We start from the raw sequence: 57,671 nt of genomic DNA, 5'->3' as shown, positions 1-57,671 counted from the left end.
TCGGTATACGTTGGGACCGGCATAGAGGGTGTACCCAAGGAAAAAACCGAGCAAGAAAAAGGCCGCCACGGCAACACGGATCAGGGTTTGGCTAAATTGGTAGCCCAATTCAAAACGGACTAGGTCGCGGAACATACGGCCACCTCCCCTTCGTGCGCGGCCAACGCGGCGAAGTACGCGTCCTCCAAATGGGCCGGGCAAGGCTCGAAGCCGGCCTCGGGTTGGTGGTCGGCCAACACGCGGATAAAACACCGCCCAGCTTCCAAGCGGTCACTAAGCACCCGATGGCGTTGGCGCCATTGGGGCAGGTCGGCGCGGGCGGCGGAACGGCGCCAGACCCGCCCTTGAAGTTGTTCCACGAGGTGATCGGGACGCCCTTCCAACAGCACTTTGCCGCCGGCCATGACCGCGGCTTTGCCACACAAACGCCGCACATCCTCGACAATATGGGTCGACAGCACAATGGTAATGTTCTCACCGATTTCACCCAACAGATTGTGGAAACGGTTGCGTTCTTCCGGGTCCAAGCCGGCGGTGGGTTCGTCGACAATGATCAGTCGCGGGTCACCCAACAGGGCCTGGGCGATGCCGAACCGCTGGCGCATGCCGCCCGAAAACTGGGCCACGGCCTGGCGACGGCACCAGGCAAGGTTGGTGCGTTCGAGCAGTTCATCGACCTGACGACGGCGTTCTTTTTTGTCGCGCAACCCTTTGAGCACGGCCATGTGATCCAGCAAGCGCTCGGCCGAGATTTTGGGATAAACCCCAAAATCCTGGGGCAGGTAACCGAGAACCTGGCGAACCAGGTGCGGGTAACGCACGATGTCGGTTCCATCCCAAAGAATGGAGCCTTGATCGGGTTCCTGTAAGGCGGCGATGGTGCGCATTAGGGTCGACTTGCCCGCGCCGTTGGGGCCGAGCAAACCGAAAATACCGGTGCCGATGTCGAGGGTAACGCCGTCCAGGGCGCGCACCCCGCCGGGATAGGTTTTGGACAGATGGGTAATCGATAACATGCGGTCTCCTTGCCGGCCGACTTACCTATAATCGCGGCCTGTCATGCCCTAACCTACGCGGTCCAAACTGGAACCGCCGGCGGATTTGGACGAACGACCGGGGAAAGATGACCAACGACCCCAACCGTCAAAAAAGCGGACCAACCACCGTTTTCAAGCGCACCCCAGACGACTTCACCGGTGTTCCACGGGGTTTGGCTGGATTGCGACGGTCGTTCGTCCTAAATAATCGGTCGTTGGTCCGCGCGCTCTTGAGACGAACAACCCCTCCATGGCAGACTGGGAACCAATTCAAAAACATCGTCAAAAACATCGGGGGTTGTGTTTGGAAGCCTGGAAAGCGTCATTGGGGTTTGTCGGATACCTGCTGGGCGCGTTGACCCTGCAACACGTGGGCGCCCGTGATCTCCTGCTGGTTTACCTCACGCTGGCATTACTGATCCCCATCAGCTACTTGATCAGCAAACGCGCGAGCCAACGGGACAAATTACAAAGCCTGCGCGAAGAATCGTTGCGGGCGGAGGTGTTGATGCTCAAAAACCAAATCAACCCTCATTTCTTCTTCAACACCCTGAACAATCTTTACGGCTTAACCCTGGCCCAATCGCCGCAAGCACCTGAGATGATTCTGAAACTCTCCGACATGATGCGCTTCACGATTTACGAGGGTCGCAAGGATCAAGTCGCGCTGTGCGATGAATTGGCGTACCTACACCACTACATTGAATTGAACCAAATGCGGTTTGGCGATCAAATCGATATTCAGGTGACCGAATCGGTCGCGGACGACCAGGTACGCCTGCCGCCCCTCATGGCGGTCGTCCTGCTGGAAAATGCATTTAAACACGGCGTGGCAAAATTGGGCGAGGCGGCCTGGATTACCCTGGATGTGCAGGCCGATTCCCGCGAGGTTCGCTTCGAGATTCGCAACAATGTGGCGACGGACAGCGCGCCGGGCAAGCCTGGCATCGGTTTGGCCAATTTGCGTCGTCGCCTGGAACTCTTGTACGGACCACGCCCCGATGCATGTGTACTGCGCCGCGAGGGCGACGTCTTCCACGCCGCCTTGAGACTGGGGGCGCTATGAGGTATTTGGTCATTGACGATGAACCGATTACCCACCAAATTATCGCCGGCTACTGCCGCGAATTGGATTTCATGGAATCGGTGGGCAATTGTTATGACGGCGTGCAAGCCCTGAATCTGCTGGCCAAAGAACCCGTCGATGTGCTTTTTCTGGACGTGCAAATGCCCAAGCTGGGCGGGTTTGATTTGCTGCGTACCCTGCAACAGCGCCCCTTGGTGGTGATTATTTCGGCACACCGTGAATACGCGCTGGAAAGTTACGATTTCGATGTCTGCGATTACCTGCTGAAACCCTTCGGCATGGCGCGTTTTCTAAAAGCGGTGGAAAAGGTCCGCGCCCGCCTTGCGCCGGAGCCGGAGGCAGGCGCGCCGGAAGTACCGCAAACGCTGGTGGTCAAAGACGACAAAACCCACCATCAAGTGCCGCTCCACGAGATCCACTACATCGAAGCCTGCCGCAATTACTGCATCGTTCATTTGGCCGACCGGCGGTTGATGACCCTGGAAAAAATATCGGCGATGGCGGAACAACTGCCGGATGACGCCTTCGTACGTATCCATCGCTCTTATATTGTGGCGGTTGCGGCAATTAGCGCGGTGCGCGCCGGCGCCTTGCAACTGGGTGAACGGGAATTACCGGTCGGGCGAACCTATAAGGCTAATTTGATCCCCTTCCTTAAAAAATAAAAAAGTCCGAAGGATTTTCATCGCGCCCGGCCACTTATACCTAAGAGGCGCGATAAGAGCGAGGGGGTTTGGCTAAAGATCTGGAGCGAAATGGCTTGGGAAAAGCGGAAGCGCACCCGCTGGGTGCGGTGAGCATTTTCACAGGCCGTTGTAGCCCAGAGGTTTAGTCAAAACCACCGCGAGTTATCGCGCTTCTTAGGTTATAGGCATGCCCTTTTTCCGTTCGGCACCGGTTCCCCAAGGCAAACCGTTTTTCTCAGCGCGCTTTCGCAACGCCGTAGACAAGAAAAGCGGGCCGCTTCGCCGGACCGTTTTTGTGATCTCCCGCCGTGATCGGCCGGATGAGGTCCCGCTCACCTTCCTGCTGCAACCGAAGGTCCCGTCATGCGCTTTGATCGTGGTCACCGCGAAAAACGTGCTGAGGACACATGTGCATGTGAAGCAAATACCATTAGCCGGGCTTTTGACCCGTGCCCAATTTGGAGCGATTCGATGAGATGTTCTTGGTTCTTGGTTTTTATGACGGGGCTGTGCTGGGCGGCTGAGCCCTGGATTCCCCATTACACGGCCGAAACCGGCGGTTTTGCCACCACCCTCCACCTAATCAACGGCGACTATGAAAACGACTTCGTCGCCAAAATTACCGCGTATGATGCGGGCGGCCTGCTCTTGGCGGATGCCGCCCGCGAGGTCACGGTACCCGCCGGGCAACGGCTTGATCTAACCCGCGACGCCCTCCAATGGAATGGCGTCGCCGTTTCCCACCTGCGCATTTCGGCCGGCGACAACGTCAAGGTCTCCGCCTCCTACCAAACCACCGGCGGCAGTGTCTTGCCGGCAACGGTTTCGGCCCAGGAAAGTTTAACCGCTAGCGTGCGTTTCCTGCCGGTCAACCAAAGCGGCGCCTTTGACGGCTTGGTCTTGGTTAATCCCGGCGAAGAACCCCTCACCTTTCAACTATCCGCCCACGACCCGAGCGGCAACACGGGCGAAACGCTGCGTTTCACACTTGCGCCTAAGGCCAAGTGGGTTGCGGTTCCCGCCAATTTGTTCAGCGAAAACGTGGCCGGCGACGGCTTCATCGCGGCGCGCGCCCCGGCAGGTTTGGTGGCGATGGGCTTGCGCGGGACCTTACCCGGCAGCGGCGTTTCGGTCCTCACGGAACTGGCCCTGGACCGCAATCTGCCCGCGGCGGCCAAGCTCACCTACAGCAACCAAATCAGCCGCATTATCAATCGCAAATGCGCAACTTGCCACCAAAATGGCGGCATCGGCCCCTTCCCCCTAACCAACTACAGCGAGACGGTGACCTATCCCGACCTCATGCAATTGGAGGTGAGCGAGGGAAGAATGCCACCCTGGAAGGCTTCGACGGAATGTTCTGAATTTAAAGGGGTACAGGCCTTAGACCCGGCCGAAAAAGACATGCTCCTGGCCTGGCTGGCGGCGGATCTGGATCAGGGTCCTCCCCAACGTGCGCCCATCTTCGAACCCGCGGGCGACATTGCCTGGCGCGGCGGCACCCCCACGCAAACCTTTACCTATAACGAGGCCTACGAATTCAAACCCGGCCCTGACGACTACCGCTGTTTCCCGATCCCCCTCAACAACCGTGAAACCCTGTATTTAGAAGGACTTGAAATCCTGCCAGGCAGCCTTGAGTTTGTGCATCACGTGATCTTGTACGCCGTCACCACCAACGAGGGCGAAGCCCTGGATTTAAGCGAAAGCGGTCCGGGTTACACCTGCTTCGGCGGCCCCGAAACCGAGGAAGTCCGCATGCTCGGCGGTTGGGCGCCAGGCTCGGATCCACAGTTTTTCGGTGACAACATCGGCATGAGGATCGAACCCAACACCACCATTGTGATGCAGGTTCACTACCACTACAGCGGCACCGCGGGATTTGATCAAACCCAATTCGGTCTGTACCTGTCCGAAACGCCCCACGAAAAAGAGCTCTTTTTGTTGCCCTTGCTCAACGAGGATTTTGTCATCCCCGCCGGCGCAAGTGATTATGTGGTTTCCGAATCGCTGACCTTGCCCAACTTTGTGTGGCTGGACTTGTTTGTGGTCATGCCGCACATGCACTTGCTGGGTAAATCAGTGACGGTTTCAACCACCGACAACGCCGGCGGCGAACAATGTTTGATCGACATCCCCAAGTGGGATTTCAATTGGCAAAAGTTCTATTCCTATCAAGATGCGGTGCGCATTGAGCCGGGTTCCACGATCACGCTGAACTGCGTGTTCGACAATTCGGCGCAAAACCCCTATAACCCCAACAACCCACCGTTGCCGGTTCGCTGGGGTGACGCGACCACGGATGAAATGGCACTGGCCTTTATCGGCGTGGTGGCGCCCTTCGACATCACCGACGAGAAAAGCCGTTGGGAATGGCCGATGAAGGTCAACGCGGCCGGGGTCAACTTGGAGAAACGGCGCACCAACCCGCTGAACAAACTGCCGTCTTGTTGTCGCAAAGGCGACGCGGTGAAACCCTGGAAGAAATGTGACGCGGGAACCACCCCCTTGGAACCCAAACCCCGATAAAAACGTGGGCCGCCCCGATGGGCGGCCTTTTTGTAAGTCTTTGTAAGGAGCCTGTCCCGAGAGAATGACCCGATTTAAGTTGTTAATGAGGTCGCGGATGTCACGCCGGACCCAAAAGTGCCCGATAGGTAAATAACAGGGCGCGACAACTTTTCGAATCGGAGGAATACGTCATGGGACGATGGATTTGGGTATTTTTGTTGATGCAATCGGTTTGGGCCGCCACGGATTTGGTGATTCCCTGGGCAACCAACAACGCCGAGTTCCGCTCAACCATTGTGGTCAACAACCTCAACACCCAAACGGTGACGGTTTCGCTTCAGTCGACGCGACCCGACGGCGAAAGTCATCAGGTCACCCTTTCCCTGGAACCTTTGTCCCAGGCGGTATTGGACCCGCGTGACGCCTTTCCAACGCTCGGCGACGGCCCGGGTCAAGCGGTACGCATTCAAAGCGAGCAAGACGGAATTCGCGCCGGTTTTGTGGTGCGCGGTACCGCGAGCGGCTCGGGCGATTCACCGGGGCAAACCAACGCAATCGCGGCCTCGGTCGCTTCACGCATCCTATTGTTCGCTTACACACCGAGCACGGCGGATCAGTTTTCGGCACCCGTGGTGGTTAACGGCAACAGCGAAACGGCGACGGTCACCTTTTACGCCTACCAAAACGGTTCCCGCTTCCAAGCCGACCCGGTAACGGTCGCACCCGGCTTCACGCCCTACACCACCTTGGTACGGGGGCTTTTCCCCAACCTGCAGGGGGACTTGTTCCTGGTAGCCGAAAGTGATTTACCCCTGATCGGCTCGGTTTTTATTTTTAACAGTCAACGCGAACCCGCCATGGCCGCGGCCGAACCGCTGAGCACGGTCCCCAATCCACAAGCCAAAGCCGATTTGGTATTTCGCAACGGTTTGGTGTACGCGGCAACCAACCACCAGGCCGTCGCGGTCTTGGACGGGAAGATCGCCTTTCTCGGAAGCGACGCGGATGTGGCAGGTTGGATCGGCCCCAATACGCGGGTCATCGACCTGGCGGGAAAAATGCTGTTGCCGGGATTTATCGACAACCACAACCACGTGGGTGAAGGCGGCGAGGTGGGTTGTTTTCCCGAACGTGGCATGACCCTCGCGGCACAAGCTCGGGTATTGACCGATTGCGCGGGCACCTTGAACGACGGGCAGTGGGTCATCGGTTACGGCGGCGACTTTTTGCTGGAAGCCGAAGCCATGGAAACCGACCGCTTCCCGCTGGAAGTACTCGACGCCATTTTTCCCAACAACCCCGCCATCATCATGGATTACACCTCCCACGCGATGTTCGTGAACAGCCGCGCGCTTGCCGCGGTTGGTTTTGACGCCAATACGCCCCACCCCGCGGGCGGCATTATCATGAAGGACGAAGAAGGTAACCCCACCGGGATCCTGATGGACAACGCGGGTGATGTGGTCATGGAAGCAGCCGTTAACAGTCTGGCGGGCCGATTCGATCTTTTCTATCAAGGCATTTTGAACGGGCTCGCCATCGCCTCGGAAAACGGCATCACCACCATCGGCGACGGTCGCACCTACTGGCGACGCGGTATGTTCGAGGCCTGGCAATCGGTAGAAAAAAACGGCGATCTTTCCGCGCGGGTCTCGCTGCGACCCTGGATTTATCCCGAACTCAATCGCGACGAACAACGCCCTTTTCTCAGAACGGCTTTCCAAAACGACATCAACCAACTGCTGATTGTGAACCAGGTCAAAATGTACATCGACGGCATCGCCGAGTACGGAACCTGTCGGGTGATCCAACCCTTTGTCAGCACCTATTTTCCGGGATTCCCCAATGGCCTCAATTACATCAACGATGCCGCCATGGTCACCTGGTTGCGTGAATTACAGTCGCTGGGCTACGGCGCCCACATTCATGCCATCGGTGATTTGGGGATCCGCGAGGCGATGAATGCGATAGAAGTCGTGCGCGGTGAAGGGTCGGCGCTGAAATACAACCTAACCCACCTCACCATTATGGACCCGGCCGAGGTGCCCCGATTCGCGGCCTTGAATGTTGATGCCGATATCCAAGTGGCCCACGCCTCCTTCAGCCACCAGGAACGGGCCTCGGGTTTGGATGAGATCCTAGGGGCGCAACGCACGGCGGAAGTCCTGTTTCACCCGGTAAAGGAGCTGTCGGCAGCGGGCGCCAACGTGGTGCTCAGCAGCGATTGGACGGTTAATCCCGTTTCGCCAATGATTGCCATCTCCTACACCGTGGAAGAAGGTTCATTGACCCTGCGCCAAGCAATAAACGCCTACACGATCAACGCCGCCAAGGCACTGGGTTTAGATGGAATCACCGGTTCACTGGAAGTGGGTAAGTCGGCGGACTTCGCCATTATGGGCGCGGATTTAACCCAACTGAGTCCGGCCCAAATTCGCGAAGCCAAGGTTGCGATGACGGTGCTTCAAGGCCGCATTGTTCATCAATAGCTTCAAAAAACCAGACACCACGAAAAGAAGACAACAGATCCAAACCATGTCAAAGAAGTAACTTCACTTTTGATGTTTCAGTTGCTTTGAATGGGTTTAGGGTGGGGCCAACCAACCGCAAATTGCACGGGTATCGGCTTCAGAGCATCGGGCGGGGCTTGCCAAAACGGCATGCCCCGCTCGGCTTTCTCCTCTGCCGGAAGGTGCAGCCCGCGGTTTCCACTGGAGGACCCATGCCCGATTTCGACAGTCCTTGGAAACACCTGAGCGAATCTTTTTTTCCTGAGTTGATCCAGTTCTACCTACCGCCCGCCTTCGACGACATTAACTGGGAGCATAAAATAACATCACTGGACAAAGAGCTCCCGAAACTCGATCCGATGAGCCAAACCGGCGGCCGATATGCCGACAAATTGTTTTCCGTTCAAAGGAAGGACGGAAAAGATAGCTTGGTTTTTATTCACATGGAGTTTCAAAACCAAAAAGACGACGAACTGCCGCTGCGCATGTTCATTTACAACTACCGCATCTTTGATCGTTACCGACGCCCAGTGGTCAGCTTGGCGATTTTGGGTGATCCAAACCATCAGTGGCGCCCCAACCAATTCCACTTCGCGTTGTGGCAATTCTCCTTGTCGATGGCCTTCCCGGTCGTTAAATTAATGGATTACGAGGAGGATTTGCCGGGGCTGCTCGCCCACAAAAATCCCTTTGCGTTGGTCACCGCCGCCCATATCCTCGCCTTGCGAACCAAGGGAAAACCAAAATTGCGCATGCGGCAAAAGCTCGACCTAATCAAACGCCTGTACCTCAACGGCTATAGCCCGCAAAAGGTGGTAGCGTTTTTTCGCTTCATTGATTGGGTCCTGCAACTTCCACCCAATCTCGAACAACAACTCCAACACGATCTTGCTGTTTTTGAAGGAGAGCAAAACATGCCGTACATGATGCGATTCGAACGCTTGGCCCAAGAACGCGGAGAAAAAATCGGAGAAGCGCGTGGTGAAACGCGTGGTGAAGCCCGTGGTGAAGCCCGTGGAAAACGGGAATCGATTGTCGATACCTTGGCTTTGCGCTTTGGTCCGCTACCACCCAACATTGCTCCGGCGCTGGAAAAGGTGCCACCAGAACGGCTGATTGAACTTCTCCGCCTCGCCGTCACGACAACATCCATCGAAACCTTCTCGCGGCACCTAAACGAATGACAGGGTGAAAACAGGCCGGCGGAACAAAGCCGCGGCCGTAAAAAGAAAAAACCCCGTGATCTTTAGATCACGGGGTTAAAAGAAGATATGTTCTGTATAAACTTAGAATGTACTTTCACAATGGGGGGAGATTTTTGCATCTCGATAAGCCATATTTAGCTGATAGGATATGGATTGAAACGGGTGGAACCGGAATCAGCGAAGCCAATCCTCGGGGATTTTAAACTCGCGGAGATCCTGATCTAATAAGTTGATCAGGTAGTTAGACATGGTGGTGTCTTCCAGCGCGCTCTTAATGCGCAATTTAAGGTGTAAATCGTTGGGGATATCGACGTGGATTTTGTGGGCTTTTTTTGAGTTGTGTTTGTATTTCATGGGTTCCGAAAAACTCCCTCGAGGTGGGCCCATTATGCGCAATGGGGCAGAAAGCTGTCAACAGAAAAATACCCCTAAGACGTTTTTAAGTTAACCATAAAAGTATTTTTGTACTTTTGTACATAATTCGCCTCCGCCTCAAGAGGTTCTTTTTATAACACTTACTCCGCTTCCAACCCGAGTGGCTCCTCGATTTTCCCAATGATGAGAAAATGATGAGAAAGTCTAATTGCGGCATTTTCCCCGGAAAAACAAAATTCCCCGCCGGCGATTTCGCATCGTTGGCGGGGAATCCCTGCGTTTTGAGGTCTGAACCGGCGGGTTAACCCCTTCTCAGGCCGGGTTACACCGAGAACTAACTCACGGCGGCCTTAAACGCGAACATGGTTTTGAAATGCTTGCGGTACATCACCGACACAAAAACCAACGCCGCCATCATCGCGCCGGACATGGGCAACTGCGCCGGCTGCAGGAACAGGTGAAGGGCAAAAATGTTGACGATGATCGGCGCCAACATGACCAACGCCAAGGGTACGAACCGGTTCGTCAGCAGCATCAGCCCACCGACGATTTCGACCACCTTCACAAAAGGAAAAAAGTAGCCGGCCGCCGCCATCGCCCCCAAAAAGGCGCCGGCCTCCGGGGTCGGTTTCGGGGTTTCCATAAAACCCAAGAAGTAGTTCAAGCCGCCCATGACGCCCAAGATCAATCCCAAGAAAGCCTGTGCCGCCAAGGTGATATAGGTTTTGGTTTTGTCGTTCATGTGATACCTCCTGCCGCCTTTTCCGGGTCGGTGCGTGTCTCGCCCGCCGCACGGCTGTTTTGTTCTGACAAGACCAAAGATACAGCCGCACCAACTTATAAAAAAGTATTCATTTTTCATCATTATGATAAATTTTGTTTATTATCGGGAGGTCGCATCATGACCCTGGATCAGCTCCTCGTGCTCGACACCATTCTCACCCACGGCAGTTTCCGTGCCGCGGCCGAGGTGCTCAACCGCAGCCAGCCCGCCCTCAGCGTCGCCATTCGCAAGCTCGAAGAAACCTTGGGTTTCTCCTTGTTTGACCGCACGGGTTACCGACCCGTCATCACCCCGGCCGGGCAGGTGTTCCACCAAAAAGCGCAAATGCTGCTCCGCCAAGCGGAGGGTTTAAATGAGCTGGGTCGCCAGTTGGCAGCGGGAAAAGAAAGCGAATTAACCATCACCATCACCGCCATCGCCCCCATGCCGTTAATTCTCTCCATCTTAAAGCGGTTTGAAGACCGCCATCCCGACACCCGTCTCCATATTAACTTCGAGGTGATGAGTGGCAATTACGAACGTTTGATCCAACGTGAAACCGATTTCTCGCTCACGATGTTGGACGGCGCCATGCCCGAGGTATCATTTCTCCCACTCGCCGAGGTCACCATGATTCCGGTTGCGGCACCCGCCCTAGCCCGAGCTGTCACCGACATCGACACCTTGCGTGATTACGTACAGGTCGTGGTGCGAGACTCCGCCTCGGTCAAACCCCGCATTGAGCGCGGCGGCCTCCTGGAAGGGGGACGCCGCTGGTTGGTGGGGAACGTATTCATCAAAAAAGAGATCATCCTTGCCGGTTTGGGATGGGGCAGCTTGCCCGACCACCTGATCCGCGCGGAACTGGCCGCGGGGAAACTACAGCCGCTTCGCCTAACCAACATCCGCCGCGTATCGATTCAGTTGGGTTTGGCACGTCTGGCCGAGCGACCGATGGGGCCGGTGGCCCGTGAGTTATGGGCGCTGTTTCAGGGCGAGTTCTCCAACGCGACCCACATTCACCGGGACCGTTTCGAATAGCCCGAATTAAGCCAACATCCATTGTAGGGCCCGCGCAAAGTGGGCTTTTCCATCGCGTTCGATCACATCGCCGTGGGCCATAACCACGCGCTCAAACGGCCGTGCAAGAACAGGCTGAAGCGAAGCCTTGGCGGCGCCTCGGTCGTTGGTCAGAATACGCCACACACGACTTTGCGCGGGTTTGCGCCAAGCACCCGCGGCACGCAACAGCCAGGGCGTCATCGGGCCGCGTACCTTCGACATGTTAAACATCAGGTCGGTGACAATCAGCGTTTTGGTTGCACGATGCAACAGGATGATTTCATTCATCTTCGCGGCACCGCCCAACGGAAACCATTCAATTTCGTCCGCCCACGGAAGGTTTTTTCCTGGTCGAATTTCGGCCGTCACATCCAGATCCGGCCGTTTTTGTGCCAAACCCGGTGCCGTATACAGTTTGGCCTCTGGATAACGCGCCATCACATCCTTCAGGTACAAATGATGAAAACAATTGGGCGCGATGAGGGTACGAACCGGGCCCAAGGTGTCAATCTCAGCGGCAAGCGCGTCATCAATCCGCACGGGCGAATGCAACAACAGCGCACCGTTTTTGAGACGAATCACGGTCATCCGGCAGGGAAAAATCACCAAACGACCGATTAAGTTTAGGTCAACCTGGGCTTCCCACATGTGTTCGGTAATCTGAACCAACATCTCCAACCTCACTTCGGGGGTCTTTGGTACCCCGTATCATTTCGTCCACCCGGGCCCGGGGCGGCTCGTTTTTCAAGATAGGTTGCTTGTGAAATTTAGTCAAGCATGCTTTACTATTTTTTCAAGGAGGCGGTTTTGACGGAAAAGAGCGGTGAATTCTTAAACGATCTCAACGCGGCCAAGCAGGCCAATGTATTGGAACGTCTGTTCCGCTGTGCCCGCTTGCTCAACGACGAGGGAACCCGCCGTGTCGCGGACTTGGCGGAAACGCCGATCCTACGCGCCGCGCACATGAACCTCATGCCCCACATCGATCTCGCGGGCACAAGATTGACGGTGCTGGCACAACGTCTGGGTGTCACCAAACAAGCGGCGAGCCAGCTGGTGGCCGATTTGGAAAAAATGGGTGTCCTCAAACGGGAGCCCGACCCGGACGACGGCCGCGCCAAACGGGTGGTTTTCACGGAACAGGGCCGCCAAGGGTTGCTCGAAGGTTTGGCGGTCCTTCGGCAGATGGAGGAAGAACTCAGAATGGATATTGGGGATAAGGAAATAGACCGGTTCAACCGAACACTGGGGACCATCCTGGGTTGGATCCAAACCAACTCGGCCAAAAAGGATACCTAAGACGAATCGTGGCCGGGTACCCTCTGGTCGATTTGGCTGGGTTTCCCTCTTTTACATGGACCCACGGTGGTCATGCCGTTGCTTCGACCTTTTTTATCAGGATATCTGGAGAAAATGAGGATGGGCGATGTTGCTTCCCACCCCTTTATAGCTGGGTTACGCCGCGGATGACGGCGTCGCTTCGTTGGTCTTTCTCGATTTGGTGTGTAACACCTTTTCCTTGGCGGATTCGGTGCGTCCAGCCGGCCCCTGAATGGGTGGCGACGGGGCTGAAATCCAAACGTTGGTCGCGGGAATTTGGCGCACCGCGGTGCGCGAACAGACCCGACTCAGGCGAACCCTAAAACGCCCGTTCTTCATCAAAGGCGGTACCCGACCCGCCAAGCAGGTAACCCGCCATCGCCCATCCTCATACCATCCTTTTATCCTGAGAAAAAAAGAATACCAAGCCCTGCATGACCGGGACCCAAAAACACCAAGCACCGCCAATCCGCCCACAAGACGGGTACTCCACCCATCCTAAACAAAAAAACCGGGGCCACACGTCACACGCGGCCCCGGCTCCCAATGAGGGAAAACGAAGGGTTAATCGACGGCTTTAATGTTGACATTGCCGTTGTTGGTTTCAATTTTGATGGTGTGTTCGCCACCGTTGACGCTGCCGGTTCCGCGAATCGTGCGCAACTTTTTACCGCCAAACCACTGCCATTCTTCGCTTTCTTCCTGGTCCATGGCGAAATCGCTGTTGATTTTGTAATCACGCTTGCTGTTTTTGCTGTATTTGAGCGTGATGTCGAAGTTCATGGACAAAGCGCGAGGCACGTAAAGGGTGATTTCGCCACCCATGGAGCTAATGGTGACATCGCGACGACCCACCGAGGGATCACCAACCATTTTGACACCCACGTTGCCACCCATGGTGGTGGCCTTTACCCAACCGTCAATCTCTTGGATGTCGATGTCGCCGCCCATGGTTTTGGCGCTTACGAACTTGCCGGCTTTAACCACTTCAATCTCGCCACCCATGGTGCTCAGTTTGGCACCCAAGGGCGCGTCTTCGACACGAATCTCACCACCCATGGTGGATACCTTCACGACATCTTCAGGGGTACCCACGCTGTTGGCATTCAGGCCGGTACGCACATTGTCGTAAACCACGTTACCACCCATGGTGGAACCGTCAACTTTACCCAATACATCTTTAAAGCGAATATCGCCGCCCATGGTTTTCACTTTGCCGTCAAGCTCGGAGGCTTCAACGCGAATGTCGCCACCCATGGTGGAAATCTGGGTGTGGCCGGTCAACTTTTTGAGGGTGATGTCGCCGCCCATGGTTTTGCCTTTGAATTGCCCCTCGAGGCCGGTCAAATCGATGTCGCCGCCGGAAGTGTAAAATTTAACGTCTTGGAGGGTGGGCACCTTCAGGTGAACTTTGGCTGAACCGTCGCTGTTACCTCGGCAGCGCATCACAATTTTGAGGCCGTCGTTGTCCAAAGCGGTTTCCGTGTCCCAATCCGAGGCATCGCCTCGGTAATTGATGGTCAGCTCGGCACCGTTTTGTTCCCACCCTTCGATGGTGATGCTGCCACCACATTTGTTGTGAATATCCACCTTGAGGCCGGGCGCCAAATCAAAGGTTTCTACTTTGGTTTCTTGCGCAAAGAGCAGGCCCAAGGACAAGCAGCAAATTAGCAGTACATGTTTCATCAATCACTTCCTCACAATCGATTTTATTTTTTAAAGGGTTTCGGCGGGCTAGCCCGCCTACGCGGTTAACCCGGAACAGGCCGCGTCCTGTTCCGGTGGGGCTGGGTGGGTCGGCATTAATGCCGTTCCCAACGGTTGACCCGCATGAGAAGCGGCGTGTCACCCCGTTCGCGCAGGGTTCGTTCAAGGGCCTCGATATCGCCTTTTGCGGGATTGCTACCCATCAGGTAATCGAGCGCGTTCAGACGCATTTGCACGGATTCGTCGTTTTTAAGTACTTCCATCAAAGCTTGACTGACCAGTGGCTCCTCACCAAAAGGCGCCAGTTTGGCCATCGCCTTCAGCCGAACCGACAGTTCACCGTCTTGGCGCATGGCAATCACCAAGGCCTGCTTCACCTCGGGACTCATGGTCGGATCGCTCAGTTGCACGGCGTGCAATCGGTTATTCAGGGATTCTCGATCCATCAGGGCGTTCACCAACATTTCGCGCACCAAGGGATCGTCGGCGGGACGCACCAAAGAAACGTGGGTCGCCATATCAAAAGAGAGGTGAACTTGGTTCCCCGGGGTCGGGGTGATGGCGATGTTGTCATAGACATAAGGTAGGTTTCGTAAATCGGGTTGGGGTTGGGCGAGCGAGGAAACCATCTGACGGGCCGCCCCTTGGCGAAAATCGGTTCCATGCTGGGCGGCATCGCCAACGGGGTTGTACCAAATTGGCGCGGGGCTGTTTTGCCAAAAACGCGAACCAATTAACACACCCAGCAGCATCGCCGCCGCGGCACCCAGCAAAAACACCGGTTGCCGCCAGTGCGCGATCTTGGGTTGAATCACCTTGTCCGGGGAAGAAGCGACCTTGGGCGCTTTGCGAATTTCAGCCAAGACCCCGGCACGCATCCGCGCGAATGCGGCATCGTCCACCTCGTGGGGCGCCTCGGCGTCGATGAGACGCTGATGAACGGCCAAAACATCTTCCGGCCGTTCATCCTCGCGCCACAATTCACGTTCGTCATCAAGGGGTTCGAACAAGGCGTCGAGCGGGCTTTGGTTGGGTTCTTTGTCCATGGATTCCTCCTAGCGCCGGTTAGCCGGCATGCGTCGCCATGCGTTTCAGGCTGCGGTACAACATATTTTTGACAACCGGTTCCGAACATTCGAGCGTGCCCGCGATATCGCGGATCGAACAACCCTCGAAGTATTTGAGCACCACCGCCAAACGGTGTTTGGGGTGGAGCCGCCCAAGAAGCTGACTGATCTGTTCCTGCCGAAGCTGTTGTTCCAGGGCCGATTCACCGTCGGATGCGCCGTGATCAACATGCTGTGATTCATCAAAAAACTCGCCTTCCCGCTTGCGCCGCAACCAATCAATCGATTCGTGGTAGGTCATGCGAATGAGCCACGTCTTAAAGCGGGCCGGGTCGGCGAGCGTATCGAGCTTTTGGTAGGCTTTGAGAAAGACCGATTGGCTAATGTCGAGCCCGTGTTCGTAATCGCCGCTAACGCTGCAGGCGATTTGGTGAACGGTGCGTTGATAGCGGCGCATCAGTTGATCGAATGCATCCAGGGAACCCGAGCGAACCAATTGAACCAACTGTTCGTCCTGAATCTCCAAGTTCGCCTCCTCACTCTCCCTAGACGCGCGGCATCGAAAAAGGAAAGCATTGTGCATCATTTTTTTTAAAAAAAGGGTGATTTTCTTTTTAGCACGTTCCAACCCAGGTGGATACGCCGATACGCTCCGACGGCGAAAAACCATCGCCCCGCAAAACACGCCCGCGCCGTCCACGGGATGCGAAACCATCACAGAATCATCGGGAAAACGCGAAAACAGAGCCGACGGAAAGGGATCAACGAGCGCGGACTCGTTCAACAAATTCATTTTTTTCAATGACTTGTGCAAAGCTTTTCAGTATATTAGAGGATATTCTCGATTAACACATTTCCTACGAAACAGGCTTGATTCCCCATACTCTGCCAAGCCATTGCTATGGGCATCATATGAAGCCGGGATGAACACACCTTTACCCGAAAATTCAAACCCTGCTCCAGCGAAAGAACTCGGCTGAAACAAGGGTTTCCAATCCTTTTCCTTACAGCTTAGGCTCCCCCTCCATTCCAACTCTAGCTTTTACGCCGCGGTCCAACGCGCACCACGCTTGGTTCCCTCGCGAGCCCGAATTTGTGGTGGGTTGGCGTATTGGCCCACGGCGCCGGCTTGCTTCAAAGACGAGGTCGAAATGAAAATTGGTTTCGCATCGGTTTTAATTGGATGCATGTTGGCCCTGGCGGTTCTTCCGCTTGCGGCCCAATCACAAGCAACAACCGGGATTATCGAAGGTCGCGTGGTCGACAAAGACGGTCAGCCCATTCCCAGGGTCGCCGTCGACATGGTGAACAAAGCAACCAACTACACCAAAACGGTAAAAACCGACAAGCAGGGCCGCTTTCGCGGGCTGTTGCTGCCGCTTGGACCTTACCGGATCTTGGCCAACAAAGAAGGGTTCTTCTTTGCGCAACAAGACGGTTTGCAGGTGACCGTTGGTAAAACGGTGTCGGTTGAACTGGTCCTCAAGGAAATTACCGATCAGAAGCTGGTCGATTTGCAAAAGAACTTAGAAAACGCCGGCGAGGAGCAACGGGCCGAAATCATGGAATCCATCACCGTTTCAGTGGAAAATTTCGACCAAGTCGTGGAAACCGCCCGCGTGGAAAGCTCCGTTTCCCTGGGTGAGGAAGAAGTCCAAGGTTTGCCCAACAACGGTCGCAACTTCCTCGATTTCACCTTACTAACCCCGGGCGCAACCATCGCCCAAGGCCCGGACGGCGACGTCATTTCCATCAACGGCCAAAAAGGGATTAACAACAACATCTCGGTAGACGGCGCCGATTTCAACAACCCCTTCTTCGGCGAACAACGCGGCGGCCAGCGCGCGGCCTTCACCTTTAACCTGGACGCGGTTCAAGAAGTGGTGGTCGTCGGCGACGGCGCGCCGGCCGAGTTCGGTCGTTCTTCGGCCGGCTTTGTCAACGTCATCACCAAAAGCGGTACCAACAAAATCAGCGGTTCAACCCACACCTATTACCGCGAGGACAGCTTAAACGCGCGCGCCGAAAACCCCGACGGCACCCGCGCGGACAAATTCCCCTTCGACCAATCCCAGATTGGTTTCACCTTGGGCGGTCCGTTCATCAAAGACAAATTGTTTTATTTTGTCTCCTTTGATTTACAGTCATCCGAATCCACCAAACAAACGGACCCCAACCGCATCGAAGAACGCCTTGTCAATTTCTTCCGTGACCTCGGCTATCCCGACGAAAACGGTTCGATTGATCGCTCCAACGACGCCCACGCCTTCCTGTTTAAGCTCGATTGGAACATCGACTTCAACAACTTGCTGACCCTGCGTTTCACGGATACCTCCTCCGAACAGGTCAACGGTACTTTTGACGTGGATTCCTGGGGTCGCAGCGCCAATGCCATTGAAACAGCCGACAGTTGGTCGATCAGCGGCCAGCTCAACACGGCCATCAGCGACAACATGATCAACGAACTGCGTTTTCAATACGCCCGCGAGGACCGCCCACGGGCGTACAACGGGCCCAACATTGCCGGATCCGACCGCCCCTTACCCGACACCGCCTTTGATTTCGGCCGCAGCTACCGCTTCGGCATGCCGTTTTTCATCCCGGTCGATTATTACGACACGCGCGTGCAAATGAACAACAACCTGTCAATCATCAGCGGCAACCACCTGATCAAAATCGGGGCCGAACTCAACGTAACCGAGGCTTTCCAAACCTTCGTCGGTTTTGCCAACGGCCGCTGGATCTTTAACTCCACCGACGGCTTCCTCAACTATGCGCAAAACCCGAATTACGTGGAATGTTCCGACGGCTCGACTTCCTTCAGCGGCGGCTGCCCGGAAGGCACCTCGATCACCGGGCCGGTTCTGTTTTACCTCCAACAAGCCGGTGTCGGCGGTCTTTCGGTTGAAGAAGCGGGCACCCAAACCATCGATACCACCGAACTGGCCTTTTTCATTCAGGACAAATGGGACATCACCCCAACCCTGAGCGTCAACCTGGGCCTGCGGTGGGAAGCCCAAATGCAACCCGACCCCATCACGCCGACGGATGAGGTGTTTTACCGCGATTTCATCGGCACGACCCGCAACGGCATGGAATTCCCCTCCGACGGCACGATTCCCTCTGATGAATCGATGTGGCAACCCCGCTTCGGTTTAACCTGGGACCCCGGCGGCTTGGGCGAATCGGTGGTGCGCCTTAGCGCGGGCGTCTACTACGCCCGTATTCCGGGCCTGGCCCTGGCCGGCACCCGCTCCACCAACGGCAGCCGCGGTCAATCCATTTTCCGCAGTTCGGAACTGACCCCCATTTTGGGGCCACCACCCGCCTACCCCGACTTGATCCCTACCGACACGCTCGGCGATCCCTTTCGACCCGACGTGACGGTTTACGACAAAAACTTCCGCAACCCGCGTTCGTTCCAGGTAAGCGCCACCTACGAACGGCAAATCCTGCCCAAAACCTCGGTGTACGTTAAAGCCACCACCATTAAAGGCAAAAACCAAACGCGATTCCTGAACCTCAACGATGCCGCCTTGGGCTCTCCATGGTCGACCGGCCTGGGCGCGGACGGCAGCAACGGCATCGGCAACCTCACCGTGGTCGAATCCGGCGGCGAGTCCTATTACGAAAGCTACACGCTTGGGTTTAATCGGCTGTTTAGCGACAAGTTACTGGTGCAAGGTCACTACACCTACGCCAAGGACAAGTCCCACGACGACAACGAACGCGATCCCTTCACCTTCCGCTATGCCACCATTACGGACCTTGAAGCGGAGTGGGGTTACTCGGACCGCGACCAACGTCACCGCGCCTCAACCTGGGCCCTGTGGCAGGCACCCTACGGTTTTAACCTCAACGTTCGTTTTAACTACCGCTCGGCGCAACCCAAGTCGATTACAGCGAACGGTGAAGACATCAACACGCCCCAAGATCGCATCAACCCCGACGGCAGCATCACCCCGCGAAACCTGGGCCGCAAAGACAACCAGTTCCGCACCATCGATGTACGCCTGTCGCGTAACTTTGTGTTCAGTGGTTTCACCTTGGAAGGGGTGGTGGAGATCTTTAACCTGACCAACGCAAAGAACCTGTTGGCACCCCAGGTGACCAACCTGATCTTTAACTTCGACGGCACGGTCCAATCCGGTACCGGCACCCCGCGCCAAGTTCAGCTTGGCATTAAATCGCGCTGGTAAACCCAACCCATGCCCCACCAGAAACGCCGGTGTTTTCCCGAGAAGCGGGGGAACACCGGCGTTTTTCGTGAAGGGAAAACCAAAGGAACCTGTTCGTCCCCCGCCACCTTTTGGTAAAACTGTGTCAGGCCGGCGTGGCAATTGCTCGTAATAGGTTTTGGTACGGTTTGAAACCGACCATTTAACTGAAGCAGAAAGGGGACTTTTGATGAAACGATGGATACTTTTTTTGAGCGCAACCATTCTCGCCGTGAGCTTGCAGGCGGCAACCCCTTGGCGCTACGCCGTTTTCCCAATCGACGCCGTGGGTCCGGCCCAACTCGAGCAGTTAAAACACAACTTGGGCACCGCGCTTTGGGTTGAAGCCGACGACCAACTGTTCGCGGTGCTTCCCGCCGACCACGCCATGACCCGCGCCGAAGGCGTGCGGATCCTCGACCTTCAACCGGAGGATCCCCATCATTTATATATGGTTCAACTCAACCATACCCGCCACTTACCCGCCTTTTCAGGACGTGAACTGCTGCGCGCGGGCCGGATTGCGGTCGTCCATGCCGAGGGCGGCAAACCCAACTTCGATCACAAACACGGCGATCACGACCATCGCCTCGAAGTGCTCCCGCTCCGAAAGAATACCGTGATTGCCTTCCAGGCCGAAAACCGACCCCGTGTTCGCGCCAAAACAGCCAACAAAGATGTGCGTGATTTGGTCGCGCGGATCAACCCGGAACGCTGGCTCGGTGACATACAAACCTTGGCGGCCTGGAGTCGCGGTTCCTTCGACAGCGACATCATCCCCGCCCGCGACTGGCTGATCAGCCAATTCGAAGCACTGAACAATGTGAGCGTCTCCACCCAGCAGTTCACCCTCAACGGCGCCCAACTCGACAATGTGATCGCCACCATCACGGGCAGCGAGCGGCCCGACGAATGGTACATCATCGGCGCCCACTACGACAGCACCAACGGCTTCAGCGGCGGCGACCGTTCGCCAGGCGCCGAGGACAACGCCTCCGGCACCGCCGGCTTGTTGGAACTGGCGCGGATTTTCTCGGAAGCCGACCCCAAAACCAGCCTGGTGTTCATCGCCTATTCCGGCGAAGAACAAGGTCTGCACGGCAGCCGTGCCCATGTGAACCAGTTAATTGCAGACGGCAACCAAACCAAAGTGCGCGGCATGCTGAACATGGACATGATCGGTTACACCGGCGACGAGGATCTCGACGTCTTGCTGGAAACCGCTTCCTTCTCAGCCGACCTGATCGATACCTTCACCACTGCCGCCGAAACGTACACCGACATGCGGGTGGTTTCCACCTTAAATCCCTTCGGCTCCGACCATGTCCCTTACCTGAACGCGGGCCTGCGCGCCCTGCTGGTCATTGAAAACGACTGGAACGAATATCCCCACTACCACCGGCAAACCGATGAGGCGACCCATATCAGCATGGATATGGGCGGCAACATCCTGCGCATGAACACCGCTGTTTTGGCGGAGTGGGCCGGCCTGTCTACCACGGACAACGGTGAATTCTCAGTCGCAAAAACCATGTTGCTCCCTTGGCTTTCGAAAAGCGATCGTTTCGAAAGCACCTTGGTTGTCAACAATACCGCCGACAAAAGCACCCGCGTTCGCTTGACCGCGCGCCGCGCCGACGGCAGCTCGGCCGTGGCCGAACGGGACCTCGGCGCCTCGGGTTTTATCGCTGAAACCACAACCAGCCTGTTCCCCGACTTTCCAAGCGGCGGCGGTTTCACCGTCACCGTGGAGGCCGGTTCCACCGCGGTCGAAAGCCGCTGGGTCACCAACAACATTGCCGATACCGCTTCGGGCGCCTCGCCCTCCCAGGGTGTCGCGGTCACCTTGCCTCAAAACGGCCTTACCGCGGGCCAAGAGATTGGTGATCGTTTGTTGTTCGGCTACCTACCGGTAGCCGGTGGTTCGATTTCAGCACCGGTTATCGTCAACGTGGGTGATCGTCCCATCGACGTCACCCTCACCGTCTACAACGCCGCGGGCACGCTGCTGGCGACGGACATCCAAACCGGTGCCAACCTCAGCCCCCTGCAACCCTTGGCGGTGCTGACGAGTGACCTCGTCTCAGGCCTGGCGGAAGATGTTCAGGTCATCGCGCATTCGCCGGGAAACAGTTTGTGCGGCGTCGTGTTCGTGTTTAACAGCCTGGGCGAACCCGCCATCGGCACGGCCACGGTCCCTGCCGCGGCGGAAACACCCTAAGCCCGATTCAGCCTTTTTGTCTATGACACCGCATGGGAAATTCGCTTTTGGCCCAATCCCCAAAAGCGCCTTCCCCCACCCGGATCGCGCCGCGCCGCCCCTGTTTGGCAAACTATCCATTGCCCCGCCGCGTGCTTCCGATTAGGTTGAGAGAGCCGACAAACACCCAGAGATCACAACCGCTTCAAACCAAGCGGTGCGCGGGCCGACCGGGTCTCATACGGGTGCATGGGTACCACGGGTCGGTCAAACGTCCATCCAGGTAAAACCAGGCCGGTTTTTTTGAAAAAAGTCGGACCGTCTGAATAAAACCACCCGTGGACCTGTTTGTTTCAAGGGATGTTGCGACACACGGCATTCCCTATCCGCATCCCGACAACGTCACAATCCTTTGATGCGGGTACATCATCTGCCCATCACAATTTTTTGGATGAACCGAAAAGGGAGAAACCATGATTCGTTTGATTTGCTTAACCACCCTGCTTTTGGGAAGCTTCGTCGCGGTGATCGCCGACGACCACGACCACAGCGCCGCGCTGAAAAAAGCGGCCGAGGGCGACCACCGCTCCGACGCCCACAAAGCGCGTAACCAACACCGTCATCCCGTGGAAACCCTCAGTTTCTTCGGCATCAAACCCAACATGACGGTGGTTGAAGTGTCCCCCGGCGGCAGCGCCTGGTACTCCGAGATCCTGGCCCCTTTCCTGCGCGAAGAAGGCAAGCTTTACCTGGCCGGTTACGATGTCAACGACAAACGCGAATACGTGGTCAAAAACCGCGAAAAACTGGCCCAGAAATTAGCCGATAACCCCGATGTTTACGACAAAGTCCAAGTCACCGAGTTCAATCCCCCCAAAAAGAAGGGCATCGCACCCGAGGGTAGCGTCGACATGGTTCTGACCTTCCGCAACACCCATGGCTGGATGCGCGGCGGCATCGCCCCCAACGCCTTCGAAATCTTTTACAAAGTACTTAAGCCGGGCGGCGTGCTCGGCGTGGTTCAGCACCGTGCCGACCCCAACATCGAAGCCGAGGCGCGTCCCAGCGGCGGTTATGTCAACCAAGACTACCTGATCAAAATGGCCGAACACGCGGGTTTCATCCTCGTTGCCTCCTCCGAGATCAACGCCAATCCCAAGGACACCAAAGATCACCCCAAGGGTGTTTGGTCACTGCCGCCCACCTATGCCGACGGTGACGAGCACAAAGCTAAATTCGAAAAAATCGGCGAAAGCGACCGCATGACGCTCAAGTTCGTCAAACCCTAAGACATCGCTCTTGCAAAGCACAAAACCCGCGGGCCGCGGCTCGCGGGTTTTTTGTTTCCTACATATTCCTCGCGGTTCCCGCAAGAAAAGAGCGAAACGCGGGCCACGCTAGGGGCTGATGATACCCCTCGAGGCGGGGTCATAGAATTTCACCATCCGCTTAATCCCGATGAGCAAAACCTCACGCCACGCTGCCAAAAGAGCCGCGTCAGCCTCGGCGTCCAAGGAACGAACCGTTTCTAAAAAAGCACTTAACCAAAGTTCGTACAGTTCTTCCTGCACGTCGTGTTCACCGGCGCTGTGAATCTCAGCATTCTGCTGGAAACCCACCGGCTCATGACCACCCAAACCAACTGCCAACATTGCTTGAAGTGAAACTTGCAGCATGCGAACCTGGCGGCTCATGTCGGTATTTTTAAATTTCTCGGCGACCCTGGGATCGCTGTCGATAAACCGTTGGTAAAAATCCACCAAGAATTTCCGCCAACCTTCGCTGGAGTCCCCCGTCAAACGCGACAGACACTCATGTAAATTCTCAGAACCCTTCAAGAGCGACCTCAACCACCTTCATTTCTTCAGAAGACCACCTTATCATCAAACGATGGTTTTTCTGACTCAATTTTAACCATCGAGGATCCGCCTGCTTTTACGTATATTAAATGGAATTTTGTTATCTTTCGAATTTTCAAAACCAGAGAATGTTTCACTGAATCAAGTGCGTTTCCCAATCTTCGTCCCCAAAGAATCTAAAGCACCGCCGCTCCGAGTTGGGAAGGGCCGGCAACTTCATCGGTATCCAGCACCAAGGCCAAGGTGAAGATCGCACCGCGGCCCTCCCCTTCGCTGTCAACCAACACGCGCCCACCCATTTCACGCATGGCGTTGGCGCAACTGTGCAACCCAAAACCGTTGCCGTCAGGTTTGGTTGTGAACCCGTATTGAAATATGGAATTCAAACGGTCATGGGGGATGCCGATCCCGTTGTCCCGGACAGAAACATGGATTTCATGATCGCGGATGAGGGTTTTGATGGTCAGGCGACGGTCGTCAGGCGGCAAATGGGTCATGGCCTCACAGGCGTTTTCCACCAAACACAAAAAGGCGTAGGACAGTTTGGACCGAATCCCCTGCACCGGGGGCAAATCAACAAATTCGCGATGGATATGAACGCGGAACTGTTCTTCCAATCGGGTATCGGCCAGCAAAATATCGTTGATGACCTCGTTGAGATCAAGGGTTTCGCTGTAGGAAACCTCACGGGCATAATCCGATTGCGCCACCAGAGATTTGTGAATGAGGCGCGCCTGTTCGTGGATTTGCCCCAACTCCTCGGCCAAACTGTTTTGTTCTTTTTCCAGCAAACGAACCAAGCGCTGCAAATATTGTTGAAACTTGGGCCAATCTTCTTGTTGCGCCATGATTTTTTCCGGGGTCATCTCCTCGAGATGGGTCAACAAGTGACGGAGTTTTTTAAGGCCGCCGCCCTCGAAATGTTGCATCAGATCGCGACAGGTTTCCACCGAGACATTGAGACTGTTGAGAATATTGCCGATGTTGTGCAACACCCCGGTGGCAATTTCGGCCATCCCGGAGGAATGGGCACCGTCAATCAAACCGCGCTGGGTGCGGCGCAGCCGCGCGGTTCGTTCGCGGACTTTGTCCTCCAAGGTACGGTTGTTTTCCTGAAGGGATTCAATAACCGAACGCAACTGGGCGGTCATGCTGTTAAAGGCCTCGGCAAGGGTGGCCATTTCTTCGCTGCCAACCGGATCGGCACGCCGGTTTAAATCGCCGGCGACCATGGCGGTCGCGGTCTGCTTGAGTTTCCCAATCGGGCGAACCATGACGTTGGCGGCCACGGAGGCCAAGCCCACGCTGGCGGCCAAAATCACCATCGCCACCAACAGCGAGGTTTTGGTGGTTCTGGTCACGACGATAAACGCCGAGTTTTCCGGCGCGGCCACGACCACGCGCCAGCCCAAACGCCGGATCGCATCCAAGTTCACCCGGCTCGTGGTGCTCAAAGGCGCATGGCCGATCACGTAACGCTGACCTTCCTCGTTGCGACCCTGTAACCAACCCGCCGCCAGGTCGGCAACCCTGACCGAAGCATCCTTGTTTAATTTCGGCAACATCCAGGCCCAACCGCCCTCGGCATCCATCACGGCGTCTGCTTGGGATGTGTGGCGCGCAATTTCACGCCCCTGGGCGTCAATCACCGCGGTCAAAAGGGGGCGATCCTGTTGGATCAGCAGAATGGCATCCAACATCGGGCGAAAATAGTATTCGGTCACAATCACGCCCAGTGCCTCATTGGTATTTTGATCCCAAATCGCCATGCCCATGGTCACGGTTTCCTTGGTTTCGGCGGTGTCCCATTCAAAATAGCTGGAGCCGATGCCGCGGTTCCAGGAGCGCCGCCACAAGGGAAGTGACCGGAAGGAATAGCGGTCAGGCCGTCGTCCCTGGGCCGCGACCAAGCTGCCGAAACGATCCGTAACCAGCATATTGTTGTGGGAGTGTTCCATGCGGCGAAAACGGGCCAGCGCCATCATCGCATCGTTGCTGCGAATCTCCATCACCACCGGGTCGGCGGCGGCGGCCTGACGCCAATGCTGGTCCCGCGCGTCAATCAAGGCGGTTACGGCCTGGGGATCCTCGGGGTAACCCGCCACCTTGGCTTTAAGCGCGGAAAGGATGGCCGGATCTTGCGACAAAGTTTGCAGTTGGTTGAGTTGTTCCTCCAAATCATCGGCGATCCGTTCCGCCAAGATGGTGGCCCAGTTGCGGTTGTGCTCCCCTGCCAGATGGCCGTGCGCCTCGCGAATACGCGAGGCAAGCACCGCCGTGGTCAGCAGAATCGCCAGTGCGGCAACCCCGGTGGTGATCAAAGCCTGTTGGGATGCGATATTAATGCGGGTAAAAAAAGGTGAAGCAACACGAACTCGGAAAAACCAGGCGGCCCAGCCCAAAACTAAAATTTGCCCGCAAAAGACACCCACCACCATCCAGATCGGCACGGCGAGCACGTCAAACACGGCGGGCCGCGCCATCGGCGCGTACAGGTCGAAACCCAAGGCCCCCGCCATGGATAACAGCGAGACCACCAGGGCTATGGGAATGTATCGCAAGCGCCCGGAAATGCACACACTGAGCGGCACCATCAGCAGAACCAAAGGCGCTAAGCTGACAAAGTCGGCGAGGAGCAACGGCAAACCCATCGCCATGGTCATCATGCCCCCAACCAGAATCCAGGTCGCGGTGCGGGTTGATTGGCGGCGCGCGGCCACCACCTGAGCGATCACCAAGGTGGCCGTGGGTACCAAAAGCAACGCGGTCGCCCAAGCAAATAAGGGATCTTTTTGTTTGAGAAACGCCGGGATCAGCAAGGCAAAGAGGGCAACCAGCGTCAGCGCGGCCGAGGCGGTCACCAGCGAGAAGGGCGATTGACGTTTCACGATAAAACCCCCCGGGCGAAGCATACATCGCCGCCCCCCGGATATGCACCGCCGGCGAACCCATCGCGCGGGGGGCTCGGAAGCAGGGAAAGGGGAGAAAAGGACGGAAACATCAAGGCGACCTCACGGGGTATTTGCTTGAGTGGGTGAGCAGAACCTAGAGGCAACAAGACAGAAAAACGATAAAACAAGGATAAACAAACGAGATTATTCATTAATTTACCGCATATTCAAAAAACAAGCACGCGGCTAAATAAAAACCGTTGCACGTTTTTTCGAACGGTTCGTGCTCCTCGCCGGTTGGATTCAGTAACTCGGGGATTCGGTGAGGGCGGGGTTTTTGATGACCGCCTCCCGTGCCATGGCCAACTTGGTGCGACACGCGCTGCTGATTCGGCTTTCCCATTCGTGAAAAGGCGCCAAATCGACACCGCCGGATTGGAGGTCGGCGGTCCGAATCCCGCTTTCCAATTTGCCGTTGATGAGGTCTAAAATCAAACGCCGCACGGCGGTATCGATGCCCTTGGATGCGCTCGTCAAAAGGATGGCGCGCGCCTCGGGAAGGGTGTAGTACTGATCCCCGTCCACGCCGATCCCCTTAACCCCTTGTTCCGCAGCCACCAATAAGGCCCCGTTCCCGGAATTTCCGCCGACCCCAAACACGACATCGGCGCCCATGGACAAAAATTCCTGGGTTTTGACTTTTCCCAAGTCGGGATCGTTAAAACTGGGCAAATAGACGTTGAGAAACTGGATCTCGGGGTTGGCCCAACGGGCCCCGGCTTGGTAACCACTGACAAACCGCACCACGGGCAAGATTTCGGGCCCCGCCACGGAAGCAATCATCCCGGACTCCGACATACAGGCAGCCAGCACCCCGGCCAGGTAACCCACCTGATCCTCGGCGAACTGGAGACTGGTCACGTTGGCCAAACCGCCCTCGCGGGTGTAACAATCTTCCACTTCTTCCGGGCAACCAAATCCTGGACGGAAAGCCGCATCAATGATGGCGAAACGTTGGTCGGGATGACGGCGCGCGGCGCGCGCGGTGGCAAATCCCATGCGGAAACCGACGGTCACCACCAGGTCGGGATTGCGCGCCACCAAACTCTCGATTTGTTGTTCGTAATCCTGTTCACCGGCGGAACTGGTGTAATCCAATTTAATGCGACCGTCCTTGGCGATGGCGGAAGCACCTTTAAGCACATGGGAATTAAAGGTTTTGTCATCTTCCAAACCCGTATCCATCAAAATGAGGACGAAAGGCACCTGGGCTGGTTCCGGGGTGGCGGTGGGCGGTGTCTGACACTGCCAAAGCGGCCAAAGCATCAGAGCAATCAGCAACCGGCGACCGTTTGTGATCATGGAAACCTCAACCACCTAACAGGACATGATATTTGGACAAGCATAACGAACTGATCGGCATCAGGCCTGCAAAACCTAAGGTTTCGAGCAGGGTTTCACAAAAAGCCGACAAAGCCCGAAAACACACAAAAACCAAGCGATCACAAACAAAACAATCGACCACAAAAAAAGCCCTCCCAAACTCTAACGCAAAAGTGATCGCTCCCGAACCAGCACAAACAACTAACCTTTTATTACCAGCAAATTAACTAAAAAGACCCCCCGCAACACCATGCAATTCCCATGGAGCCTAAAAATTTAATTAGCCGAAAAGAACAATCCCGGCGTAAACGGTATGAAAAATCCTCACAAAGCGTAACAATTATTAAGTTACACCCACCCGAAATCTGTTATCTTGCCCGCGTAGTGACGGTCGTGGTCTAAACCGTGCCGGACGCCGAAAACCATCGGCAACAAAGGGATGATTTCCCATTTGCATGAACCTTAGCCCGCGAGTCGTTTTCTAGACGCTGTTCGTGCGTCAAATTAACATTTCGAAACGCGGGGTCCTCCGTTAGAATTAGGGCCTCGTTCCCAACGGGAACGGCCACGGGTCGTCGGCAACGGCGGCACATCTAACGGGAACAGCCATGTCGGCACAACGGACGGCGGGTCGTGGGTTCGGTGAAGAACGAGGACCGCTCAACTTTGTTCACACCTTCCCATCGAAAAACGGCCTGATTCCATCCATGCGCCCAACACGGCCCAGGTTCCTCAGCAATGTTCTGAAAGGCATGGGATGGATACGACTTACGCCAACCGCTTTAACTTAAAGTACATGGAAACCATGTACGCTTCATATCTCGAAAACCCCGACGCTGTAGACCCTAGCTGGCGCTACTTTTTCGACGGCGTCGCTTTTGCTTCGCAACACCCATTGAACCCCGCCGGCGAGGGCGGCGAATCGTCAACCGGTTACAAAATGCAGCGCTTGCTGCGTGCCTACCGCAAATGGGGCCACTTGTACGCCAAGCTGGATCCGCTCGACTTGGATCAGGAAGCACCGACCCTGAAACCCACGGATTACGTGGCCTTCACGGATGCCGAAAAAAGCAACCCGGTCCCCACCTTGGGGTTTTTGCCCGAGCCGCACACGGCCTTTGAAACCATGATCGCCGCGCTGGAACGCACCTATTGCGGCACCATCGGCATTGAGTACACCCACGGCAGCGATCCCGAGCGGGAACAGTGGTTCCAGGAACGCATCGAACCCAACCAAAACCAACCCCAACTGGATCTGGCCACCAAACGCGGGATTCTGCAGCGCCTCAACGCGGCGGAATTGTTCGAGCGTTTTCTCCACACCAAGTACGTGGGCCAAAAGCGTTTTTCTTTGGAAGGCGCGGAAAGCCTGATCCCCTGTCTGGCCGAATTGCTGGAATCGCTCGGCGGTTTGGGCGCGGAAGAAGTGGTGATCGGCATGCCGCACCGCGGTCGCCTGAACGTGTTGGCCAACATCATGGGCAAAACCTATGCGGAGATTTTTACCGAATTTGAGGACGATCCAGCCCATACCATCCAGGGCGCGGGCGACGTCAAGTACCACAAGGGTTTTGTCAGCGACTTTGAAACGCGCGCGGGTGCAAAGATCCACATCAACCTCGCCGACAACCCCAGCCACCTCGAAGCGGTGACCCCGGTCGTCCAGGGCCAGGTTCGCGCCCACCAATCGCTGCGCAACGACGAAAACCGCGGCAAGGTGGTCCCAGTCCTCATTCACGGCGATGCCAGCTTCGCGGGCCAAGGTATTGTGAGTGAAACCCTCAACATGTTTAAGCTGGAAGGATTTAGCACCGGCGGCACCATCCACATCATCGTGAACAACCAAATCGGTTTCACGACCGAGCCGCGCGACTCGCGCTCCACCAAATACAGCAGCGATGTGGCCCGCCAAATCTTGGCGCCGGTTTTTCACGTCAACGGCGACGATCCCGAGGCATTGGTCCACGCCATCCGCATTGCCGCGGAATTCCGCCAAACCTTTCACCACGACGTGGTGATTGATTTGGTGTGTTACCGCCGCCACGGCCACAACGAGGGCGACGAACCCTCCTTCACCCAGCCGGTGATGTACGGCGCCATCAAACCCCATCCTTCCGCCCGAAAAATTTACACGGAAGCACTGCTTCAGCGCGGTGATGTGGAAGAAAAGGTTGCGCGCGAGCTGGAAGCCGAATTTACCGCCACGCTGCAAGACCATCTCGAATCAGCGCGCGGCGGTAATGTCACCAAACAGGCGCCACCCGTGGGCGACCACTACCACGCCCACCGCGGCACCGAATACGCCGACATGTTCGCACCGGTCGCAACCCAGGTAGCGGAGAAAACCTTGCGCGATCTTGGCGAACGCCTGGCCGCGCTGCCGGATGGGTTTAACATCAACCGCAAAGTGAAGCGGGTGTTGGACGAACGGCTGCGTCAGCTCCAAGCCGGTGAGGGCATCGACTGGGGCAACGCCGAACATCTGGCCTTTGCTTCCCTCGTCAACGAGGGCATCCCCTGCCGATTGACCGGCCAGGACGTCAAACGCGGCACCTTCTCCCACCGTCACGCGGGTTTGTTTGACAGCAAAACCGGCGCGGAACACGTACCGCTCAAACAGCTGCACCCGCAACAAGCCGGCTTCAAAATTTACAACAGCCATCTCAGTGAACTGGCGGTGGTGGGTTTTGAGTTTGGTTACTCGCTGGCCCCACCCAAGTGTTTGGTGATTTGGGAGGCGCAGTTCGGTGACTTTGTGAACGGCGCCCAAATCATCATCGACCAGTTCATCGCGGCCAGTGAAACCAAATGGCAGCGGGTCAGCGATCTGGTGATGTTCCTGCCGCACGGCTACGAGGGTCAAGGTCCCGAACATTCCAGCGCGCGCATGGAACGTTTTCTACAAATGTGCGCGCAGAACAACATGCAGGTCGCCAACCTGACCGAACCCGCCCAGTTGTTCCACATCTTGCGCCGCCAGGTGAAACGGGAATTCCAAAAACCGCTGGTGATCATGACGCCGAAAAGCTTGCTGCGCCACAAAGCCTGCGTATCGAAATTGGCGGACTTCAGCGAAAACGGCTTCCGCGAAATCATTGTGGACAACAAAAAGGTCCCGGGAGCAAGACGTTTGGTGCTATGTAGTGGTAAAGTCTACTACGATCTCCAGGAAGAACGCGAACGCCGCAACAGTGACGATGTCGCCATTGCGCGGATTGAACAACTTTACCCGCTCAAAGAAGCCGATCTGCTTGCGCTTGCCGAACAGTATGCCGATTTGGAAGACATTGTTTGGTTGCAGGAAGAACCGCAAAACATGGGGGCATGGTCGTTCATCGAACCGCGCTTGCGAGGTTTGTTTGCCGAATTGCCGATCCGCTACGTGGGTCGCGAGGCGGCGGCCAGCCCGGCGGTCGGCTCCAGCCGTGTCCATCGTCAACAACAAGAGGCGATCATTAACCGAGCACTGGTCATCGAACATCCGGTGGCCGCGGTTTAACCGAAGAGGCGCGATAAGCGTGAGGGATTTTGGCTAATGATCTGAAGCGAAATGGTTTGGAAAAAGCGGGCCGGGGTCGCGCACCCGTTGGCCCTGAGCATTTTTTCAAACCGTTGCAGCCCGGAGGTTTCGCTAAAATCACCGCGAGTTATTGCGCTGCTTAGGTTTAAGCCAACAGCGTTGCAGCCCGCGATTCCACCCTGGTCAACGGGGGAATGCAAAGATCACGGATTCGGGGCGGTCAAACGGGCATTCCCGTGGTACCCGACCGCTCCGAAACATGTTAGCATCCAGGGTCCAAACGCCTTATCCGGCCGTATCTCGCCCGCCCCATGAGGGGGCGGTCGGCGACCGAGTTCGCGTTTCTCGCACACAAACCCAAAACCTAAAAGAAGAGATGGGAGTACGGTTGGGATGAAAATCGAAATCAAAGTACCTCAAGCAGGTGAGTCCGTTACCGAAGCAATGATCAGTGAATGGTTCAAAGAAAACGGCGACACGGTCGACAAAGACGAAGCCGTCCTTGAACTGGAGACGGATAAAGCGAATATGGAACTCAACGCGGACCAGGCCGGTACCGTGGAAATTCTGGTAGAAGCCGGTGAAGTGGTCACCGTCGGCCAGATTATCGGCTACATCGACACGGAGGGCGCCGGCGCGAACAGCGCGGACCCAGCGCCCGCGGCGGAAGAAGCACCCGCCGAAGAGGCATCCGGCGAGGAGAAACCCCTTTCCCCCGCCGTGCGTCGCATCGTGGCTGAAGAAAAGCTCGATCCCAACACCATCGACGGCAGCGGCAAAGACGGCCGCATCCTGAAGGGCGACGCCCTGAAAGCGGCCCAAGCGAAAAGCGAGCCCGCGCCGGAACCGGCGGCGCCCGCGCCCAAAAAAGCGGCCAACCCCGCGCCTAAAAAGGCGGCACCCGCGCCCGCGCCGACCCCGGTCAAACGCGACGGCAGCCGCGGCGAAACCACCAAACCCATGAGCATGATGCGCCGCCGCATCGCCGAACGTCTGGTTCAGGCGCAGCACGAGTCGGCCATCCTGACCACCTTCAACGAGGTGGACATGAGCGCGGTCATGGCCATGCGGAGTAAGTACAAAGAAGCCTTCGAAAAACGCCACGGCGTGCGCCTGGGATTCATGAGCTTTTTTGTCAAAGCCTGCGTGGAAGCCCTGCGTTTTGTTCCCGAAATTAACGCCTCCATCGACGGCACCAACATCATTTACCGCGACTACCAAGACATCGGCGTTGCGGTCGGCACCAAAAAAGGCCTGTTGGTTCCCATCATCCGCAACGCGGGTGACCTGACCATGGCCGGCGTGGAAGCAGCCATCAACGACTACGCGGTCAAAGCCCGCGACGGTAAAATTTCTCTCGACGATCTCGCCGGCGGCACCTTCACCATCTCCAACGGCGGTGTGTACGGTTCGCTGCTGTCCACGCCGATTCTGAACCCGCCCCAAAGCGGCATTCTCGGCATGCACAAAATCGAGAAACGTCCGGTCGTGATCGACGACGAAATCGTCATTCGTCCGATGATGTACCTGGCCCTGAGCTACGATCACCGCATCGTCGACGGCAAAGGCGCGGTTACCTTCCTGGTTAAAGTTAAGGAAGCTTTGGAAGATCCCGCGCGCATGTTGCTGGAAGTCTAAATCGATCCCGCCGGTGCAGCCGCACCGGCTTTTCAACATCCGCCCGACGGTAAGCGCGCCGTCGGCGCTACCGTCGCGATCCGCCTCGCGGTCTGGGTCGCGGCGAGTTTTCGGTTTGCCCGCGCCGCAAACCTTGTCATACGGAGCGTGCCATGTCTCAAGAATTTGATTTCGTTGTCATCGGGTCGGGTCCCGGTGGTTACGTTTGCGCCATTCGCGCCGCCCAGCTCGGTCTCAGAACCGCCATTATCGAACGCTACGGGCGCCTTGGCGGTACCTGCCTCAACGTCGGCTGTATCCCCTCCAAGGCCCTTCTCCAGTCATCCGAACACTACCACCAGGCCAAACACAAGTTCGCCAAACACGGCATCGATTTGGCCGAGGTCAAACTCAACTTAGCCCAAATGATGGCGCGCAAGGACGAGGTCGTCGAAAACCTGACCTCCGGCATCGCCGGCCTGATGAAGAAAAACAAGATCACCCATTTCGAAGGGCACGGCTCTTTTGTTTCCGCCAAAGAGATCGCCGTCAAAAACGGCGAGGAAACCCAAACCATTACCGGCAAAACCATTGTCATCGCCACCGGCAGCAAACCGGTCGAACTCCCCTTCCTGCCCCACGACAAAAAAGACATTGTCAGCAGCACGGAAGCCCTGGCCTTTGACGCGGTACCCAAACACCTCGTCGTTGTCGGCGGCGGCGTGATCGGCCTGGAAATGGGTTCCGTGTGGTTGCGCCTCGGCGCCAAAGTCACCGTGGTTGAGTTCATGGACCGCGTGCTGCCGCCGATGGACAAGGACATCAGCAAAGAGATGCGCAAGGTCCTCAAAAAACAAGGCATGGCGTTCAACCTCAGCACCGGCGTGACCGGCGTGGAACGAGCCGAAGACGGGACCCTGATCGTTAAAGCCAAGGACAAGAAGGACCGCGAGGTGGTGCTCGAGGCCGACAAAGTGTTGGTCGCCGTCGGCCGCCGTCCCTACACCCAGGGACTCGGCCTGGAGAACATCGGCATTGAAACCGACAAACGCGGCTTTATCCCCGTGGACGACCACCTGCGCACCTCGGTCGAAGGCGTCTACGCCATCGGCGACGTGATCGGCGGCTTGATGCTGGCCCACAAAGCCGAGGAAGAAGGCGTGGCCGTCGCGGAAATGGCCGCGGGCAAACCGGGCCACGTAAACTACAACCTGGTCCCCAACGTGGTTTACACCTGGCCGGAAGTGGCCTCGGTCGGCAAAACCGAGGACGAACTCAAAGAAGCCGGCGTGGCTTACAACGCGGGCAAATTCTTCTTCCGCGCCAACTCCCGCGCACGCTGCGTCGACGAATCCGACGGCTTCATCAAGTTTCTGGCGGACAAGGAAACGGACCGCCTGCTGGGCGCCCACATGGTCGGCCCCAGCGTCTCGGAACTGATCCAAGAAGCCGCGGTGGTGATGGAGTTCATGGGCAGTTCGGAAGACTTGGCCCGCACCTGCCACGGTCACCCAACCCTCAGCGAAACCGTCAAAGAAGCGGCGCTCGCGGTGGACGGGCGTCAAATCCACAGCTAGGATGGGTTGAGAAACCTTAGATTTTGAGAGGCCGGTCCCACTTGGGGTCGGCCTTTTTTGGTTGGGGGTGCGGGTGATCGTTCGCGCCCTCTTTTCCCCGTTCCCGACTCGGATGGGCGTTCGCGCCCTGTTCTCACCAGTCCCGACATCGCCGGCGCCGCCCCTTCGGAATTTCTAACTAGGACGCGGCCTTGCCTTCGTCCTCTCTTTTCCCCGTTCCCGACGTGGACGGAGCCGCCCCTTCGGATCGGAGCCACATGCTCGTGGTGCAACGACCGGCCACCCAACGCCCTTCCAAAACAAGCTTTTTGACGCAGCAATAACCGAGGATCCGCCCCGCTGCACGGACGAAAAATAATATGTGAGATCCAGTTCCCAAAACCCTTCGAAGCGACGGCTCCATCCGGGTTCGGGTACCCATTCAAGAGGGCTGAACCGCCGCCGACGACAGAGGCCGCAAAGTCCAACCCACACCCACCACACAACCCCCGCCCCATCCTCAATCCATCCTGAAAAAAAAAGCCCCCGCGGTAACCAACCACCGGGGGGGCAACGTCTGCCTCCGAAGAACTACATCATCAGAAGGACAAGCGGACACCGCACGGGCCGACGAAGCCCAAAAAAGTGCGAGTTAGGGATATTCTTTGAGGAAGGCGTCGCTGAGCATAAATTGCACGAGCACCTTGTGTACGCGCATCATTTTGCCCCGTTGTTTGTGGGGTGGACCGCCGCGGCGGCCGAGCGGCCCAATGCCGCGTTCACGGGGACGCCGGTGCGGTGGGCGACCCGGCGGATGATCCAGATCGTGACGCGCTAAAAATGTGTTGGCTTTGGTTCGTTGTTCCTCATTCAGTAATTCGTGGAGCTGTCGGATTTCGCCGCGTTTGGCGCGGTGGAGACGATGGTGACTTTGATCGTGCTCGGCACGCAACGCGCGCAACGCTTTCTTGTCTTGCTCGCTCATGCTCCGGCCTTCTTCAAGGCCGCGACGCACCTCGGCGGCTTTTTCATCGACCGCCTTGCGGGCTTCAAGGATGGCGGGTTCGTAAATACGGTGAAGTTCATCCACGGTGGCGCGCACCGCTTTGAGCTTTTTTACCTGAGCCTCGCTGAGTTCCAGCAAGCTCGCCAATTCGGCCGCACGTTCGTTAAAGACATGTTGCTCAATCAGCGCCATGTCCGGGTTGGCATCGCGGGGCGGCGGTTGCCACCATAAAGCCGAACTTAGAACCCAAACAGCACAGGTGAAGAAGATCATAGGAGGTCCTCCGAAACCGGCATGAAACCCCGTCAGCGCTTATTAAATCGTCTCGCGGGGGGACACGCGAGCCAAGTTACAGATTGTTACAAAAAACCGGGGCCCCGTCACCGGCGCATGCGGTCCACCGGCGATTCGGCGGAAAACGCGAGTATCGAGGCCCCGAACACGTGGGAAAAACGAATCAGTTGTACTGATTGAGGAAGGCGTCGCTCAGCAATACACGGGCAATTTTGCCGTGCATGCGGTCACCGCCGCGCGGTCCGCCGTTGCGCGGTCCGCGACGACCGGCACGATCGCCGGCGGGGCCGCCCTCCTGTTCGGGACCGGCCTCGGCGCCCTCGGGTCGTTCGGGCCGATTGGCCGCCGCGAATTCACGCATCGCATCGCGCTGTTCCTCGGTTAACAGGTCGCGCAAACCGGACAGGCTGTTTTTCTGGTCTTCTCGTTTGGCGCGGTGGGCTTGGCCGACAGCTTGCTTCAGGGTACGCAAGCTGTCGCGTTGTTCTTGGGTCAGCTCGTTGCCGGCTTCAATGGACGCACGGACCGCGGCCGCTTCGTGGTCCAGGGCCTCGCGGGCCGCGTCAATACCGGGATCATGTTCCGCGGCAATCATGTCGGCCGCGGCGCGGGCCTCGCGCAACTGGGCCACTTGATCGTCCGACAAGGCCAGGACACCGGCTAACTCGGCCGCTTTCTCGTCGCGGATGTAGGCTTGGATAAAGCGCATGTCTTCGCTAGGGCTGATTCCGGGATGGTGGTGGGGTGGTTTGGCGGAAAGACTGAGAACACCGACAAAAGTAAGGGTAATCAAGAGCAAGAATTTGGTTCGCATGGGGACCTCCAGGGGTGAGCTTCATTGATTGGTGACAACTTGCGACGGCGACGGCGGCCCTGTTCGGTTGCCGGGGACGGCGGCCCCGTGTCGTGGATGGGCCTTACCATCGCCGTGTCTGTACCAGTAGACGAAGGAAGTCGCAAACCGCCTACAAGGGTTACATTCTGTTACAGCCCGACAACATTCTGTTACACAGGCCCGCCCAATAGTTGTTATGATGTGGCGGTTGTTCGGCAGGCCCGTTCCCGTTGTCGACAGCAAACCAATGGGTGGATGCCCTCGGCCGACCGAGCGTGCCATAGGCCCCACCGTCGCGGGCGGAAACCGGGTACAACATGAAGATTTTTACGCGTGCCAAAGAAGCACTGCTGCTCTCGGATACCACACCCGAGGTAACGGCACTATCGATGGCGGTCGGGGTCGCACTTGCGTTCAGTCCCCTACCCGGCCTGCAATTCGTGATTGCCATTATTTTGAACCACTGGTGGCGGCTCAACGCCATGGTCGTCATTGTCGGTATTCTTGTTCACAATCCGTGGACCTTTATCCCCATCCACCTGGGCGGCATTGTCATCGGCGACCTCATCCTCTATGGTTCGCTGGAGAGCATGGAGCATTTCCGTGCCTTTCCCTGGGGCGAAATGACCCTGTTTAATTCGTTCAGCCCGACCTGGTGGAAAACCAACTGGCCGCTGTTCATGAAATTCTTTCGGCCGTTTTGGTGGGGACACTGGGTCATGGCGGCCGTCATGGCAGGCCTCTCTTATTGGCTGACGCTCAAATTTGTACACGGCCACAACAATTACTTCCGAAACCTTCAGGCCGAATCCGAGCACGCCGATAAGGACAAAGACGATCCCCCTTCATTCGATTCAGAAGATCACGAGGATCAGGTGTCGGCGCCCGACGTCGACGGAGAGGACGCAGCCCATGGTGCAAAAACGCACGCTCGATCAGATTGACATTTACGACCACGACCTCTACAAAAACCTCAACTTGCCCCTCATCGACCTTGCAATTGACATTGTGGCCCGCAACAACACCCGGTTCACCGTTTTTCCCAACAGCAAAGGGATCGCGCGCATTATCAACCTGCTGGAATGGCAGGCACACGCGTACCACGAATACCTCGACGGGGATGGCATTTTCGTCGACCAAATCGTGCATATCGCCCTGCATCAGGCCGTCGACACCCTGACCGGCGGGCGCCACCCGGAAGGCGCCCTTTTGGCAGAGGCCTTCGCCAGCGCTTCCGACCTCTACTTACTGGGTAACATCGCCAAAACCGGCGAGGAAACCGATTTCGTGGTGGATACTATGGAGAGCCTCGGTTCTTATTACGAAATGTATGCCGACGGCGAAACCGGACTCAATGCCTTGCTCGAACAACTGCTCGCCGATCCGTTTCAAACCATGATCAACGTCGCCGATTACCTGATGCAGTTCTGCCAACCGCTGCTCTACTCCGGCTCAGTCCCCGAAATCACCGACGAAATCCAGCGCCTGGAGCAAAACGGGTTTTACCCATTGGTCCATCACTACAACACCACCAATTGGATCTTAACCATTCGCAGTCAGTATCCCCAGTGGTACCCGGACCCCGTCGGGGTCGGTACCATTAAAAAACGCCTGAGCCAAAGCGAAACCCATTTCCTCGGTTGCATTCGCGAGGTGGTTCTCGGTTTACACGAGGCGTAGGCGCCGACACCGTTGGATTGAGGAACCAAAACCCTAGCACGTGTGTGGCGCCCACCAGGGTTGGCAACCTGCCGTCCCGCCAAGAGAACCCGCGGCGGGCCCAATTCAATGGGACAGGCTTTATTTGACCGGTTCTTGCGCGGGTGTCGCCCGCCGCTGTTGCAAGGCGATGTCGTCCAGGTAGAGGGTGCCCTTGCGTTGCGCCTCGCTACAGCGCCACTTGAAGCCCTGCAGGGCGGCGAGGCTGTGCGCCAATTCGCGCGGGGGCAATCCATCCTTGGACCAGCGGAAATGGTGCTCATCCAACGGGAGACTAATCTCACGCCATTCCGTATCAACCTCAAGCCGGCGCTCCCAACCGCTGTCCCGTGAGGATCGCGCCTCAATGAGACAGACCGCAATCGACATGGGCCGATCAGCCCGGATACGGAACCGCAACAGACCGCCTTCTAAGGAGGCATGCCGCCAGAAGGCCAATTTGGCGTGGGCAAATTGCCAACCGCCGCCACCCACCTCAAAATCAAAGCGAAGATGGGGGTTGGTTTGCCTGCCGGCGACTTCCAGGTTCACGGAACCCTTCAAATCGGCGGCCCCCATCTCGGCAAACCAATACCCCATTTCACCCTGAAGATCCGAGTCACGGAAATCGTCCTTCAGCGTCGGCTGTCGGTTCCATTCCTCGAGTCGCACCAAATAAGCGGGTTTCTCCGAGTCAGCCGTTTCAGGCGCGGCAACCCGAGCCTGAACCGCCCGCGACACCCTGGGGATGTCGCGCGTGCCGTCCTCAGGCGCGGGTGGTTGCACCACAAATACAGGACCCGGCGAAACCGCGGCAGAAAGCGGCGCTCCGTCCGCCCGAAAGAAATCATCACCTGGCCGGCCACTCTGGAGACCGACCACCAACAAAAGAGTCACGCATACCATGGGTAGGCGACGCGGCCAAAAACGCAGGGCCGTCAACCCAACCCGCCTCATCGTTAAGATCCCCCACCTTTTTCTCAAAATAACCACAACCAACCTCTCGAAAAGCGAAAGGACTAGCGGCCCATACCGCTGGACACCACGGATTCTCGGGCGCTTACCACCAAGAACCCCACGTCAGAAAGAAACCGGATCAGCAAGGAATGTTTACAGGGAAGGGCGTCATAAGATGAAGGGCAAATTTTTAGAACAAGCGTTGTGGAATTATAACGGTTCTCGATTCAAATTTTCATGTTTTTCTCAATCTTGCCAAGCAGCGCGTTTTAACGATATTGCAACCCATGACAATCAAACCCCCTAGTACCAAGGGTTTGATCAACAGAAATTAAAAAGAACGCCTGCTTTGCCTACGCCGCGGCGCTCCAAAAAGCGCCTTTTGGTGATCTGAATTACGCTTCAACCTGTCCCAGGGTCACCCCACCCGCGACGGTCATACCAAGGCGGGCGACCGCAAATGCGGGCGAGCCCGTCTCCCCCCGGCTCGACAGTCAGCCCATGGTGATACAGCATGCCGCACGACCTCCCCAGGCAGCGGATTAAGCCGAAAAACACGCGGCGGTTCCGATTGGATTGACCACCCTCCGCTCGGTCACAACAAGGCACCGCCGCACCCACCGGGGAAAACACCGCTCATACATGACCCTGGCCGAGTCGCCGGCATTGAGATTGCTTCCGCTGTTCAACAAGCCGGCCGGCTCACGGCTCACGGTGTCATCTGTTCGGCGTATCCACCGAACATGGGAAGCCCATCCTCAAGACACCGCCACGCGTGTCATCAACCAACCAACACGCGTGGGTCACGCCGACTCTTCCGCCGGCCCGAACGTTTCGTCAAGATCCTCGGTTTCATCGCAAACCGCCCCTTTCGCCCGCGAACAAAGGCGCCGGCCGCACCTGACGCACAACCCGCGTTGGGCTTCGTTCCCCGGCGACAGGTACCGAAACCACGGTTTCGGCATGGGACCCTTGCCACGAAAACCTTCGGGCCGACACACCCTCCTATCCATGCGGTCCGAACCTCCGTTCGGACCGCTCTTTTTTACCGCGCCCAACCACGATGGGGTTTTACCTGTAAGGCGTCGTCTTTCCCCGCCTCCCGAAGCCAAACCCGGCCCACGGGCTGTATTGTGTTTGCATGAACCCATTTCTCTGGTAAATGAATAGGAGCGACACGATTCGCTGCTCCAGCTCTACCCTATGGAGACACTATGGATCACCTTAAATGTGGTGAGGTTCAGATTGCGATTGATCCCAGTCAGGGCGCGCGACTTGCCTCACTCCGCATCGCGGGCATGGAACTCCTGGTTCCACCAACCGCCAGTACTTTTCATTGGGGTTGTTACCCCATGGCCCCTTGGACCGGCCGTGTACGCCACGGGAAATTCACCTTCGGCGGCCGTGAATACCAACTCCCGATCACCATGCCGCCCCACGCCATCCACGGCACCACCTACAACCGCCCCTGGCGACGCGTCAACGGCGCACCGGTTTTTGAAACCGATCTAGGCCCTGACTGGCCCTTCGCGGGCCGCGTGGTGCAAACCTTCAATCTCGCGGAAGACCACCTGCGACTGCGCATGGAAATCCACAGCGACCAGCGGCCCATGCCCGCGGCGGCAGGCTGGCATCCCTGGTTTAACCGCCAATTGAGCCGCGGCCGACCCGCCAAACTCCATTTCCAAGCCCAGTCGATGTACGCCCGCGACGAGGAGCAATGCATCACCCGCGATTTGATCACCCCCACACCGGGCCCTTGGGACGACGCCTTTACCGACGTCAAGCAACCGATTGAAATCGAATGGCCGCAAGCCCTGAAACTCGGCTTCAAAGCCAATGTCAACAATTGGGTTGTTTACGATGAATGCGCCCACGCCTTTTGCGTGGAACCCCAAACCGAACCCCCCGAATCTCTGAATACTGGAACCCAAATCGTCGAGCCGGGATCTCCCCTTTGTTTGGAAGCGGAACTCCACTGGCAGGTGTTTTAGGGCTTTTTCAAAGTACCGGCCGCCACCCTTAACCCTGAACCTGGGACTTGGCTTCGAAATGTGGTTAAATGCGTCCTATTTCGGACCCAACACCGACCCCTCATGTCGTGGCGCCACGCGCGTAAAATTGCCGAGGTCCAGGGAGCGTTCGCTTGAAAACCATTATCGCCGTCACCACCTTGGGCTGGTTCCTCGCCGCGCTAGCGGCCGGCCCGCCCAACCCTGCCGTCGTGGGACCCACCGCCACCCTTGCAATTCAATCGGGTTTTGATCCCGAGGCCTATCGCTTGGAAGCCATTCGCACCGGGTTCAAAGAAATCCAGGCGTTGTATGCCGATTTCAAAATTAATGAAACCCAGCGCCGCATGCAGCAGTTGGAATCGGAACAGCCCAGCGTATTGCAAGAGCCGATCTACCAAAAGTTGAAACGCGACATGGGCGTGATTCACCGTGAGGCCGGCAATCTCAAGGGCGTTCAATGGCTGCAAGGCAAAACGGAGCTGGATGTATCTCCGCTTACCCTGGTTGTCTTCTGGGAGAGCTGGTGTCCTCATTGTCAAGACAGTATGCCCCTGATTCAAAAGATGTTTCGCAAGTACCATGTCAAGGGGCTGAACGTCATCGGCCTCACCAAAATCACCAAACCGGCCAACATGACCACCGTCATCCAATTTATTGCCGAAAACGAAATCGAATTTTCCATCGGCAAAGACCCGGGCCGCGTCTCTGAACATTTCGGGGTGAGCGGGGTCCCCGCGGCGGCGATTGTCAAAGAGGGTGTTATTATTTGGCGCGGTAATCCCGACTGGATTACCGAACAAACGGTGTTGGCCGCGCTGCAAGCGCCCACCAAGTAGCGTTCGCCCAAACAAAAATTCGCGCCATGGGATCGGTGTTGTGACCCTTTTTGAACCTCCCCAAAACCCCGAGGGAAAAGCCGCCGCCAAACGGCCGGCCCGCATTCTCCTCGTCGACGACGACCGCGTTTCGCGCCTGGTTCTCGCCAACCAATTGGCGGAAAAAGAAATGCTCATTTTTCAGGCGGGCGACGGCCACGAGGGCTTGGCCCTGTTCCATCGCGAGCGACCCGATGTGATCGTGCTGGATTACCACATGCCGCGCCTCAACGGGGTTGAGTTTTTACAGGCGTTGCAGGAGGAACCGAATAAACCGGCGGTAATCATGCTGACCTCCAGCACCGAACAGCAGGTCATTTCGGACTGTTACCGCCTTGGTGTTCACGCCTTTCTCGCCAAACCCTGCCATCCCCTGATCCTCAAAAACCAAATCAACCGCGCCTTGGCCCTGGTCCACAACGCGGCGGATCTCCAGGCCGAAATCGCAACCACCGAGCAGCAGGCCCGCCTGTTGCGCGCCGTGTTCGACAACATTCCCGAGGGCGTGATCATTCTCGATCACCAATTGCGGCTCAAGATGATTTCCGCGCGTGCCTGTAAAATTTTGAACCGCCGTCGGGAAGAGGTGATCGGCAGCGAGGTCGACCGCATCCTTGGCGCCACCTTGTGCGAAGAAACCGGGCCGCTGGGCCGCTGTGTCGCCACGGAAAGCAAGCTGGCCAGCATCCAATCGACCTTCGAAACCGACACCGGCGAGGTCATCCCGGTAGCGCTCACCATTACCCCTTTTGTGCAGGAACGCCAACAAACCGGCTGGATGCTGCTGTTTCGTGATTTGCGGCGCCGCGATCCCAACGATGGGGACGCCATCGATTCCATCCGTTTCGGCAGCATGGTCAGCGGCGACATCAAAATGAAAGAGGTCTTCGCCCTCATCGAAAAAGTGGCGCCGACCAATGCCACGGTCCTGATTCAAGGTGAATCGGGGACCGGCAAAGAATTGGTCGCCCGCGAGCTACACGAACGCGGGCCACGGGGCCGCCACACATTTTTGGCCGTAAACTGCGCGGCGATTCCCGCCGAGCTGCTGGAAAGCGAGTTTTTCGGTCACGAGAAAGGCAGCTTCACCGGTGCGCACCAGACCAAAATCGGCCGCTTCGAGCAAGCCCAGAAAGGCACCTTGTTCCTCGACGAAATCGGCGAAATGCCCTACGCGCTGCAGGGCAAACTCTTGCGGGTGCTTCAGGAGCGCAAGCTGATGCGCGTCGGCGGCAACCGCAACATCGAGGTGGACGTGCGCATCGTGGCGGCCACCAACAAAGACCTGAAGGAACGCGTCCAAAAACAGCTCTTCCGCGAGGATCTGTACTACCGCCTCGCGGTGATCCCCATCCGCCTCCCGCCCCTGCGCGAACGCATCCTCGACGTGCCCCACTTGGTGCGTTACCTCATCGAGCAATTCCGCGAGCGCGAGGGCTCACCGGTGCGATACATCTCGTCGGATGCGCTGCACCGCCTGCTGGCCCACGACTGGCCGGGCAACATTCGCGAGTTGGTCAACGTGTTGGAATACTGTTTTGCGGTATGCCGCGAGGCCACCCTGGGCACGGAACACCTACCGCGCGAATTCCAAAACCTGCGCTACAAAGCCGCGGCAGCCGGCCCGCCGCCACCGGCCAACGAAAAAGAGTTCATTCTGCGCACCCTGGAAAGCGTCAATTACCGCAAGGGCAAGGCGGCGGCCAAGCTCGGCATCAACCCATCAACGCTCTACCGAAAAATGAAAAAATACGGCCTCAGCTAATGCTTCGTCAGGCTGGTCCCCGGCGCTCCCCGAGGGAACGCACACATCGCCATCACGCTACCCTTGCCTCTGATTCGACCCGGCATTTCCCGTGGGGCGCGCACACCGCCATGACGCTATCTTTGCCTGTGATTCGACCCGGCGCTCCCCGACGGGGCACGCACACCGCCATGACGCTATCTTTGCCTGTGATTCGACCCGGCGCTCCCCGAAGGGGCGCGCACACCGCCATGACGCTATCTTTGCCGGTGGTTCGACCCGGCGCTACCCGACGGGGCGCGCACACCGCCATGACGCTATCTTTGCCTGTGATTCGACCCGGCGCTCCCCGAAGGGGCGCGCACACCGCCAATGGGGGACCACAACTAATTTTAAACGTGAGCCATAGGCGAACCTCATCAAGCTGCGTTGAAGACGCTGAGGATTTCAGCCCAGGGTAAATGGTTGCAGCGCAACCATTTACCCTGGGTCCTCTGGAGTTCCCTTCCCGTAGACGCCGGCGGCGTCGGCCCCACAACCACCAACCCCACCGCTCACGGCATCCCCCAATACAACAATCTCGCCACCAACCCCACCGCTCACGGCATCCCCCAATACAACGACCTCGCCACCAACCCCACCGCCCACGGCATCCCCCAATACAACGACCTCGCCACCAACCCCACCGCCCACGGCATCCCCCAATACAACAATCTCGCCACCAACCCCACCGCCCACACCATGCCCCACACATCACCCCTACACTGTCGCGGGCAACGCACGTACTTACTCCCCGGCCTCCTTCAACGACAATTCACCGCCGCGTTGCTTGGCCACACTGAGTGCACCGCTTCCCTCCGTTGCCTCGGCCACGCTCAAAAGCCCGCCGTGGTCGTTGAGCAGGCCGTGTTTTTCCCGTAGCAGGTAACGCGTGCTTTCCAGGCGCTCGCGATTGAGACCGCGCGTTTTTACCATCCCGGATAACAGCGTCAAGGTCTCGCGAGAGCCGACCTTGGCCAGCACCTCTAGAGCGGTAACGTGATTGGCGCCCGCCCCGGCAACCCGCTCCACCAGAAAGGTACACACCTTCTCATCGCCATCATAGGCCGCCAAGGCTTCTAACACGGGTCGGGTGCGCGTTTCGTTGGGTTTGAGCGCGGCGTAATCCAGCAAGGTGTCGCGCGCCGCGACCCCGCGCAGCTCATCCAACAAGGCGAGCGCTTGGGGCGCCAAGACCGCGGTCCCCAAACCCATCGCACAGAGTTCTACCGCATCCTCGGGATCCAAAGCGCGGATCGCTTGAAACAGGGTTTCGGCAACCACCACCGGGCACGCCGGCATACAGGCGGCCAGCGCGCCCGCACGTTGATCCTCTGGGCCGGCCAAGGCCGCGAGAAAGGCACGGAAAAAGGGTGCCTCGTCAGCGGGGCTTTCGGCGAACAAGGACAAGGCTTCCGGGTACGCTTTGACAAAAAAATCGGCCTGGCGCGCACCACATTCGGGAACCGTTTCCGCCAGAATGGTTTCGGCCAAGCACTGTGCCGGCGGTTTTTCTTCGGCCAAGGCCGCAATGATGGGCACCAACTGTTCGAGCCGATGCACGGCCACATTGGAAAACAGAAAACGGAAACGGGCGGCCACGCGATGGAAGTAACCGGCGGTTTTGATATCGGTCAATTCGGCAAAAAGAGGCGCATCGGCATAGAGATAAAACCCCTTTTCATCCATTGAAAAAGAGCCCAACCCCAACAACCGGCGGCGCATCGGCACGTCAAAGAAGGCAATGGCGGCGGCATCCTCGGTGGTCAACGAGAAACGCCGGTCAAAGGCGGGATCGCCCAGCGGGAGTGCGTCCCAATCCGACGAACCGCGCGCGCGCGTGCTCAGATGGAAACGGAACGGCAACGGCTGTTGGAACCGCACCTCGATGCACTCCGGCGAACACAAAATCGCGTGGCCGCGCAACGGGCCTTCACGAGGCGCGACGGCACCTTCCGGCAGGGTCAAGCGGCGACGCAACCGTTGTAAAACCGGACGACGCCACAAACGTTGCCGACTCTCCAAGGCATGCTGGAACACCCAAAGGCCGCCGGCAAGGGTGGCCCCCAGCCAAGGCACACTCCAAAAAACGGTTGATAAAAATAAAAGTAGGACGACTTTGGCAAACCAATGCACCGATGTTCCTCCGAGCACGGAAGGTTTTGGGAACGCAATCGCGCCAAGACCCCGACCACCGAAAACAGCTCTGATCGAAAAAAGCCTGCCGGGATCGATTCGTTCACGGGGGAAAGCGCAAAGTCAGGCGTACAAGTGCCGGCATTTGCGCACATTTCTCACAAAAACCTCACCAACCAACGGATAACCCGTTGGTTCACGATGAAACGGTTAAACCGTTCAAGACAGCCAAGTAGTCGGCCGCCGCCATGGGACGCGGGTTGCTCGCATTGGAACCGTTGCGCTCGGCAAGCCCCGCGATGGTTTCATAGGCATCGGTCGGGATATGGAGCGAGGCGAAAGCGGGGATCTTTAACCGGGCCACCAAACCCTCAACGGCCTCGAGAAACGCGTCGTTACACGCTTCATCCGCCACATTGCAACCGATGACTTGGGCGGTTTTGTGCAGTCGATGTCCCAAATAAGCTTGCTGGTAACGCAAGGTCGGTGCCAGCAGGATGGCGTTAACGACACCATGAGGCGCATCGAACAAGGCGCCGATGGACTCGGACAAACAGTGAACCCCGGCAACATCGGCATTGCCGAACGCCATGCCCGCCAAACAAGACGCCTTGGCAATGTAAAAGCGGGCGGTTTCGTCGGACCCCTCCGAACGAACCAATGTTTCAAGATGCTCAAAAATGAGCGCGACAGCTTGCCTCGCCATCGCGTCGGAAATCGGGTTGGCGCAACGACCAACCAATGCTTCCACCGCGTGGGTCATGGCATCCATCGCGGTTGATGCGATGAGATGGGGCGGCAAGGTTGCCAGCAAATCGGGGTCTACCAGCGCGTAGGCCGGGAACATACCGCCGCCCTTGATGCTGACCTTCTCGCGCCGGGTTTCCTCGGTCAATACCGAAACCCAGGTGACCTCGGAACCCGTCCCGCAGGTGGTAGGCAACGCCAACAAAGGCAACGGGCTGGCCGGAAAAAGATCCAAACCGACAAAATCTAGCGCCTTGCCCTGATTGGTCGCCAACATGGCCGCGGCTTTGGCGGCGTCAATGGCACTGCCGCCACCGATCGCCAAGACCGCATCGGCGGAAGTCGACCACGCGGCTTCCGCGGCACGCTCCGCTTCCGAGGTACGCGGGTTGGCGGAAAAATCGGAAAAAAAAGCCAACTGAATCCCTTCATCGCTCAAAAGACGGCGCAAATCACCAAACCAGCATAAGCCTGTCAAATGGGGATCAACCACCACCAGCAGCCGTGACCACTGGTGCCGGGACATGATTTCCGGCAGGCGAAAACGACAACCCGACCCCATCACCACATGGGTCGGCATGCTGAAACCTATCTTGCCCACAACAACTCCATTTCCCTATTTCTCAATGACCCCTTGGCGGGAAGAAACGAAACCCAACCGCCTTCGGGTCGAAGCGATTCTTGAAACAACCATTAATATCTTGCTGGGTTTTAAGCATCATACACCACAAAGGGGCGAAACACGAGTCCTGGCAAAAAACGCTCAAGACAAACAGCTTAAACAACTATTTACAGCTACTTGGAAACTCTAGAAAGCCCATAACAACTTCCTGAAAATCACTTTTTCACAATTAATAAAAGGCTCTCTGAATTTTAAAACGGCCACTTATAAACCTTTTTCGAACCGATTTTTGTCTGTTTTGCGGTTAACTAAGTAGATACCTCGCATGATCCGTAATCCTCCTCCGCCTATGCCGCGTTTCGCGACGTCGCCGTTCCTCGGTCGACCCGCGCGGCCGGCCGCTTGCCAGAGACCCATGCCGACATTTGCCCGGCACCCGTACCATGAAAAAGGTTGTTCCATGAAGACCAAAGATTCAGAGGAAATTGAATATTTGATTCAGGCCTTCCGTCAAGGCGATCCCCAGGCCCGCGACGCCTTATTTGCCAAGATCACCCCACTCCTACGCGGCATGGTCCGCAAACGTTTTGCCGGCTTCCAGCGTGAAACCATGGCCTTACAAACAACGCTGATCATCAACGACATGTTGCTAGCCATCGAACAAAAGAAACACTTGCCGTGGAAAGACTGGGTTTCCCTCCAACGCTTCATTGGCAAAGTCCTCAACGATTACCAAATCGATAAACGGCGCAGAAAAGCCGCCAAACGGCGGGGCGGTCACATCCCGATCATCGGGTTGGATCGGCCGGAGGAAGTCCGCGAAGAAATGGACTCGGAGAAGAAGATGATGCTGGACCTGGCTCTTAAGAAGCTAAACAAATACCATCCGCGCGCCGCGAGGGTATTGGACCTCAAGGCCGGGCACGGCTTGAACAGTCAAAAAATTGCGGCCCGGTTGCACATCACGGAGTACGAGGTGCGCAAGTTGCTGGATTTCTGCCGTAAATGGCTGAATGATGAAATTTCACGCCAGTAACGGGTTTACCAGGGCCGCAACAACGGCAGCGCCGCCCGCAAGCCCAACTGCCAGGGTTGGTGGACGCCGTCGTGAAGCGCGAGGATCCGGTCAAAGGTGGTCGGCGCGCGCCCAAGCCGGGCCAACATAAGCCGGGTCCGCAGGCCGCCGCCGCGGAAGGCCAGAATCACCCGGGTAAAGTTCCGGACCGACCCAACCAAGGGCGCCATAGCCTGAAAATAGGCCCGTGCATCATGGAGATGGGTAACACAGGCCGCCCCGCCCGCCAGCGCGGCACTCATACCGGCGCCGCTAATGGGATCGAAGGTGTGTAAGGCATCCCCAACCAAATGGAAATCGGGCCGCGGCCCGGCAAACGAAGCGACGATGTGGCCGCGTGTGGCAAAGTGATCGACAGCCCCGTCGTATTCGGGGAATGCGCGCTGGAATTGGGTCATACACCAGGATTGGAGTTTTTTGCCGTGGGGGACGCGGTCCCCTTCCAGCAACATCGCCACGGAAATTGCGTCCGCGGCGACCGGGGTAATGTACATTTCACCGAAATCAAAAAACGAAACACGCACGCGCGGCGGGGCGGGCGCCTGCACGCGAAAACGAACCCCGAGGCGACGGCCCATGCGCACCCGGCGACCACAAGCACGGGCCAGCGGCGAATGAACCCCGTCGGCGGCAATGACTTGCGCAAAATCGGTTAAGTCCTCACGGGTAACTTTTCGGCCCTCGACCCGTTCGAAGGCATCGAAGGCGGCGCATCGCGCCCGAAAAAGGCGGTCGATCTCGAAGCGAGAAATGCCGATGCCATGCTCACCGTCGGCAAAGGAGCCGGCCACCCGACGCGTCCCCATGCGGTACTCAATACCGTGGAACGGCGCACCCAATTGGCGCAAAACAACCGCCAAGCCCAAGTCTTCGAGATGCTTGACCCCAAAAGGCAATACCCCTTCGCCACACACTTTGTCAATGGGACCGCGTTGTTTCTCAAATAAGGTAACGGCGTGCCCCGCCCGCAACAGGCGCAGGGCGACATTTAATCCGGCGATCCCGCCGCCCACCACGGCAATGGGTTGGGATGAGGTCATGGATGGCTCCTTGATTCGGTATTCTCGCAGGTTTCCGAGGGGTGGGCGCAACCAATTCGGGAACAAAAACGCCTTAACTGGAGGGAAAACCAAAAGGATCCCGGCAAGGGCATGCATCCTATACACGCACGGGGGAACCAAGTCGGTCGGTTTTCGTTAAACATGTTACCAACCCCGGGGAAGGCACCCAGGGCAGGATGTTCGGGTTGGCCGCACCCGTCGTGGACGCCTTCTCCGAAAGCATCCATCACCCCACTTGCCGGTGTGGTGTTAAGCCCTTAGCAGGGCTGAAGCGAGGGGTTTTAGCTAAAGATCTGAAGCGAAAAGGTTTGGAGAAAACGAACCGGGGTCGCGCACGACCGCAGCCTCCGGCCCAGAGCATTTTTACAGGCCGTTGCAACCCAGAGATTTAGCTAAAATCCCCGCAAGTTATCGCGCTTCTTAGGTAAGATGAAGCGACGCGGCGAACCAGCCGAACGGTCGCCGCAAAGGCCGCGGAGGATGTGTGACGGATAAGATACCTTATTTAAAACGAGAAGTGTGGGACGAGGATTACGCCGAGCGCGAGGTGGAAACCCGGCGGGCACGCGCCCACTGGAGCCAACGCAAGAATCGGGTGGTACCCGCGCTACTCGTCCTGAACCTTATCGTGTTTCTGGGTTGGCAGTTTTTTACCGCAACGCCCGCGGGCATCGGTTTCTTTTACAACAACTTCCTTATCAGTCCCCTCCACTTGGAAAACGGTTACTACTGGACCTTGCTCACCTCGGCTTTTTCTCACAACCAAATCATACACCTGGTCTTTAACATGATGGTGTTGGTCAGTTTCGGTAACTTGCTCGAGAAGTTTTACGGTCCCGTCGGCTTCCTGAAGCTTTACATCGGCGCAGCACTTTTTTCATCGCTGATGCACTGCGCCACCTCCGCGTTTTTGATGGACCGAATGGATGCCAACGCGCTGGGCGCGTCTGGCGCCTTAACCGCGGTCCTGATGGTTTTCGCGCGCATGTGGCCGAAACACAAAATCCTGCTGTTTGGGATCATTCCCGTCCCGGCCATGATCGCCGTCGTCGGTTTGGTCCTCCTCGACATTTGGGGTTTGATCGCACAAACCCGCGGCGGCGGTTTCCAAATCGGCCACTCCGCCCACCTGGGCGGCACCATCTTTGGTTTCGTCTATTTCCAAACCATTTTGGCCAAACGCATCGTCCGTGACGTAAACGAAACCCATTGATTGTTCCCGCCTAACGCAATCACCGAGCTGAAGAGGCCCCTCACCATGACCTTTGCCAAGGAACCCACCGGGAGCCTGTACGCGATTAGCGACATGCACCTTGATTTCAAGAAAAATATGGAAGCGCTGCACCAGTTGCCGATCTTTCCCGGCAGCCGCCTCATCACCGGCGGCGATCTGTGTACCAAACCCGAACACCTGCGCACCGCCCTCTCCATCCTCACCCAACGTTTCGACAGGGTGTATTGGGTACCGGGCAACCACGAGCTGTGGAGCAGCAAGAAACCGGAAAGCGAGGAATCGGCGCGCGGTGTCGACAAGTACCTGTGGTTGGTGGATATCTGCCGCGAATTCAACGTGCTCACCCCGGAAGACCCTTTCGACACTTGGCACGGCGTCGGCGGCCCCTGCACCATCGCCCCACTGTTCATTCCCTACGACTACAGTTTCATGGACGACCCCAACGCCGATTGGGCCGCGTGGAGCGAACAGGAACGGGTCGAAAAAGCCGTCGCCTGGGCCGTCGAAGACGGCATTCTGTGTTCGGACGAAAAGTTGATCAACACGACGCCCTACCGCGACATCGCCGAATGGTGCCGAGCCAGGGTGGGTTATTCCCATGATCGCCTGCGCGCCATTCCCCCCGACCGGCCCATCATCCTGGTCAACCACTTCCCGCTACGCGGCGATTTGGTGCGTTTGCGCCCGCAAATGCGGCGCTTCCGCATTTGGTGCGGCACCAACTTGACCGAACAATGGCACCGCGAATTCAACATCGCCTGCGCGATTAGCGGTCACCTGCACATTCGCGCCACCGACTACCGCGACGGCGTCCGTTTTGAAGAGGTTTCGCTGGGTTACCCTCGCGATTGGGAAGCAACCCAAGGCATCGGCGCCTACCTGCGGGTGATCCTGCCGGCGCCGGCCGAGCCGGAACAAACCAACCACCACACCGTTTTTCACAGACGCGGCAACCATCGCGCAGAACGCCTGCGCCGCGCCAAGGAAGTCACATGATTATTTGGGTCGACGCCGACGCCTGCCCACGCGCCGCCAAGGAACTGGTCTACGCGGCGGCACAACGCTTTAACATCGAGGCGCGTTTGGTGGCCAACACACCAATGAACCATCCCAAAAACGGGCACGTCTCGCTGGTGGTGGTCGGCAAAGCCTTCAACGAGGCCGACGACTACATCGCGGAAAACGTTGGTGCGGGCGATTTGGTCATCACGGCGGACATCCCCTTGGCGGACCGCATCGTCGACGCGGGCGCAACCGGCCTCGACCCGCGCGGCACGGTCTTCGACGAGGAAAACATCAAATCCAAACTGGCGATGCGCAATTTGCTGGCCGACCTGCGCGAGGGCGGCATGCTGGGCGGCGGCCCCCCACCCTACAACCAAAAAGACCGCCACAAGTTCCTAACCGCCATGGACCGCCATCTAACCAAAGCACTTAGCTAGCATCGCTCACAAGGAATCATCGCGAGAAGCTGAAAGCCTTGTGAGAAATACGGGCTAAAAAGATGGAGGGCGGCTTCCACATCGGGGCACCGCCTCAGCCGTAGGTTAGGCGAACATGCGAATGACGGCGGGGATGGTCGCCAACCGTTTGGGCAGCAACTTGAGCACGCCCGGGCCCAACACGGCGGCGCCGGCCATCAAACCACCGGTCAAGGCACCGGCCACGCCGGCCACAAAAACGTCCTGGCCACCGAGGTACAGGTTCTCAATCGGCGTTTTGGGACGCAGCCAAGACTGCTCAAAACGTTGCGGCACATGGTCCAAACCGTAGATTTCGCCCTGGCTGTAGTTGCAGAAGTGTTGCGTGGACAAGGGTGTCGACAATTCGAAGTAATCAATTTCGCCCTCAACTTGCGGCACTTGTTTGTAAAGTTCCCGCAACAAACGCGCGCTCAATTCGGCTTTGAGCTGCTCGTATTTTTCGCCACGACGCAGCCAGGGTTTGTCTTTCCATTCCTCGAACCACGCGTAGGGCGCCAGCGTCACCACTTCAATGGTGGATTTGCCGGGGAACCGGTTGTCCCAGTCGGGATCTTTGGCGGACGGGAAGGAAATGTAAACCAGGGGGAAGGGTTTTTGTTGGTCTTCCATGAACGCGGCCACATTGCGGTTGTGGTCCAAGCTCGGGAAGACCCATAGGTTGGTTTTGCCCAAACCCAATTCGGCGGCCGACTTTTTCAAACCGATGTACAGACACAGGTGCCCGCCTTGGATTTGTACGTTTTCCATGCGACGGGGAATGCCGTAGCGGGTCCGATGGCGCTCGTCCAACAAACGGCCATAGGTGTTGGGCACGCCCACGGTGCTGATGATGGTTTTGGCCTTGAGTTCGTCGCCGTTGGCCATGCGCACGCCGTACGCGCGGCCGTGTTTAACCAGGATTTCCGCTACCTCGGCGCGCACCATCACCCGACCGCCGCCGGCTTTGATGACGGGTTCAATGGTTTCGGCAATTCGCGCCGAACCGCCGACGGGATATCCGGCGCCGTTGGCGTAGTGGCCCGCGATCATGGCGTGAATGAAGAAGCTCGACTGCTCCGGCGGCAAACCACAGTCGCCCCACTGGGTGGCGAGAATACCTTTCAGGTTTTCGTCGGTGAACAGTTCATCCAACACCTCGGCGGTGGTGCGGTGGGCGTGGTCGGACGGCGTGGTCAGGTGAAGCGGGAGGAGCGCCGGCTTTAACAGGGTCGGCACCAGTTTCTTGGCAATGGCCAGCGGGGTGGCGTCTTTGACTTCCTTCAACATGTCGAAATACCGGCGGATCCCTTTTTCCTCGGCGGGAAATTTTTGGATCAAATCGTCGCGCAGTTGTTTGTAGCCGGTACGGAAATCGAACTGGTCACCATCCACAATCAAGCGATCATAGACATCGCCCATGGAGGCCCATTTCAGTTCGCCGTCGCTGATGTAGTCGAACATCTTGCGCACCAGGCTTTTTTCACGCATCACGTCGCCGATGTAGTGAACGCCGACGTCCCATTCGTAACCCTTGCGTTTGTAAGTGTGGGTAAAGCCGCCGGCGGTGGTGTGGCGCTCCAAGACAAGCACTTTCTTGCCTGCTTTGGTGAGGAGCGACGCCGCGGACAAGCCGCCAATCCCCGATCCAATGACGATCACATCGTAATGGTCGTCGCATTTTTCCCGTGCGTAGCGTTCTCCAATCGGCATGCTGTTCCTCCGCCGTCGCCGCCACCCCGGTTCGTTGCCTTGGGCACGGCTATTCTTTAATGATTCCGTCTTTAATCGTTGCTAAGGTCAATTCAAAACGCGCCGTGGCGGCGGCTTCATCGATAAAGTGCCCGGCAAGCTGCAAGCTGATCAAACCGTGGATGGTCCCCCACAGCATTTGCGCCACGTCCTTGGCGTCGTGCCGTCGGGCGAAGCCGGCGTCTTGGCAGCGAACGACGGCTTGTTCCAAAACACGGAACCCGGCGCCGCTTTGCTTGAGGCTCTCCTCGGGAATCGAAAACCCGTGCAGCGACCGGCTCATCATGAGCTCGTACACATCGGCGTTGGCCAAAACCGCCCGTCGGTAGGCACGGCCCAAATCCATGATGGTGGCGATGGGATCGGGGTCGGGCTCAACCCGTTCGAGTTCTTGCCGCAACTGATCGAAACCGTCCAAATAAAGCGCGTTAAGCAAACCTTGTTTGTTCTTGAAGTAGGTGTAGAGGACCATGGTCGAGGCGTTGAGGGACTGGGCCAATTTGCGCATCGATAAACCGTGAATCCCTTGTTCACGCAGCATCTCGGCGGCTTTTTTGAGAATAAGCTGCCGAAAAAAAGCAGGGTCCTGCTTGGGTGCTCGGGCCAAAGGATACCTCCAACGCTCCATAAAATAACACTGTTATTTTATCGAGACAAGTCATTTTTGCGGGGTTCTGTCGCACGGAACGACCGCATCCTTCTTTAAAACCTAAGAAGCGCGATAACTCGCGGTGATTTTAGCTAAACCTCTGGGCTACAACGGCCTGCAAAAATGCTCACCGCACCCAGAGGGTGCGCCTCCGCTTTTTCCAAACCATTTCGCTCCAAATCTTTAGCCAAAATCCCTCACTCTTATAGCGCCTCTTAGGTTAAAACAAAATCGCGGCCGGCCCACTTTTCTTTAGGAAATGCCGTCACAAAGTGGGTCGGCCGCGATCTTTAGGGAGCGAATCCGGGCTTACCGGATTCCCGCCGCGCAGTTTTGGTTGAAGAAAAGAACCAGGCTCAGCACATCTTGATCCGGCCAGTTCGGCAAGCGCGCAAAAAAGGCGTCCTCACAGGCAACCAACGGATTGAGCTGGCGGATCCAGTCGCGGATCAGCGCCTGTTCGTTGAGGTCCATGCTGTCGGAAGGCCGCATGCGGGTCCCGATTTGCGGTACCGCGCAATTAATTTTTTCGAATAAGTAACTGCGCTGCACCGAGCCCGCCGTGACCAACACCATCCCGTCCAGAATGGAACTTTCCTGGGAAACCAGATTGTCCAAACTGTTCTGGGCCAGGTTGAGGCCCGCGCTGTTGGTACTGGTCCCGTTGTGGCAACCGATACAGTTGTTGTTCCAAATCGGCTGGATGACGGAAGCGTAATCCACGGCGGGCGTTTCCGCGATACCGCTCAGATCGTCGCACCCGCTGCCGCCGGAAAACACGCCGATCAGAAAATCCAGACTGGTGAGCTGACCGACGGGCAGGGTTTGCTGCTGCTCCTGTGCCGCGTAAAGGTTGGTGTTGGTATCGGCAACAAGGTCGAAGAAAAAGGTCACGTTCCCCAAGCCGGTGGGGATCGGCATGTGGTAATAACCCAAGGGATCGGCGGTAAAACGGTGGTCGGTCCCGGTGGCGCCGCCGAAGGTTCGGTCCCGCCCGCCGGCAATGTCGATAAAATTGCCGGAGGAAATACGGGCCAAACCGATATCAGTAGTAACCCCGTTGCCGCGTCCGTCGGCAATGCGACCGGCCACCAAGGTATCGGAAAGGTAGAAGTTGAGATCGATGGTTCCCGGTGTACTGGTGAACAAGTCGCCATAACCAATGCGGGCGGGCTGCATGCCGTCGCCGGCGGGTCCACCGGCACCAACCACCACCGCGTCGCTCAGCAAGGAAACGGTTACCTGGGCATCGATCACACCACCGCCGGGAACGGCGAGGATGTTACCGGCGGAACCGGAGCCGCCCACAATCGGGGCCGGCGTCTCCCCATCGCTTTGCAGGAACGCCAATTCGGTGGCGGCGGCCAAGGGCTGTCCGGGCACGGAACGACCGTTGATAATTTGGCCGGCGAAACGCAGGGTCATTTGGCGGTAAGCCAGCACCTGATCCTCGGCGGTGTCGACCAAATCGCGGTCGGTGGTGACTTGCAGGGACACCGTGTAACGGCCGGGTTCGGTATAGGTGTGTTGCGGATCCTGTTGGGTCGAAATCGTGCCGTCACCGAAATCCCATCGCCAAGCCACAATCGACCCCGAATCCACCGTGGATTGATCGGTGAACTGGACCGTGAGCGGGGTGGTCCCGGTCGGCGGCGCGGGGTTGGTGGTAAACGCGGCCGCGGGCGGTGCGCCGGCGATAAACCGAATGCGGTTAATTTGGAAAAAGCCGCCCTCGGAAGAATCGCCGCCGGTGTTGGTCAAATAAAGCGAGCCGTCCGGGCCGAATTCCAAATCCACGCCAATCACACTGTCGGCAAACATACCGCCGGCATCGATGGGGATTTCCTCAATTTGATCCAGGTCGGCACCGGTCAAGCGCCAGCGAAATACCCCGAACTCACCGGGGAACCAGTTGGCGTTGTAAAGCACGGGGCCGTCCGGGGCGAAGGGGCCGCTGTCGGCGATGGCGATCCCAATTTGGGAAGGCGGCCGCGAGGTCATCACCCGGTGGTTGCTATCGGGTGGATTTTGGAATTCGTCACGGGAATCGGCATCGATGCTCCAGGCCCCGTTGGAACCCATGCGCACCCAGGAAAGGCGGTCCAGTACTTCCCCATTCTCGGAGCTGTAGAGCACATCTTCATTGGGCGGATTGGGATGGAAGGTAAACCGAAAGGGGTTGCGGAAGCCCACGGCCCAAATCCGCGAGGCGATGCTGTCCGCGTTGCCGTCGTAAAAGGGGTTGGTGGTGATGCCGAGCCCGTCGGCTTTGTTCACCCGCAAAATTTTGCCCACGTAGCGGTCGGTGCGCTGAACGTGGGGAATGCCGCCCGTTTCGCCCAAATCGGCGTCATCACCCAGCGCAATGTAAATGAATTCCGGTTGATTCGGATGGAACTCAATGTCGCCGCCTTTGTGAATGAAGTTTCCGCGCGGCAGGCCGGACAACAGCACCAGTTCGGAGCCGGGCACCATGGCGGTACCGGCGCTGTTGGCGGTAATCCGCGTGAGCCGCTGATCCGAGTTGGTGGTGTAAAACAGATAAATGAAGTTGTTGGTGGCAAAGTCAGGGTCGACCACCAAACCCAGCAAACCACTTTCCGCTTGGGTAAACACCTGTGAGCGCAGGTCGGCAAAGGTGGTGGGCGTTTGGTAGCCCCCCGCACCGTCGGGTTGCAGAATCAGCACGGCACCGCGTTTTTCGGCAACCACCATGGCGCCGTTGGGCAGCCAATCCAAACTGATCATGCCGTTGGGATTAAAAATCACTTCTTCAAATACGAAATTGTTGTCGGACATTTGCGCGCGCACAGCGGGCGCGGTCATCCATGCCGTAACCGCGAGGACAGCCCAAACCATTGGGCGCATCGGCCCCAAACTAGGTTTCATAAATCACTCC

General features: G+C 57.4%; 43 protein-coding genes (1 of these 43 cut by a window edge). 23 read left to right on the top strand and 20 right to left on the bottom strand.

Annotated elements, in window-relative coordinates; genetic code table 11:
- Together J3U88_RS04350 and J3U88_RS04345 are read right to left on the bottom strand one after the other, a co-directional pair.
- A protein-coding gene (locus tag J3U88_RS04350) for a M1 family aminopeptidase (protein ID WP_207857066.1) crosses the window boundary here: on the bottom strand, positions 1 to 135 show its beginning. Its footprint begins 3,372 nt before the window's first position; 135 of the gene's 3,507 nt are visible here — the first part of the coding sequence; the start codon lies at positions 133 to 135; the stop codon falls past the left edge of the window.
- Positions 120 to 1,016 (bottom strand): ABC transporter ATP-binding protein, encoded by an 897-nt coding sequence (locus tag J3U88_RS04345; RefSeq protein WP_207857064.1) that lies wholly within the window; start codon positions 1,014 to 1,016, stop codon positions 120 to 122. Before J3U88_RS04345 ends, J3U88_RS04350 begins: the two co-directional genes overlap by 16 nt.
- A 325-nt stretch (positions 1,017 to 1,341) precedes the next feature.
- Between J3U88_RS04345 and J3U88_RS04340 the strand changes: the two genes are divergently transcribed.
- From J3U88_RS04340 to J3U88_RS04320, 5 genes are all read left to right on the top strand, one after another.
- Positions 1,342 to 2,103, top strand: coding sequence for a sensor histidine kinase (locus tag J3U88_RS04340; RefSeq protein WP_207857062.1), 762 nt, complete (start codon positions 1,342 to 1,344; stop codon positions 2,101 to 2,103).
- A complete protein-coding gene (locus J3U88_RS04335) occupies positions 2,100 to 2,789 on the top strand; it encodes a LytR/AlgR family response regulator transcription factor (RefSeq protein ID WP_207857060.1) in 690 nt (229 codons plus the stop codon). Before J3U88_RS04340 ends, J3U88_RS04335 begins: the two co-directional genes overlap by 4 nt.
- A 492-nt stretch (positions 2,790 to 3,281) precedes the next feature.
- Entirely contained in the window at positions 3,282 to 5,339 is a 2,058-nt protein-coding gene (locus tag J3U88_RS04330; RefSeq protein WP_207857058.1) for a monooxygenase, read from the top strand.
- A 173-nt stretch (positions 5,340 to 5,512) separates the two neighbouring features.
- Positions 5,513 to 7,810: an amidohydrolase gene (locus J3U88_RS04325; protein WP_207857056.1), complete on the top strand. Its 2,298-nt coding sequence runs from the start codon at positions 5,513 to 5,515 to the stop codon at positions 7,808 to 7,810.
- A gap of 233 nt (positions 7,811 to 8,043) precedes the next feature.
- Positions 8,044 to 9,015, top strand: coding sequence for an RpnC/YadD family protein (locus J3U88_RS04320; RefSeq protein ID WP_207857054.1), 972 nt, complete (start codon positions 8,044 to 8,046; stop codon positions 9,013 to 9,015).
- A 195-nt stretch (positions 9,016 to 9,210) separates the two neighbouring features.
- Here the strand turns inward: J3U88_RS04320 and J3U88_RS04315 are convergent, their stop codons facing one another.
- The gene (locus tag J3U88_RS04315; RefSeq protein WP_207857052.1) at positions 9,211 to 9,390 is read right to left on the bottom strand and encodes a hypothetical protein; all 180 of its coding nucleotides are present in this window, start codon (positions 9,388 to 9,390) and stop codon (positions 9,211 to 9,213) included.
- 355 nt (positions 9,391 to 9,745) lie between these two features.
- Positions 9,746 to 10,153 (bottom strand): hypothetical protein, encoded by a 408-nt coding sequence (locus J3U88_RS04310; RefSeq protein ID WP_207857050.1) that lies wholly within the window; start codon positions 10,151 to 10,153, stop codon positions 9,746 to 9,748.
- Between the two features lie 159 nt (positions 10,154 to 10,312).
- Between J3U88_RS04310 and J3U88_RS04305 the strand changes: the two genes are divergently transcribed.
- A complete protein-coding gene (locus tag J3U88_RS04305; protein ID WP_207857049.1) occupies positions 10,313 to 11,215 on the top strand; it encodes a LysR family transcriptional regulator in 903 nt (300 codons plus the stop codon).
- 6 nt (positions 11,216 to 11,221) lie between these two features.
- Here the strand turns inward: J3U88_RS04305 and J3U88_RS04300 are convergent, their stop codons facing one another.
- Positions 11,222 to 11,908 carry a DUF4336 domain-containing protein gene (locus J3U88_RS04300; protein WP_207857048.1) on the bottom strand — a complete coding sequence of 229 codons (687 nt, stop codon included), beginning with the start codon at positions 11,906 to 11,908 and terminating at the stop codon, positions 11,222 to 11,224.
- A gap of 135 nt (positions 11,909 to 12,043) precedes the next feature.
- Between J3U88_RS04300 and J3U88_RS04295 the strand changes: the two genes are divergently transcribed.
- Complete coding sequence (locus tag J3U88_RS04295; RefSeq protein ID WP_207857047.1) at positions 12,044 to 12,535, top strand: MarR family winged helix-turn-helix transcriptional regulator; 492 nt, start codon at positions 12,044 to 12,046, stop codon at positions 12,533 to 12,535.
- Between the two features lie 585 nt (positions 12,536 to 13,120).
- On the opposite strand, the gene J3U88_RS04290 is transcribed toward J3U88_RS04295, so the two are convergent.
- The 3 genes from J3U88_RS04290 to J3U88_RS04280 form a co-directional block, all read right to left on the bottom strand.
- Entirely contained in the window at positions 13,121 to 14,242 is a 1,122-nt protein-coding gene (locus tag J3U88_RS04290) for a DUF4097 family beta strand repeat-containing protein (RefSeq protein WP_207857046.1), read from the bottom strand.
- Between the two features lie 116 nt (positions 14,243 to 14,358).
- On the bottom strand, positions 14,359 to 15,309 hold the full coding sequence (locus tag J3U88_RS04285; RefSeq protein ID WP_207857044.1) for a hypothetical protein: 951 nt from the start codon (positions 15,307 to 15,309) through the stop codon (positions 14,359 to 14,361).
- A 19-nt stretch (positions 15,310 to 15,328) separates the two neighbouring features.
- Positions 15,329 to 15,856 (bottom strand): RNA polymerase sigma factor, encoded by a 528-nt coding sequence (locus tag J3U88_RS04280; protein WP_207857042.1) that lies wholly within the window; start codon positions 15,854 to 15,856, stop codon positions 15,329 to 15,331.
- A 625-nt stretch (positions 15,857 to 16,481) separates the two neighbouring features.
- Here J3U88_RS04280 and J3U88_RS04275 point away from each other — a divergent pair.
- From J3U88_RS04275 to J3U88_RS04265, 3 genes are all read left to right on the top strand, one after another.
- Complete coding sequence (locus J3U88_RS04275; protein ID WP_207857041.1) at positions 16,482 to 19,529, top strand: TonB-dependent receptor; 3,048 nt, start codon at positions 16,482 to 16,484, stop codon at positions 19,527 to 19,529.
- A 229-nt stretch (positions 19,530 to 19,758) separates the two neighbouring features.
- Positions 19,759 to 21,768, top strand: a complete 2,010-nt coding sequence (locus tag J3U88_RS04270; protein WP_207857039.1) for a M28 family metallopeptidase — start codon at positions 19,759 to 19,761, stop codon at positions 21,766 to 21,768.
- Between the two features lie 452 nt (positions 21,769 to 22,220).
- The gene (locus J3U88_RS04265; protein WP_207857038.1) at positions 22,221 to 23,036 is read left to right on the top strand and encodes a class I SAM-dependent methyltransferase; all 816 of its coding nucleotides are present in this window, start codon (positions 22,221 to 22,223) and stop codon (positions 23,034 to 23,036) included.
- A 108-nt stretch (positions 23,037 to 23,144) separates the two neighbouring features.
- Here J3U88_RS04265 and J3U88_RS04260 read toward each other — a convergent pair whose 3' ends face one another.
- The 3 genes from J3U88_RS04260 to J3U88_RS04250 all read right to left on the bottom strand — a co-directional run bounded on the left by J3U88_RS04260 (position 23,145) and on the right by J3U88_RS04250 (position 27,859).
- Positions 23,145 to 23,510, bottom strand: a complete 366-nt coding sequence (locus J3U88_RS04260) for a globin family protein (protein ID WP_207857037.1) — start codon at positions 23,508 to 23,510, stop codon at positions 23,145 to 23,147.
- Between the two features lie 272 nt (positions 23,511 to 23,782).
- Positions 23,783 to 26,494: an ATP-binding protein gene (locus J3U88_RS34935; RefSeq protein ID WP_207857036.1), complete on the bottom strand. Its 2,712-nt coding sequence runs from the start codon at positions 26,492 to 26,494 to the stop codon at positions 23,783 to 23,785.
- A gap of 306 nt (positions 26,495 to 26,800) precedes the next feature.
- Positions 26,801 to 27,859, bottom strand: a complete 1,059-nt coding sequence (locus tag J3U88_RS04250; protein WP_207857035.1) for a BMP family ABC transporter substrate-binding protein — start codon at positions 27,857 to 27,859, stop codon at positions 26,801 to 26,803.
- A 32-nt stretch (positions 27,860 to 27,891) separates the two neighbouring features.
- On the opposite strand from J3U88_RS04250, the gene J3U88_RS04245 reads away from it, so the two are divergent.
- The 4 genes from J3U88_RS04245 (at position 27,892) to lpdA (ending at position 34,594) form a co-directional block, all read left to right on the top strand.
- A complete protein-coding gene (locus J3U88_RS04245) occupies positions 27,892 to 28,107 on the top strand; it encodes a hypothetical protein (protein ID WP_207857034.1) in 216 nt (71 codons plus the stop codon).
- Positions 28,108 to 28,637: 530 nt separating this feature from the next.
- Complete coding sequence (locus tag J3U88_RS04240) at positions 28,638 to 31,379, top strand: 2-oxoglutarate dehydrogenase E1 component (protein WP_207857032.1); 2,742 nt, start codon at positions 28,638 to 28,640, stop codon at positions 31,377 to 31,379.
- Between the two features lie 414 nt (positions 31,380 to 31,793).
- Positions 31,794 to 33,038, top strand: a complete 1,245-nt coding sequence (gene odhB / locus J3U88_RS04235; RefSeq protein WP_207857031.1) for a 2-oxoglutarate dehydrogenase complex dihydrolipoyllysine-residue succinyltransferase — start codon at positions 31,794 to 31,796, stop codon at positions 33,036 to 33,038.
- Between the two features lie 152 nt (positions 33,039 to 33,190).
- Positions 33,191 to 34,594 (top strand): dihydrolipoyl dehydrogenase, encoded by a 1,404-nt coding sequence (gene lpdA / locus J3U88_RS04230; RefSeq protein WP_207857030.1) that lies wholly within the window; start codon positions 33,191 to 33,193, stop codon positions 34,592 to 34,594.
- A gap of 631 nt (positions 34,595 to 35,225) precedes the next feature.
- Here lpdA and J3U88_RS04225 read toward each other — a convergent pair.
- Positions 35,226 to 35,852 carry a hypothetical protein gene (locus J3U88_RS04225; protein ID WP_207857029.1) on the bottom strand — a complete coding sequence of 209 codons (627 nt, stop codon included), beginning with the start codon at positions 35,850 to 35,852 and terminating at the stop codon, positions 35,226 to 35,228.
- A 184-nt stretch (positions 35,853 to 36,036) separates the two neighbouring features.
- Positions 36,037 to 36,687 (bottom strand): hypothetical protein, encoded by a 651-nt coding sequence (locus tag J3U88_RS04220; protein ID WP_207857028.1) that lies wholly within the window; start codon positions 36,685 to 36,687, stop codon positions 36,037 to 36,039.
- A 338-nt stretch (positions 36,688 to 37,025) separates the two neighbouring features.
- Between J3U88_RS04220 and J3U88_RS04215 the strand changes: the two genes are divergently transcribed.
- Entirely contained in the window at positions 37,026 to 37,652 is a 627-nt protein-coding gene (locus J3U88_RS04215) for a DUF2062 domain-containing protein (protein ID WP_207857026.1), read from the top strand.
- The gene (locus tag J3U88_RS04210; RefSeq protein ID WP_207857024.1) at positions 37,621 to 38,388 is read left to right on the top strand and encodes a hypothetical protein; all 768 of its coding nucleotides are present in this window, start codon (positions 37,621 to 37,623) and stop codon (positions 38,386 to 38,388) included. The genes J3U88_RS04215 and J3U88_RS04210 overlap by 32 nt, the downstream gene beginning before the upstream one ends.
- A 120-nt stretch (positions 38,389 to 38,508) precedes the next feature.
- On the opposite strand, the gene J3U88_RS04205 is transcribed toward J3U88_RS04210, so the two are convergent.
- Positions 38,509 to 39,348 (bottom strand): hypothetical protein, encoded by an 840-nt coding sequence (locus J3U88_RS04205; protein ID WP_207857022.1) that lies wholly within the window; start codon positions 39,346 to 39,348, stop codon positions 38,509 to 38,511.
- 1,229 nt (positions 39,349 to 40,577) lie between these two features.
- On the opposite strand from J3U88_RS04205, the gene J3U88_RS04200 reads away from it, so the two are divergent.
- From J3U88_RS04200 to J3U88_RS04190, 3 genes are all read left to right on the top strand, one after another.
- Positions 40,578 to 41,357: an aldose epimerase family protein gene (locus J3U88_RS04200; RefSeq protein WP_207857020.1), complete on the top strand. Its 780-nt coding sequence runs from the start codon at positions 40,578 to 40,580 to the stop codon at positions 41,355 to 41,357.
- A gap of 152 nt (positions 41,358 to 41,509) precedes the next feature.
- The gene (locus J3U88_RS04195; protein ID WP_207857018.1) at positions 41,510 to 42,214 is read left to right on the top strand and encodes a redoxin domain-containing protein; all 705 of its coding nucleotides are present in this window, start codon (positions 41,510 to 41,512) and stop codon (positions 42,212 to 42,214) included.
- 40 nt (positions 42,215 to 42,254) lie between these two features.
- The gene (locus J3U88_RS04190) at positions 42,255 to 44,018 is read left to right on the top strand and encodes a sigma 54-interacting transcriptional regulator (protein WP_207857016.1); all 1,764 of its coding nucleotides are present in this window, start codon (positions 42,255 to 42,257) and stop codon (positions 44,016 to 44,018) included.
- Between the two features lie 765 nt (positions 44,019 to 44,783).
- On the opposite strand, the gene J3U88_RS04185 is transcribed toward J3U88_RS04190, so the two are convergent.
- Both J3U88_RS04185 and J3U88_RS04180 read right to left on the bottom strand, forming a co-directional pair.
- Positions 44,784 to 46,172: a hypothetical protein gene (locus tag J3U88_RS04185; protein ID WP_207857014.1), complete on the bottom strand. Its 1,389-nt coding sequence runs from the start codon at positions 46,170 to 46,172 to the stop codon at positions 44,784 to 44,786.
- Positions 46,173 to 46,368: 196 nt separating this feature from the next.
- A complete protein-coding gene (locus J3U88_RS04180; RefSeq protein ID WP_207857012.1) occupies positions 46,369 to 47,520 on the bottom strand; it encodes an iron-containing alcohol dehydrogenase in 1,152 nt (383 codons plus the stop codon).
- A 481-nt stretch (positions 47,521 to 48,001) separates the two neighbouring features.
- On the opposite strand from J3U88_RS04180, the gene J3U88_RS04175 reads away from it, so the two are divergent.
- Positions 48,002 to 48,577 carry a sigma-70 family RNA polymerase sigma factor gene (locus J3U88_RS04175; protein ID WP_207857010.1) on the top strand — a complete coding sequence of 192 codons (576 nt, stop codon included), beginning with the start codon at positions 48,002 to 48,004 and terminating at the stop codon, positions 48,575 to 48,577.
- 5 nt (positions 48,578 to 48,582) lie between these two features.
- Here the strand turns inward: J3U88_RS04175 and J3U88_RS04170 are convergent, their stop codons facing one another.
- Positions 48,583 to 49,656, bottom strand: coding sequence for an NAD(P)/FAD-dependent oxidoreductase (locus J3U88_RS04170; RefSeq protein WP_207857008.1), 1,074 nt, complete (start codon positions 49,654 to 49,656; stop codon positions 48,583 to 48,585).
- A 505-nt stretch (positions 49,657 to 50,161) separates the two neighbouring features.
- Here J3U88_RS04170 and J3U88_RS04165 point away from each other — a divergent pair.
- The 3 genes from J3U88_RS04165 to J3U88_RS04155 are packed head-to-tail and all read left to right on the top strand — an operon-like array spanning position 50,162 to position 52,353.
- The gene (locus tag J3U88_RS04165; protein WP_207857006.1) at positions 50,162 to 50,890 is read left to right on the top strand and encodes a rhomboid family intramembrane serine protease; all 729 of its coding nucleotides are present in this window, start codon (positions 50,162 to 50,164) and stop codon (positions 50,888 to 50,890) included.
- 45 nt (positions 50,891 to 50,935) lie between these two features.
- Complete coding sequence (locus J3U88_RS04160; RefSeq protein ID WP_207857005.1) at positions 50,936 to 51,907, top strand: metallophosphoesterase family protein; 972 nt, start codon at positions 50,936 to 50,938, stop codon at positions 51,905 to 51,907.
- On the top strand, positions 51,904 to 52,353 hold the full coding sequence (locus J3U88_RS04155) for a YaiI/YqxD family protein (protein WP_207857004.1): 450 nt from the start codon (positions 51,904 to 51,906) through the stop codon (positions 52,351 to 52,353). Before J3U88_RS04160 ends, J3U88_RS04155 begins: the two co-directional genes overlap by 4 nt.
- Positions 52,354 to 52,458: 105 nt before the next feature.
- On the opposite strand, the gene J3U88_RS04150 is transcribed toward J3U88_RS04155, so the two are convergent.
- The 3 genes from J3U88_RS04150 to J3U88_RS04140 all read right to left on the bottom strand — a co-directional run bounded on the left by J3U88_RS04150 (position 52,459) and on the right by J3U88_RS04140 (position 57,661).
- A complete protein-coding gene (locus tag J3U88_RS04150; RefSeq protein ID WP_207857002.1) occupies positions 52,459 to 54,084 on the bottom strand; it encodes a phytoene desaturase family protein in 1,626 nt (541 codons plus the stop codon).
- Between the two features lie 49 nt (positions 54,085 to 54,133).
- Complete coding sequence (locus J3U88_RS04145; protein ID WP_207857000.1) at positions 54,134 to 54,730, bottom strand: TetR/AcrR family transcriptional regulator; 597 nt, start codon at positions 54,728 to 54,730, stop codon at positions 54,134 to 54,136.
- Positions 54,731 to 55,081: 351 nt separating this feature from the next.
- Positions 55,082 to 57,661 carry a PQQ-dependent sugar dehydrogenase gene (locus J3U88_RS04140; RefSeq protein ID WP_207856998.1) on the bottom strand — a complete coding sequence of 860 codons (2,580 nt, stop codon included), beginning with the start codon at positions 57,659 to 57,661 and terminating at the stop codon, positions 55,082 to 55,084.
- Positions 57,662 to 57,671: the final 10 nt, after the last annotated feature.

The organism is Acanthopleuribacter pedis, from assembly GCF_017377855.1.
In the GTDB taxonomy this organism is placed as follows: Bacteria; Acidobacteriota; Holophagae; order Acanthopleuribacterales; family Acanthopleuribacteraceae; genus Acanthopleuribacter; species Acanthopleuribacter pedis.
This window is presented reverse-complemented; position numbering and strand designations above follow the sequence as displayed.

Bases quoted from the DNA above. Each gene is read 5' to 3' on its own strand.
- J3U88_RS04345 (WP_207857064.1), bottom strand. From the start codon at position 1,016: ATGTTATCGATTACCCATCTGTCCAAAACCTATCCCGGCGGGGTGCGC.
- J3U88_RS04335 (WP_207857060.1), top strand. From the start codon at position 2,100: ATGAGGTATTTGGTCATTGACGATGAACCGATTACCCACCAAATTATC.
- J3U88_RS04330 (WP_207857058.1), top strand. From the start codon at position 3,282: ATGAGATGTTCTTGGTTCTTGGTTTTTATGACGGGGCTGTGCTGGGCG.
- J3U88_RS04325 (WP_207857056.1), top strand. From the start codon at position 5,513: ATGGGACGATGGATTTGGGTATTTTTGTTGATGCAATCGGTTTGGGCC.
- J3U88_RS04320 (WP_207857054.1), top strand. From the start codon at position 8,044: ATGCCCGATTTCGACAGTCCTTGGAAACACCTGAGCGAATCTTTTTTT.
- J3U88_RS04315 (WP_207857052.1), bottom strand. From the start codon at position 9,390: ATGAAATACAAACACAACTCAAAAAAAGCCCACAAAATCCACGTCGAT.
- J3U88_RS04310 (WP_207857050.1), bottom strand. From the start codon at position 10,153: ATGAACGACAAAACCAAAACCTATATCACCTTGGCGGCACAGGCTTTC.
- J3U88_RS04305 (WP_207857049.1), top strand. From the start codon at position 10,313: ATGACCCTGGATCAGCTCCTCGTGCTCGACACCATTCTCACCCACGGC.
- J3U88_RS04300 (WP_207857048.1), bottom strand. From the start codon at position 11,908: ATGTTGGTTCAGATTACCGAACACATGTGGGAAGCCCAGGTTGACCTA.
- J3U88_RS04290 (WP_207857046.1), bottom strand. From the start codon at position 14,242: ATGAAACATGTACTGCTAATTTGCTGCTTGTCCTTGGGCCTGCTCTTT.
- J3U88_RS04285 (WP_207857044.1), bottom strand. From the start codon at position 15,309: ATGGACAAAGAACCCAACCAAAGCCCGCTCGACGCCTTGTTCGAACCC.
- J3U88_RS04275 (WP_207857041.1), top strand. From the start codon at position 16,482: ATGAAAATTGGTTTCGCATCGGTTTTAATTGGATGCATGTTGGCCCTG.
- J3U88_RS04265 (WP_207857038.1), top strand. From the start codon at position 22,221: ATGATTCGTTTGATTTGCTTAACCACCCTGCTTTTGGGAAGCTTCGTC.
- J3U88_RS04250 (WP_207857035.1), bottom strand. From the start codon at position 27,859: ATGATCACAAACGGTCGCCGGTTGCTGATTGCTCTGATGCTTTGGCCG.
- J3U88_RS04240 (WP_207857032.1), top strand. From the start codon at position 28,638: ATGGATACGACTTACGCCAACCGCTTTAACTTAAAGTACATGGAAACC.
- odhB (WP_207857031.1), top strand. From the start codon at position 31,794: ATGAAAATCGAAATCAAAGTACCTCAAGCAGGTGAGTCCGTTACCGAA.
- lpdA (WP_207857030.1), top strand. From the start codon at position 33,191: ATGTCTCAAGAATTTGATTTCGTTGTCATCGGGTCGGGTCCCGGTGGT.
- J3U88_RS04225 (WP_207857029.1), bottom strand. From the start codon at position 35,852: ATGATCTTCTTCACCTGTGCTGTTTGGGTTCTAAGTTCGGCTTTATGG.
- J3U88_RS04220 (WP_207857028.1), bottom strand. From the start codon at position 36,687: ATGCGAACCAAATTCTTGCTCTTGATTACCCTTACTTTTGTCGGTGTT.
- J3U88_RS04215 (WP_207857026.1), top strand. From the start codon at position 37,026: ATGAAGATTTTTACGCGTGCCAAAGAAGCACTGCTGCTCTCGGATACC.
- J3U88_RS04210 (WP_207857024.1), top strand. From the start codon at position 37,621: ATGGTGCAAAAACGCACGCTCGATCAGATTGACATTTACGACCACGAC.
- J3U88_RS04200 (WP_207857020.1), top strand. From the start codon at position 40,578: ATGGATCACCTTAAATGTGGTGAGGTTCAGATTGCGATTGATCCCAGT.
- J3U88_RS04175 (WP_207857010.1), top strand. From the start codon at position 48,002: ATGAAGACCAAAGATTCAGAGGAAATTGAATATTTGATTCAGGCCTTC.
- J3U88_RS04170 (WP_207857008.1), bottom strand. From the start codon at position 49,656: ATGACCTCATCCCAACCCATTGCCGTGGTGGGCGGCGGGATCGCCGGA.
- J3U88_RS04160 (WP_207857005.1), top strand. From the start codon at position 50,936: ATGACCTTTGCCAAGGAACCCACCGGGAGCCTGTACGCGATTAGCGAC.
- J3U88_RS04155 (WP_207857004.1), top strand. From the start codon at position 51,904: ATGATTATTTGGGTCGACGCCGACGCCTGCCCACGCGCCGCCAAGGAA.
- J3U88_RS04150 (WP_207857002.1), bottom strand. From the start codon at position 54,084: ATGCCGATTGGAGAACGCTACGCACGGGAAAAATGCGACGACCATTAC.
- J3U88_RS04140 (WP_207856998.1), bottom strand. From the start codon at position 57,661: ATGAAACCTAGTTTGGGGCCGATGCGCCCAATGGTTTGGGCTGTCCTC.